The sequence below is a fragment of the Streptomyces sp. NPDC048331 genome (assembly GCF_043201215.1).
Taxonomy (GTDB): domain Bacteria; phylum Actinomycetota; class Actinomycetes; order Streptomycetales; family Streptomycetaceae; genus Streptomyces.
On record NZ_JBICYT010000027.1, the window covers coordinates 1 to 56,345 of the forward strand.

Sequence of the window (56,345 nt, forward strand, 5' to 3'; positions counted from 1 at the left end):
CCCCCCCCCCCCCCCCCCCCCCCCCCCCCCCCCCCCCCCCCCCCCCCCCCCCCCCCCCCCCCCCCCCCCCCCCCCCCCCCCCCCCCCCCCCCCGCGACGGCGCCGCGCCGGAAGCCGAGCCGTGCGGCGCCCGCGCCGTTGCCGGGGCTCCGCCCCGGACCCCGCTCCTCAAACGCCGGAGGGGCTGAGATGGCAGCCGGAGGCTCCGCAGGACCGGCCCCGGGGCTGAGATGGCGGCCGGAAGCGCCGCAGGACCGGGCCCCGGCCGCTGAGATGGCGGCCGGAGGCTCCGCAGGACCGGCCCCGGGGCTGAGATGTGGGCCGGGCCCGTTACTCCTCGCGGATCGGGATGCGGCCGTTCACCGGTGCGGCGGGCGGGGACGCCGGCGGCGGGGTCTGGCCCATCGAGGCCAGGAGCTGGCGGGCCACGCCCAGGCCCGTGCCACCCATCGTCAGCGCCTTCGCGAACATCTCCGACATGCCCTCGGCCCCGTTCAGCAGGACCATGTGCTCCACGTTCCCGAAGGCCCCCGCGCCCGCCTCCACGATCGCCGGCCAGTTCTCGGCCAGCTGCTGCGCGACGACCGCCTCCTGGTTCTCCGCCAGCGCGGCGGCCCGCGCCTTGATCGCTTCCGCCTCGGCCAGACCGCGGGCCTTCGCCGACTCCGCCTCCGCGAGGCCCCGCGCCTGCGTGGCCGCGGCCTCCGCCTCACCCGTCGCCCGCGTCGCCTTCGCCGACGCGATACCCCGCGCCTCCACCGCCTGCGCGTCCGCCGTCGCCGCCGTCGTCACCCGCGTGGCCTCCGCGGCCGCCGCCAGCTCGGTCTCCCGCGCCTTCGCCTGCGCCGCCGAGATCCGCGCGTCGCGCTCGGCCTCGGCCCGGGTGCGGGTCTCGTACGCCGCCGCGTCCGCGGGCTTGCGTACGTCCGCCTGCAGTTGCTGCTCGCGCCGGTGCGCCTCCAGCTCCGCGACCCGGGTCTCCTGGACGACGACCTCCTGGCGGGCGGCCGCCTCCGACAGCGGGCCCGCCTGACGGGCCGTCGCCGCCGCCTTGTCCCGTTCGGCCTGGTAGCCGGCCTGCAGGATCTCGCTGTCGCGCGTCGCCTCGGCCATCCGGGCGAAGGCGGCCTGCTCGGCCTCCGTGGCCAGCCGGTTCGCCTCGGCCTGCGCGATCCGCGCGTCCCGCTGCACGGCCGCCGCGTGCGGCATCGCCAGGTTCTTGATGTAGCCGGTCGGGTCCTCGATCTCGTGGATCTGCAGCGAGTCGACGATCAGGCCGAGCTTCTCCATCTCGGTACCGCACGCCATCCGGGTCTGGCCCGTCAGCTTCTCCCGGTCGCGGATCATGTCCTCGACCGTCAATCCGCCCACGATGGACCGCAGATGGCCCGCGAAGACGATGTGCACCCGCTCGGGCATCATCTTCTGCTGGTCCAGGAAGCGGCGGGCCGCGTTGGCGATCGACACGAGGTCGTCGCCGACCTTGAAGATGACGACGCCCTTCACCCGCAGCGGGATGCCCTGGTGGGTGACGCAGTCCACGGACAGCTGGGTCTCGTTGAGGTCCAGGGACAGTTTCCGTACCGCCTGCACGCCCGGGAGTACGAGCGTGCCCCGCCCGGTGACGATCCGGAACCCCATGCCCTGACCGAGGCCCTCGGTCTTGTGGGTGGAGCCGGAGATGACGAGTGCCTCGTTCGGTTCGGCCACCCGCCACATGAGCTTGAACAGGCCGATCAGAGCCACGATTGCGGCGAGAACGATTCCCGCCACGACGCCGATAGCCATCGGCAACGCCCCCTTAGCGCGATGCCGTTCGGCACCGACGAGGCCGAGTCTGCGCCTGCCGCGGCCCGGCCGGAAGACACCGGCCGCGTCTTGTCGCCATCCTGATACGTACAGGTGGGACGGGGCGTCAGTTGTCGTAGGCGGCCATCACGTACACCGTGCGCGGCGGCAGGTACTCGACCACCGTCACCACCGTTCCGACGGCGAGCCGGCCGGTGCCGTGGACCGGATGGGCGAGGAAGTGCTCCGCCCCGCCCCGGATCCGGACGATGACCTCGCCCACCAGGCCGGGGCCGACCGTGCCGGTCACCCGGCCGGTCATGCCCACCATGTCCGTGTCCGTGTCCGCGCCCCTGTCCCCCATGGGTCGAGGGTACGCCGGGCGCGCGCCCTACGAGCCTCCTACGAGTGGCCGAGGTCCGCGGCCGGCAGGTCGGTCTCCGAGTCCGGGACCGATCCGCTGTCGGGGGTCGGTCGCAGGGTGAACTCGTCCGAGGCCATCGAGTCGAGCACCGGCGGGGCCGGGCGCGGCGGCGCCGGCATGACGGCGGCCTCCGAGTGGCCGCCGCAGCCGTAGGACAGCGACACCAGCCGGCCGTCGGCCGGGCTGAACTCGTTGGCGCAGACGCCGAAGGCCTGGCCGAGGGAGCCGCCGATGGCCACCAGGAAGCCGCAGGAGACGCAGGACGCGGGCGCGGCCTGTGCCATGGGGGTCTTGGCGCCGAAGGACTCGTCCCAGCGGTCGGCGGCCGTGTGCAGCCCGTACCGCGAGAGCACGCGCGCCCGGCGCATGCCCAGTTCCTCGGCGACCGAGGTGATGGAGCCGCGTACGGGGACCACGGCGCGGTCGGTGACGTCGGCGTCCTCGGCCTCGACCAGTTCGGCCATCTCGGTGGAGACCACCGAGTTCGGCGGCGGGGTGTCCTCGCCCGACCAGCCCGGCTCCAGGCGCAGATCCTCGGCGTCGGTGGGCAGCAGGTCGCCCGGGCCCATGTCGCCGGGGCGCAGCCGCTCGCTCCACGGCACCCACTCGGGGGCCAGCAGCGCGTCGTCGCCGGGCAGCAGCACCGTTTCGTCGAGGGTGACGTTCTTGGCGCGGGAGGCGCGGGTCACGGTGACGGCCCAGCGCCAGCCGCGGTAGCCCGGTTCCTTGGATTCGAAGAAGTGGGTGACGACGCGGTCGCCCTCCGCCACGGCGGAGACGTGTGCGCCGACCACTCCGGGGAAGGCGGCCTCCTCGGCCGCCGCGCGGGCGAGTTCTACCGCCTCGACGCACAGGCGGTCGGGGGTACGCGGGGTACGGCTTCGCGTCGTCGCAGCACTCACTGGTCTCGTTCTCTCCTACGCCGTCTCACGTGTGCGCCGTCCGTACTGTCGTCCACAACGACCCGGCGGTGCTGTCCGTACGTGGCACGGGCGGAGCGGACCAGAGGGCCGCGTCGACGTCCGCACCCGATCGGACTCCGGGCGCACCTCACTGCGACCCATTCTGCGGGATCACGAAGAGGCGCGCGGCCAGGAGCAACCGCCGGTGGCGCGCTACGCACGCTACCTCCTCTTAAGCCTCGGGCACACATGCAAGGTCCGATTCGCGGACAAGCCACCGGGTGCGCGACGCGCCGGGAGGCGCCCCGGGAGGGCCGGGTGGGGCACTATGTCGAGTGTGGCACCCGTACGGTCGTCCGACGACGGCTCGGGACCGGCCAGGCGGGCCGGCCGGGCTGTCGGGCGTGCGCTGCACCTTCCGGCGCGCGGGATCCGGCGGGCCACGCACGCGCACGGGGCCGGTGAATCGGGCCTCGGCAAGCTGATCGAGCTGCACGCCATCAACGGCGCCGGCGACATGCTGATCACGGTGGCGTTGGCCTCGACGGTGTTCTTCTCCGTTCCCACGGACGAGGCACGGGGCCGGGTGGCCCTGTACCTCGGCATCACGATGGCTCCCTTCACCGTGCTGGCCCCGGTGATCGGCCCGCTGCTGGACCGGCTGCCGCACGGCCGTCGGGCTTCGATGGCTGCCGCGATGCTGGCCCGCGCGCTGCTGGCGCTGCTGATGTCGGGGGCGGTGGCGACGGGGGGCATCCAGCTGTATCCGGCGGCGCTCGGTGTGCTGGTGGCGTCGAAGTCGTACGGGGTCGTGCGCAGTGCGGTGGTGCCCCGGTTGTTGCCGCCGAAATTCTCACTCGTCAAGGCGAACTCGCGGGTCACGCTGGCCGGTCTGCTGGCCACGGGGGTGGCGGCGCCGGTGGGTGCCGCGCTGAATCTGATCGGGCCGCAGTGGCCGCTGTACGGGGCCTGCCTGGTCTTCGTGTGGGGCACGGTCGCGGCGTTCACGCTGCCGCACAAGGTGGACGAGGCCAAGGGCGAGCGCCGGGCGCGGCTGTCCACGCACGAGGCTCACTCGAAGCGGCCGGGCCTGCGGACGGTGAGCCGTTCGGTGTTGTGCGGGCTGCTGGCGAACGCCTCGATGCGTGCGCTGTCCGGGTTCCTGATCTTCTTCCTGGCGTTCCTGTTGCGCGAGCATCCGCTGGCGGGGCAGAGCGCGGCGGTGTCGCTGGGCATCGTGGGCGTGTCGGCGGGTGTGGGCAACGCGTGCGGCACGGCGGCGGGCGCGTGGCTGCGGGCGCGGGCGCCGGAGGCGATCATCGCGGCGGTGTTGTGCCTGACGCTGGCGGTGGCGGTGCTCGCGGCGGTGTTCTTCAGCGGGCTGTTCATGGCCGTGCTGGGGGCGACGGCGGGCTTCTGCCAGGCGCTGGCGAAGCTGTCGCTGGACGCGATGATCCAGCGGGACGTGCCGGAGTCGGTACGGACCTCGGCGTTCGCCCGTTCGGAGACGCTGCTCCAGGTGGCGTGGGTGTTGGGTGGCGCGATCGGCATCGTGCTGCCGCTGAACGGCGTACTGGGCATGTCGGTGGCCGCGGCGATCGTGGCCCTGGGCACGACGATGGCCCTGCGGGGCGTCCTGTCCGCCCCCCGCCGACACGCGGGTACCTCCCGGCCCCGGGTGGCGTGACCTTCCTGTGCCGGGGGCCGGGCCGAGGCTGCTCCCGTCGTACGTGCGCTCCGCGCCCGTTCCCTCGAACGCCGGGCGGGCTGAAAGACAGCCCCACCGGCGTTCGGGGCGCGGGGTCCGGGGGCGCAGCCCCGGGAAGCCCGGGCGGAGCCCGGGGTCGCTCGCGCGGCGGCGCGGCACCGGGCAAACGGGCGCCGCGCCGCAGGCCACCGGGACCCCATGCAGCGGCGCGGCCCAGGGGCCCGATAGCCTTCGGCTCATGACCGCACCGCTTTTCTCGGGTAGGGCCCGCCGCAGCGTCGCGGCCCTCGGAGCCGTGTCCGCCGGCCTCCTCCTCCTCTCCGCCTGCGGCGAGAAGCCGACGCCGCTGGCGACCGTGACGGTCGGCACCTCGTCGGTGTCCGCCGAAGCCTCCTGCCACAACGACGGCAAGGAGCTCTCCATGGACCAGGTCCAGGAGTGCCTCACCAACCTCAAGAACCCCAAGACCGTCGAGTACGCCCGGGGCGACACCCTGCGTCTCGGGGTCGAGCCGGAGGTCGTCGAGGACGGCAAGCGCTGGTCGGCTGTGCTGGACGGCCAGCCGATCACCGAACCCTCCTCGAACACCTACCGCAGCTTCCCGGGTGCCGACGTCTTCGCGACCGGCGGCCAGGGTGAGGCCCCCTCCTCGAAGAAGCTGGCGTTCCTGCAGATCGCCGAGGACGGCAAGCCGCTCGCCGTGTGGTCCTTCAACCTCAAGCTCAAGTAACCGGGCGGCAGCGGTGCGCGCGCTCGTCGTGACCGCGGTGGCGGCGGAGGCAGACTCCGTCACCACCGGGCTGACCCCTCATCCGGACATGTTCGGTCCTGAGCCACGCACCTTGCCCGGCGGTTACCTCATCAACCGCCGGGACCTTCCGGGCATCGCCTTCGACGTGCTCGTCGGGGGCGTGGGTCCGGCGGCGGCCGCCGCCGGGACCGCCACCGCCCTGGCTCTCGCCGACTACTCGCTCGTCGTCTCCGCCGGCATCGGCGGCGGGTTCGCGCCCGCCGCCCCGCTCGGTTCCCTCGTGGTCGCCGACGCGATCGTCGCCGCCGACCTGGGGGCCGAGACCCCCGACGGCTTCCTCGACGTGACGGAGCTCGGCTTCGGGCACAGCGTGCACCTGCCGCCCGCCGAGCTCGCCGCCCGCGCCGCCGAGGCGACCGGGGCCCTGCTCGCGCCCGTGCTGACCGTCTCCACCGTCACCGGCACCACCGAACGGACCGCCGTGCTCACCGCCCGGCACCCGATGGCCGGGGCCGAGGCCATGGAGGGCTTCGGGGTCGCGGAGGCGGCCGCCGCGCACGGGCTGCCCGTACTGGAGATCCGCGCCGTGTCCAACGCCGTGGGCCCTCGTGACCGTGCCGCCTGGCGGATCGGGGACGCGCTCACCGCGCTCGCCGACGGCTTCCGCGTGCTGGGGCCCGTACTCGCGACCTGGGGAGAACGCCATGAGCACGACCACCGGTGAACCGCTGAGGATCGCCTATTCACCCTGCCCGAACGACACGTTCGTCTTCGACGCGTGGGCGCACGGTCGGGTCCCGGGCGCGCCCGCCCTCGACGTCACCTTCGCGGACATCGACCTCACCAACGGCATGGCCGAGCGCGGCGAGCTGGACGTGCTGAAGGTGTCGTACGCCGTGCTGCCGTGGGTGCTGGAGGAGTACGCGCTGCTGCCCTGCGGCGGGGCGCTGGGCCGCGGTTGCGGCCCGCTGGTCCTGACCCGCGAGCCGGGGCTCGACCTGGCGGGGAGGACGGTCGCGGTGCCGAGCGAACGCTCCACCGCGTACCTGCTGTTCCGGCTGTGGGCGGCGGACGTCCTGCCGGAGGGGGTCGGCAAGGTCGTCGTCCTGCCGTTCCACGAGATCATGCCGGCGGTCCGCGACGGCCGGGTGGACGCCGGACTCGTGATCCACGAGGCCCGGTTCACCTATCAGGACTACGGGCTGCACTGCCTGGCCGACATGGGTGAGCACTGGGAGTCCACGACCGGCCTGCCGATCCCGCTCGGCGCGATCATCGCCAGGCGGTCGCTGGGCGCGGAGCGGCTGCGCGAGCTGGCCGAGTCGGCCCGCACGTCGGTCCGGATGGCCTGGGACGACCCGGAGGCCTCCCGCCCGTACGTCCGCGCGCACGCCCAGGAGCTGGACCCGGCCGTCGCCGACCAGCACATCGGTCTCTACGTCAACGAGTTCACCGCCGACCTCGGCGACTCCGGCTACGCGGCGGTGCGCGGGCTGCTCACCCGGGCGGCGGCCGAGGGACTGGTACCGGCCATCGCGCCCGGTTCGCTGGAATTCCCGCGGGGCTGATCGCCCCGCGCGTACGGTTGCGCCCCGCCGCTCTTCCGAGTGGCGGGGCGCAGCCGTGGGTGTGGCGGGTGAGGCTCAGACGTCGAGCTGGTCGGCCACCGCGCGCAGCAGTCCGGCGATCTTCGTGCCGTGCACCTTGTCGGGGTAGCGGCCGCGCTCCAGCATCGGAGTGATGTTCTCCAGCAGGGTCGTGAGGTCCTGCACGATCGAGGCGAGCTCGTCGGGCTTGCGCCGCTGTGCCGCCGCGACGGAGGGTGCCGGGTCGAGTACCGTCACGGAAAGAGCCTGGTCACCGCGCTGACCCGCGACGACACCGAACTCGACGCGCTGGCCGGGCTTGAGGGCGTCCACCCCGGCGGGGAGCACCGACGAGTGCACGAAGACGTCGCCGCCGTCGTCACGGGAGAGAAAGCCGAAGCCCTTCTCACTGTTGAACCACTTGACCTTGCCGGTAGGCACGTCCGTCCTCTGTCCTTGTGCTCGTCGGGGTCCGAAGGGCCGTGAACGGCTCCGGACAACAGCGCAGCGGGCCATGTGTGACCCGCCACCTCAAGGCTAATGGTCAGGGGCCGGGTGACAAGACGTTCCCCGGTCCTTCGCCGTCGGCTGCCTTCGGCCAGGCAACTACCCTGGTGAGGTGACTGTTACTCCTCATTCCGACGAAGCGCGGCCCGGTGACGGACTCGTCAGGGCCGGCGGCATCGTGTTCATCGCCGGGGCCGTGGCCACGCTGGCGACCATGGCTCCGCTCTTCCTCGACGTCGACCCGTTCCCGCCGTACGCGTGGGCGGTGTGCATGCTCATGGGCGTGGGTTTCGCCATCTCCGCGGCGGGCGTGCTCCGCTCGGCGGCGGCGCAGCGCAGGGCGGCCCGAGCCTCACAGGCGTAGCCGCCCTGGCACGGCGGGATCCGGAGGAGACGGCCTAGACGGGCTGCGCGGCGAGGTACCCGGCGAGCCACTGCGGCAGCGCGGTGAGGTCGGGCAGGACCACGTCCGCGCCCGCCTCGCGCAGGTCCTCCGCGGGGCACGGGCCGGTCGGCACCACCACGGACAGCGCGCCGGCCGTGCGGGCACCGCGTACGTCGCCGACGTGGTCGCCGACGTAGACCTGTGCCCCGTACTCGCGCAGCGCACCGGCCTTGGCCTCCGCCCAGAGCCAGCCGACGACCGCGTCGGCCTCGATGCCGAGGTGCGCCAGGTGCAGGCGGGCGTTGGGCTCGTGCTTGGCCGTGACCACGATCGCGCGGCCGCCCAGGGCCTGGACGGCCTCGATGGCCTCACGGGCGCCGGGCATCGCCGGGGTCGGTCCGATGGCGTAGGTGGGGTAGATCTCCCGGTAGCGGTCGGTCATGGCCGGGATCTCGGCGGCCGGGAACCAGTGCGCGAGCTCCTCCTCCAGCGGCGGGCCCAGTCGGGTGACCGCCTCGTCGGCATCGATGAAGGTTCCCGTCTCGGCGGAGAGGGCCTGGTAGGTGGCCTTGATTCCCGGGCGCGAGTCGATGAGGGTCATGTCGAGGTCGAAGCCGACGGTGAGGTTCATGCCTTCCATTGTGCCGAGGCGCCCGCGCGGGAGGCCGACCGCGGGCCTCCCCCGGGAGAACGTCCGGTGCTCGGCGGGGGCTCGGCGGGGGCTCGGCCCCTTCGAAATTCTTCACCTCGGTGTTCAACCTTTTCCCGGCGGCGGCGCTCAGGACAGGGGTGAGAGACACCATGTGAAGGGGAGGGCGGATGCCGCCAGGCACCGGGCACGACTTCGAGGCCTTCGCGCGGGCCGGTCAGCGCAAGCTGTACCGGACCGCGTATCTGCTGTGCGGGGACGCCGACGCCGCACGCGATCTGACGCAGACGACGCTGGCGAAGCTGTTCCAGCACTGGCGGCGGGTGTCCGCCGCCGAGTATCCCGACGCGTACGCGAGGACCGTGCTGACCCGCACCTTCCTCGCCGAGCGACGCCGGCGCCTGCGCGATCTGCTGGCCCACACGCGTGCCGATCCGCCGACCCGGCCCGAGCACGCCGACCTGCGGGTCACCCTGCTCGCCGCGCTGGCCGAACTCCCGCCGCGGGCCCGCGCCATGGTCGTCCTGCGCTACTGGGAGGACCTGAGTGTCGAGACCGTCGCCGAGCTGCTGCGCTGCAGCGAGGGCACGGTCAAGAGCCAGTGCTCACGCGCCCTGACGAAGCTGCGCGCGCGGCTCGGCGAGGCCCACATCTACGCCACCGAGAGCTGAGGAGACGCCATGGGTACCAACGAGGACCACACCGAGGACCGGGCCGCGGCCGAGCTCCTGCGGGACGCGATGGACCGTGCGACCACGGAGCTGCCCGCCATGGCGGACCTGGTGGGCCCGGCCCGCGCCCAGGGCCTGCGCCGCAGGGCGCGCGTGCGGGTGGCGATCGGCGGCGCGGTGCTGGCCGTGACCGGGCTCGGCCTGGCCGGCGCGTTCGTCCTGCCGGGCGGCGACGACAAGGGTGCGACCGGAAGCACCGGGGTGATCGACGTGGCCGCGCCGCCGACGAGCTCCGGACCGCCGCCGCCGATCCACCTCGAGCCCAGCCCGGGCGAATCGTCGATGGCCGACCTGCCGCCCGCCGTGCGGGCCCGGCAGGAGAACTTCCAGAACCAGGCCGTCGGTGTGCTCCAGCAGCTGCTGCCCCCGTCGGTCGGCACCGTGCAGCGGGTCGACCTCAACGTGCGGCACTACCAGGGCACCAAGGACGGGAAGGAGTTCCACATCATCTTCTCGGTGCGGCCGTCCGAACCGGGCATGGCCCCCCAGACCTGCCGCGAGATCAAGGGCACGGTCTGCTCGAAGGCCACGCTTCCCGGCGGCATCCGTGCCGATGCGGCCGTCTCGCCGATCAACAACGGCAACGTCACCGAATCCCGGGTCTGGTTCCGGTACGGCGCCAGCGACGTCTCGCTGACGGTCTACCCGCACGACGAATCGAACACCTCGGCGCCCGTCACCGCCCAACAGCTCCTCGACGTCGCCAAGTCCTCCACCTTCCTCGACCTCGTCAAGGCGGCCGACCGCGACCCGGTGGAGGAGATGCAGCGCACGGTCGTCGGCGGCTGACCGGACCCGGACCCCCGACCCGGGGGCGCCGCCCTCGGGCTACCGCCGCCGCGCCCGCCACACCAGGTACAGCGCGGACGCCAGCGCCGCGCCGCGCAGCACCCACGGCCACATGCCGTGCAGCGCCCCGCTCAGCTGGTCGTCGGCCAGGCTCTCGCCCCACTTGCCGTTCATCCGGCCCCACACCCACAGCACCGCCCCGGCGAGCACCGCGCCGGGCGGGCCGAGGACCGTCCATTTCCGCTCGGCGGGCCCCAGCACGCGCGAGGCGTACGGAAGGAGCCAGCCCACCACGAGCAGCAGCCAGTAGCCGGTGAGCACGCCGCCCACGAGCACGGCCGCGGCCAGCAGCAGGAAGGCGTTCGGCCGCGGCCGACCCGCCGCGGCCACCGCGGCCTCGGGTCCGGGGGCGGCTGCCGCCGCCTCCTTCTTCGCGCGCCGCCGCTCGCGCAGGAACCGTACGAGGCTCCGCGCGCCCTTCTCGTCCGCCGCGGGCGGAGCCGAACCGCCCTTGCCGGACTCCGCCGACTCCTCCTCCAGGCCCTCCTTGAACAGGTCCGGGATCTCGATGCCGCCCGCGAAGCCCTCGACCTGCGGGCCGCCGTGCGCCCCCGGGCTCATCCGCCACCAGTCGGGCTCGGCCCCGCCGGAGGGCCCGAGCTCGTCCAGGCCGGCCAGGTGCGGCGGCACGTTCTCCGGTTCCGCCGCGCGCACCGGAGGCGTGTTGCGGCCGCGCAGGCGGCCCGGGCCCCGCTGGACGGGGACCGACAGGCCGGGCTCGGCGGGGGCCGCGGGTGCCGGGGCCGGGAACGTGCCCGGCCGGGAGCCGGCGGGGCCGAGGGTGCCCAGGGTGCCCAGGGTGTCCAGGACCTCCTCGGGGGTGCCGATCCGCTCCAGGATGCGGCGTACGGCGGCCGGGGTGTCCGGGTCGTACTTGGCGCGCCGACGGTCGATCTCGTCCCGCAGCCCCGACACCAACCGCATCCGGTCGCCGGAGGACAGCTGCCGCTGTTGCGCCAAGTCCCCGACGCGGCTCAGATATTCGTAGACCAGATGGTCGCTTTCGATCCCCACGCCCAGGCTCCTCCCTTGCCGCCTGTCCCGAAGGTAGCGCGTGCGTCCGTGGAGCTGCTGCGGGCACAGCGGATACCGTTGACCGGATGGGGACCGGCCGACTGACCGGCCGACGCGACCAGGAGGCGACTGTGCCCGAGGCAAGCACTGCGGCGGGATCCGCCGGCGGGAGCCCGACGGGAAGCTCCCCGCGCTCACTCGCCGAGGCGCTGCGCGCCCGTGACGACGCGGCGCTCGCGGCCCTGTTGCGCGCCCGCCCGGACCTGCTCGGCCCGGTGCCCGGCGATGTGACGCAGCTGGCCACCCGGGCCGGTACCCGGGCGTCGGTGGTGCGCGCCCTGGACCGGCTGGACCGGTTCGCGCTGCAGACCGCCGAGGCGCTCGCGGTGGGCCCCGACCCGTGCCCGTACCCGGTGTTGGAGGGGCTGCTGACGGGCGGCGAGGACGAACGGGCCCGCGCCGCGCTCCCCGACGCCCTGGCCACCCTGCGCGACCAGGCCCTGGTGTGGGGCGACGAGGACCGGCTGCGGCTGGTCCGTACGGCGCGCGAGCTGCTCGCTCCGTCCGCCTCGCGCCCTTCCCCCACCGGGCTGGGTCCGACCGTCGCCGAGGCCACCGCCGGGATGTCGCCGACCCGGGTGCAGGAGATCGTGGCGGCCGTCGGGCTGCCCGCCACCCATGACCCGGTGTCCGCGGTGACGGCGCTGACCGGGCTGTTCACCGACCCGCGGCGGATGTCGGCGCTGCTGGACGAGGCCCCGGCGGAGGCCCATCAGGTGCTGGGCCGGCTGGTGTGGGGGCCGCCGTACGGGGAGGTCACCCCGAATCCGACGCCGCCGGTGCGCTGGCTGCGCGACCGGGGGCTGCTGCTGCCCGCGACGGCCCGGACGGTGGTGCTGCCCCGCGAGGTGGCGCTGCACCTGCGCGGCGGGCTGGCGCACCGGGACACCGAACCGGTGGCGCCGGCCGTGCCCGCACTGCGCGAGCACCGTCCACAGCTTGTGGACGCGAACGCCGCCGGGCAGGCGCTGGCCGCGCTGGCCACCGTGGAGGAGCTGGTGAAGTCCTGGGAGCACGCCGGTCCGCCGGTGCTGCGGGCGGGCGGGCTCTCCGTACGGGACCTGAAGCGGACCGCGACCCTGCTGGACACGACCGAGCAGCAGGCGGCCTTCTGGGCCGAACTGGCCTACGCGGCCGGGCTGCTGGCCGGCGATGGAGAGGCGGACGAGCGGTACGCGCCCACCCCGGCCTTCGACGACTGGGTCGAACTGCCGCCCGCCGAGCGCTGGTCGCACCTCGCGGCGGCCTGGCTGCCGGCCACCCGCACGGCCCCGCTGGTCGGCGAGCAGGACCCCAAGGGGCGCACGCTCTCCGCGCTCGGCCCCGACCTCGACCGCTCCGCCGCCCCCGAGGTGCGCCGGCGGGTGCTGGAACTGCTCGGTGAGCTGCCCGAGGGCGGGTCGCCCGACCCGGAGACGCTGTTGGCGCGGCTCGCGTGGGAGCGGCCCGTACGCGGGGCGAGCGATCTGCGGGCCCGGCTCGCGCGCTGGACGCTGACCGAGGCCGAGGTCCTCGGCGTGACCGGCCGGGGCGCCCTGTCCGGGCCCGGCCGGGCGCTGCTGGAGGACCGCGACCCGGCGCCGTCGCTGGCCCCGCTGCTGCCGGAGCCGGTGGACCACGTACTGCTCCAGGCCGACCTGACGGCGGTGGCCCCGGGCCCGCTGCGCCGACCGCTGGGCGACACCCTGGCGGTGCTCGCGGACGTGGAGTCCAAGGGCGGGGCGACGGTGTACCGGTTCACGCCCGGCTCGGTGCGTCGGGCCCTGGACGCCGGCCACGCCGCCGCCGACCTGCACGCCTTCCTCAAGGAGCACAGCCGCACGCCGGTGCCGCAGCCGCTGGCCTATCTGATCGACGACGTGGCCCGCCGGCACGGGCACCTGCGGGTCGGCGCTGCCTCCTCGTACGTGCGGTGCGACGACGACGCGATGCTGGGCGAGATCCTGGCCGACAAGCGCTCGGCCGGGCTGGGGCTGCGCCGCCTCGCGCCGACGGTGCTGGCGGCGCAGGCGGATCCGACGGTCCTGCTGGAGGGGCTGCGGGCGATGGGTTACGCGCCGGCGGCGGAGTCCCGTACCGGCGACGTACTGGTGGCGCGGGCCGACGCGCACCGCACTCCGGCCCGCTCGGCGCCCGTACCGGTGCCGGAGGGCCCGCCGGTGCCGGACGCCACGCTGCTCGCGGCGGCCGTACGGGCGATCCGCGCGGGCGACGTGGCGGCGACGGCGGTGCGCAAGGAACCGGCGGCGACCTCGACCGCCGGGGCGGGAGTGCCGGGCGAACTGCCGCGCACGAGCGCGGCGGAGACCCTGGCGACGGTGCAGGCGGCCGCGCTGACCGGCTCGGCGGTGTGGATCGGCTATGTGAACGCGGAGGGCGCGGCGAGCCAGCGGGTCATCGCGCCGGTCCGGGTGGAGGGCGGCTTCGTCACCGGGTACGACCACACGGCGGACGAGGTACGGACGTACGCGCTGCACCGGATCACCGGTGTCGCGGAGTTGGCGGACGACCAGGTGTAGGGGCGGAGGGTCACGGTGCGGGGCGTCGTGTGTGCGTCGGACCACGGCTCCGTCTCGTCGGCCGCGCCGAAAACCGATGGCCGGCCGGATGGCGGGCCCTCATCCTGGGGCCATGTCCCACGATGTACCGCACCGCCGGATCCGCGCGGCCCACACCGACACCACGATCACGGTCTACCAGGCCTACTCCCCCGCGCTCGGCTTGCCGGCCGCCCGCGACGGCCGCTTCCCGGCCGCGTGGAAGCGCGAGCGGATGACGTGGATCAAGCCGTCGTTCCTGTGGATGATGTACCGCTGCGGCTGGGGGACCAAGGTCGACCAGGAGACGGTGCTGGCGGTCGAGATCACCCGCGAGGGCTTCGACCGGGCGCTGCGCGAGGCCTGCCTGTCCCACTACGTACCGGGCGTGCACGCGGACCGGAAGGCCTGGCAGGAGTCCCTGCGCTCGGCGCCTGCACGGGTCCAGTGGGACCCGGAGCGGGACCTGCGGCTGAATCCGTTGCCGTACCGCTCGCTCCAGCTGGGCCTGTCCGGTCCGGCCTCGCGGGCGTACGCCGACGAGTGGACGGTCGGCATCCGGGACGTGACCGGGACGGCCCGGGAGATCAGGCGGCTGCTCGGGGCCGGGGACGAGGCGGGCGCACGGGCCCTGCTGCCCACGGAGACCCCGTACCCGACGGAGCCGCTGCCGCATCTGGGGGCGTAGGCGGGCGGTCCCCGTCGGTTCAGTCCCGGATGATCAGCACGACGAATCCGGCGACGACGCCCAGCAGGAGGCCGAGCAGGGCGTAGCGGGGTCGGTTCTCGCGCAGTACCGGAAGGTAGTGGTCGACGGCGAAGCGGCCCGGCCCGGTGAGGGTGAGGGCGACGATCGCGGCGAACAGCACCACTTCGAGTTCCACGCCCTTGGGCGGGAAGTAGGCGCTCAGGCCCCGGACGTCCAGGACGTTGATGAAGGTGCCGGTCAGGGCCGCGCCGGCGAGCGGGGTGAGCAGACCGAGGGCGAGGCCGAGGCCGCCCAGGGTCTCGGCGAGCCCGGCGATGACGGCCATGGCGTCCCCGGCGGGGTAGCCGGCCATCGTGAAGCCCTTGCCGGTGGCGGTGAGGCCGGGGCCGCCGAACCAGCCGAAGAGCTTCATCGCGCCGTGCCCGGCCATGCTCAGGCCGACGACGAGCCGGAGCAGGAGCAGGCCGGTGTCGTGGGTGACGGTGGTGGCGGGAGCCGAGGAGGTGCTGAAGAGCGTGCGGTCCCAGCTTGTCTGCGTCATGAGGGTCCGTTCCGACGTCGCCTGTGGGCCTGTGGCGCGTGCCACCCTAGGACGCCCGTCGGTGACGCTCCGGGAGCGACGTCTGCGCCCGTCCCATCGGCCCACGGCGTCTACCCGTTCGGCCCTGGGAACGCCTCCGCAGCCCCGGTAAGGAGTCGCCGTCGACGGTTGGCTACTGTCCCCCACCATGTCTGAGCTGCCTGATTTCCACAGCGCCATCGTCTACCTGATCAACGCCGACTCCGCCCGGGCGACGCTTCCCTTCCAACGGGTGAACCGTGCGGAGCAGTACGCGACGGCCTTCTGGTTCAACGAACTCGTGAGGGAGACCGCCGAGGGCGCGGTCGTCCGGCAGTACTTGGTGACCGCCGGTGAGCCGACGAGGGTCGAGACGGCCGAGATCACCCTCCGGCAGGAGCTGTGCTCACCCGCGATGAGCGCGGAGAAGGTGGCGATGACGGGTTTCGCGGAGGGGTGGATCCACCTCGGCGACCTGGGCGTGGCGGTCATGCCCGACACCGCGCTGTACGCGTACGCCGCGCGCAAGGGGTGGAGTTGGACGACGGACGAGATCACCGACGGTGTCGCGGCCACGGCGGAGGACATCGCCGCCCTCGACGGGACACCGGTCCCCGCCTACCTGCTCGGCCACCCGGTCGACGCCGAGAACGGCGCGCGGGAACAGTCCCTCGTCGTCGGTGAGGTCGTCCGCACCGAGGAGGACGGCGTCCGCTGGCTCGGAACCCTTCCACAGGGGTGCGTCGGCGCACCGGTGTTCATCGGCGCCGGTCTCGGCGAGAACAGCTTCAAGCTGGTCTGCGTCGGGGTGGCACTGCCGGGCGAGGGCCCGCACCCGATCGCGACCTTCGACCGCATCCGCACCGCCCTGCTCGCCCTCGCCCCGGAACGGCGTGGCGATGCCCCCGCCACCGCGGCGGAGCCTCGGTCCGCCGCGCCGAAGCGTCGCTGGTGGCAGCGGCGCGGCTGAGGCCACGCCGCCGAGGCGGCGCGGCCACCACCCGCCTCCTGATGTGCTCGATGCTGCCGGTCCAGGCGGCGAGGTCCCGCTCGTTGTGCTCGGCGCCGAGCGGCTCCAGCCGGAAGCCGTCGGCCACGAGCGTCCGCGGCACCTCGAAGTCGGCGGGGACGAAGGGCTGCTGAGCATGGCTCATGTCAGGACGGTACGTGCCTGTGCCGACAGGGTCAGCAGCTTGTCCACCGGCCACTGGTCGTCCGCGTGCACTCCGTACCCGGCGGCCAGGACGCGTCCGTCCGGCGCGATCAGGAAGTCCGCCGGCAGCCCCAGGCGCCCGCCGTCCTGGACGAGCGTCGGCGGCTTCGCCCGGCCGCGCAGGATGTCGAGGGTGCCGACGGCGATCGCCCGCCAGGCGCGCGCGGCCAGCAGGGCGCGGTAGGACGACTCGACGCCGAACTCCGCGTACAGCCGCTTGCGCGGGTCCGCGACGACGGCGAAGGGCAGGTCGGCCACGTGCTCGCGCAGTTCGTCGGCGCCGGAGTGGAAGACGACGACCTCGCGGATCCCGGCGGCTTCTATCTCGGCGTGCCGCCGCACGATCGAGCGCAGGTGCAGATGGCAGATGGGGCAGCCGGCGAACCGGCGGAACTGCAGGTGCACGAGGTGTTCGGGATCGGGGACGGGCACGAGGGCACCGTCCGCGACGGCGGTGAGGACGCGGGTACGGACGACGGAACCGGTGTCGAGCTGCACTGAGGTCTCCTTCGTAAGCGTATGTCGTACACCTACAGCGTAAGCGTATGTCGTACGCTGTCAATCACCATGCCGCGCCCCCGCTCACTCACCCCGGACCAACTGGCCGCCGCGGCCCTCGCCGTGATCGACCGCGAGGGTCTGCCCGGACTGACCATGCGTGCCGTCGCCGTCGAACTCGGCATCAGCACCATGGCCCTGTACCGCTACGTCGAGGACCGAGGGGAACTGGAAGCCCTCGTCGTCGAACTCGTCCTCGGCGCCGTCGACAGCACCCCGCCGCCCCTGACCGCCGGACCCTGGCGCGCCCGCGTCACGGTCCTCGTCGACCGGATGCGGGACACCGTCGGCGCGCACCCCGCCGTGCTGCCGCTCACCACGAGCCACCGGCACCGCTCCCTGGGCGTACTGCGCTGGGGGGAGACCGTCCTCGGCGTGCTCCGCGAGGCGGGCCTCGGGCCCGAGGAGCGGATCGTCGCCCTGCGGGCCCTGCTCGCCTACGCCATCGGCGCGATCCAGCAGGAACACCTCGGCGCCCTCTCCGGCGCGGGCACCGCCGCGATCGCCGAACTTCCGGCGGAGGAGTTCCCGTACATGACCGAGGCCGCGCTCGGCGCCCGCTCCCTCACCCCGGACCGCGAGTTCCACGGCGGCCTCGCCCTGCTGCTGGACGGCATGGGCCGCTGACCCGCCGACCGGCCGGCCCGCCGAAGCGGCGTGTTCCCACCCTCCGCGCCGTACGGCACACTGGAGGTTTGACCTGAATGAAACGGGGCGCCGCGCGTGAATGGTCCACTCATCGTCCAGAGCGACAAGACCCTCCTCCTCGAAGTCGACCACGAGCTCGCCGGAGCCGCCCGGCGTGCCATCGCCCCCTTCGCCGAGCTGGAGCGGGCCCCCGAGCACATCCACACCTACCGGATCACCCCGCTCGGCCTGTGGAACGCCCGGGCCGCCGGCCATGACGCCGAGCAGGTCGTCGACGCGCTCGTCGAGTTCTCCCGCTACCCGGTCCCGCACGCGCTCCTCGTCGACGTCGCCGAGACCATGGCGCGCTACGGCCGCCTGACCCTCTCCAAGCACCCCGTGCACGGGCTGGTGCTGACCAGCACCGACCGGCCGGTGTTGGAGGAGATCCTGCGCTCCAAGAAGGTCGCCCCGCTCGTCGGTGCGCGGCTCGACGCCGACACCGTGGCCGTGCACCCCTCCGAGCGCGGGCAGATCAAGCAGACCCTGCTCAAGCTGGGCTGGCCCGCCGAGGACCTCGCCGGTTACGTGGACGGCGAGGCGCACCCGATCGACCTGGCCGAGGACGGCTGGGCGCTGCGCCCGTACCAGCAGCAGGCCGTCGAGGGGTTCTGGCACGGCGGCTCCGGCGTCGTCGTCCTGCCCTGCGGCGCCGGTAAGACGCTGGTCGGCGCCGGGGCCATGGCCATGGCCAAGGCGACGACGCTGATCCTGGTGACGAACACCGTCTCGGCCCGCCAGTGGAAGCACGAGCTGGTCAAGCGGACCTCGCTGACCGAGGACGAGATCGGCGAGTACTCCGGCACCCGCAAGGAGATCCGGCCCGTCACGATCGCGACCTACCAGGTCCTGACGACGAAGCGGAAGGGCGTCTACCCGCACCTGGAGCTCTTCGACTCCCGGGACTGGGGCCTGATCGTCTACGACGAGGTGCACCTGCTGCCCGCACCGGTCTTCAAGTTCACCGCCGATCTGCAGGCGCGGCGCCGGCTCGGCCTGACCGCGACCCTGGTGCGCGAGGACGGCCGGGAGTCGGACGTCTTCTCCCTCATCGGGCCGAAGCGGTTCGACGCCCCGTGGAAGGAGATCGAGGCGCAGGGCTACATCGCGCCCGCCGACTGCGTGGAGGTCCGGGTCAATCTGACGGAGTCGGAGCGGCTCGCGTACGCGACCGCCGAGACGGAGGAGAAGTACCGCTTCTGCGCGACGACGGCGACGAAGCGTAAGGTCACCGAGGCGCTGGTGGCCAAGCACCGCGGTGAGCAGACCCTCGTCATCGGCCAGTACATCGACCAGCTCGACGAGCTGGGCGAGCACCTGGACGCGCCCGTCATCAAGGGCGAGACCTCCAACGCGCAGCGCGAGAAGCTCTTCAACGCCTTCCGCGAGGGCGAGATCAACGTGCTGGTCGTCTCGAAGGTCGCGAACTTCTCCATCGACCTGCCCGAGGCCACCGTCGCCATCCAGGTGTCGGGCACCTTCGGCTCCCGCCAGGAGGAGGCCCAGCGCCTGGGCCGCGTGCTGCGGCCGAAGGCGGACGGCCACGAGGCGCGGTTCTACTCGGTCGTCGCGCGCGACACGATCGACCAGGACTTCGCGGCGCACCGCCAGCGGTTCCTCGCCGAGCAGGGGTACGCCTATCGGATCATGGACGCCGACGAGCTGCTGGCGAGCGACTGACCCCGGCACACGCGGGCGGTCAGGACAGCCAGTAAGGGAGCGCTCCAGACCCACAGCGGCGGCCAGTCCAGCACCAGGGCCCGGGCCGCGTCGGCCAGGTGCCGGGTCCAGAACTCGGCGGAGGCCTCCGGCAGGACCAGCAGCCCCAGCAGGGCGGTCCCGGCGGAGGCCGCCAGCGCCGTGAGCCCCGCCCGGACGCGGCGGGTCAACAAGAGGTACGCGGCGATCGCCGCCGGGGCGAGGGTGATCCCTGCGGCGACGCCGAGCGCGAAGCCCTTGCCGAGCGCGGACCGGGGCCGGCCCAGGTCCCACAGGACCAGGCAGGCCAGTGCCAGGTTGATCAGCCCGGCGGGCGGCGCCTGGAACAGCGGCTGCAGCCACAGCCCGGCGATGGTGGCGGCCAGTACGGGCCCCGGCCGCGACCGCAGTCCCGCGAGGCGGCAGGACAGGGTGATCAGCAGGGTGAGCAGACCGGCGTTGCCGAGGACGAGGACGGCCTTCAGCGCGCCGCTCGGCAGCCACGCGGCGGGCGTGAACAGGATGGCCGCGAACGGCGGATACGTCTCGGGCGGCCCCCACTCTGCGGCGGAGAAACCCTGGACGAGGGCGTCGGCCACCGGGATGCGCAGGGCGATGCAGAGCACGCCGAGCAGCAGCAGCGAACCGGTCAGCAGCACCCCGACGAAAGACGACGGCGAGCGGCTGGGAACGGGGCTCCGGGTCACCCGCGTGACCCTAGTGGATCAGTGGATGTGCTGTGCGAGGCCCGAGGCGACCCGAGGTCAGTGACGTATGACGCCCGCGTCCTCGCCGTATTCACCGAGCACGACGACGCTCACCGCGGTCGCCGCGAAGATCTTGACGGCGCGCAGCATGCCACCGAGGCCGTTGCGCGGAAGGGAGTCGGATTCGGCGCCGCTAGGACGGCTGCCCTGGATCGAGGTGAAGGGTGCGGGGCTCATGCGTCCATGGTGCGTTTTCGCGTCGTCCCGCACATCGCTCCCGGGAGGGAACCTCACGGCCCCCCGCGTCCTCCTCCCGTCGCATGCGCACCCCTAGGGGTGGCTACCGAGGTCTGACACTCCCGAGTACGACACCCGTCCGGATGCACCGATACCGACCGGGGCGGACCCTGGGAAGGGTCCGCGGTGCCGGCGACCACGCCCTGGGAGTGATCCGCATGACCCACCGTTCCCGGACCCAGCGCCTCGCGCTGCTCTCCGCCTCGACGGCCCTCGTCACAGCCGGGCTGCTGCCGTCCACCACCGCGTTCGCCGCCCCGCCGCACCTCGCCGAGGCCGTGGCCGCCCCCACGCCCACACCCGCGCCCACGGCGTCCGCCGCGGAGTCGGTGACGACCACCGATCCCGCCAGCGGCATCACGGCCGAACTCCCCGGAGAGGCCAAGGTGCGCACGGCTTCGCTCCCCCTCGGCGACAAGCCCGTCGACGCCCGTGTGTACATGGCGGAGGTCCCGGACGGGGCCACCGGTTTCGCGGTCTACGACATGCCGGGCGACAGGTTCACGCAGGAGGACCAGCTGAAGGGCTTCGTCGAGGCGTTCAGCCTGGTCGGACTCGGGACCATGACCAGTCACGACGTCCACAAGACGACGGTGGACGGCCGCCCGGTGCTCGACGCGCGCCTCACCGGCAAGGGCGGCGACGAGCCCGCGGTCGGCTTCATCCGTCTCGTCTCCGACGACGACCATGTCGTCATGGCCATGACCTTCGGCGCCGAAGCGAACGAGAAGGACCTGGCCCAGACGCACCAGCAACTCGTCGACTCCCTCGAGATCCCCTCATCCCCCTGATCCCCCTGGTCTCCTTGGTTTCCTTGATCCCCGCCCCCCGTTATTCGTTCGCGCCGCACTGCCCCGGTGGCTAGAATCTCCGCTCTTGCCGCCTCCCGCCGCCTCATCGGGGAGAGCCGCCCTCCGGCCGGAAACCGGCGGGCCATCTGTTCCGCATCCAGCAGCTGGAGGCAGTTCCGTGCCCGCGCACGCCCCCGAGACCACACACGGCGACCCCGCCGCGAACCCGACCGCGCCGACCGACCCGCTGGGCCGTGAACGGGCCCACCTCACCGCCTCGCGATCCGCCCTGCGCGCCATGCGGGAGGACGTCGAAGCCCTCGACATCCGCGACGTCACCGCGAACTGGGTCAACGCGATCGTCCTCCAGGCCCAGATCGACGACCGCATCAAAGCCCTCGCCGACCTCGCCCACACCCCGCTCTTCTTCGGCCGCCTCGACTACCTGCACGCACCCGGCGCGGAGCTCGCCGAGGGCGCGGAGGGCGAGCAGTTCTACATCGGCCGCCGCCACGTCCACGACGCCGACGGCGACCCCATGGTCATCGACTGGCGCGCGCCCGTCTCCCAGCCGTTCTACCGGGCCTCCAAGACCGACCCGCAGGACGTCTCCCTGCGCCGCCGCTTCGGATACACCGGCGGCGAGCTGACGGCGTACGAGGACGAGCACCTCTCCGACCCGGCCGAGGCGGCCGCGGTCAGCAAGCTCCTCCAGCAGGAGATCGAGCGCCCGCGCGTCGGCCCGATGCGGGACATCGTCGCCACGATCCAGCCCGAGCAGGACGAGATCGTCCGCTCCGGCCTGTCCGGCTCCGTCTGCGTGCAGGGCGGCCCCGGCACCGGCAAGACCGCCGTCGGCCTGCACCGGGTCGCGTACCTGCTCTACGCGCACCGTGACCGCCTCGCCCGCACGGGCACGCTCGTCATCGGGCCGAACCGTTCCTTCCTCCACTACATCGAGCAGGTCCTGCCGGCCCTGGGCGAGCTGGAGGTCAAGCAGGCCACCGTCGACGACCTGGTCGCCCGCCCCAGCCTGGAGGTACGCGGCACGGACGCCGCCGAGACCGCCGTGGTCAAGGGCGACGCCCGCATGGCGGAGGTACTGAGCCGCGCCGTCCGTTCGCACGTCACCCGCCCCACCGAGCCGCTGATGGTGGTCCGCGGCTCGCGCCGCTGGCGGGTGCCCGCGTACGAGCTGGAGGAGATGGTCGAGGAACTGCAGAAGCGCGACATCCGCTACGGCGCGGCCCGGGAGGCCCTGCCGCAGCGCATCGCGCACGCGGTACTCGTACGGATGGAGCAGGCGGGCGAGGCCCCGGACGACCGGGTGCAGGACGCGGTGGCCCGCAACGCGGCGGTGAAGGCGGTGGTCAAGGAGGTCTGGCCGGCCGTCGAACCGGCGAAGCTGGTGCTGCGCCTGCTGTCCGACCCCGAGTTCCTCGCGCTGCACGCGGCGGACGTGCTCACCGAGGACGAGCAGAAGCTCCTGCTGTGGCCGAAGCCGTTCCGGAGCGTGAAGTCGGCGAAGTGGTCGGCGGCGGACCTGGTCCTGATCGACGAGGCGACCGACCTGGTGGAACGGACGCATTCGCTCGGCCACGTGGTCCTCGACGAGGCGCAGGACCTGTCGCCGATGCAGTACCGGGCGGTGGGACGGCGCTGCACCACGGGCTCGGCGACGGTCCTCGGCGACCTCGCGCAGGGCACCACGCCGTGGGCCACGCGCAGCTGGGACGAGGCCCTGACGCACCTGGGCAAGCCGCAGGCGGTGCTGGAGGAACTGACGGCGGGCTTCCGCGTACCGCGCGAGGTGATCGCCTACGCCTCCCGGCTGCTGCCGTCGATCTCCCCGGGCCTGGCTCCGGTCTCCTCGGTCCGTGAGACGCCGGGCTCGCTGCGGATCGAGGAGACGGCGGACCTGACGGCGGCGGTGCTCGCCGCGTGCCGCGACTCCCTGGTGCACGAGGGGTCGATCGGGCTGATCGCGGCGGACGCGCGGATCCCGGCGCTGGCCGAGGCCCTGGCGGCGGCGGGCCTGCCGTACCTGTCGCCGGGCGAGGAGACCACCGCCGAGTCGCGGCTGACGCTCGTGCCGGCGTCGCTGGCGAAGGGTCTGGAGTACGACTACGTGGTCCTGGACGAGCCCGCGGCGATCGTCGACGGCGAGCCGGACGAACGGACCGGCCTGCGCCGCCTGTACGTGTGCCTCACCCGCGCGGTCTCGGGCCTGTCCGTGCTGCACGCGGCCGCCCTGCCCGAGCCGCTGCTGCCCTGACCCACGGCTCCGCTCCCGGGGCTCCGCCCCAGACCCCGCGCCTCAAACGCCGGCGAGGCTGGTTTTCCGCCCTGCCGTCTTCTGAGCCCCGACTTCCAGCCTCGCCGGCGTTCGAGGCGCGGGGGTCCGGGGGCGGAGCCCCCGGCAGCGGCCGCGCGGCCGACGTGACGGCCGCACCCCGTCAGTCCAGTACGGCCCGCCACTCGGCGACGGCCGCCGCCGAGACCGGGCCGTCCCACCCGGAGGGACGGGCGGCGCCGCCGATGTGGAAGGCGTCGATCCCGCCCGCGCGCAGCACCGGCAGGTGCGCGAGCGTCAGCCCGCCGCCCACCAGGATCCGCGCCCCGTACCCCGGCTCACCACCCCGCGCCGCCTCCGCGAGCAGCACCGGCAGCCCGGCGTCCACGCCCGCCGCCGAGCCCGCCGTGAGGTACGTGTCGAGCCCCGGCAGATCGGCCAGCGCCTTGCGCAGCTGGTCCCGGTCCGCCGCGCGGTCGATCGCCCGGTGGAAGGTCCACCGGCAGCCGTCCAGCTCCGCGACGACCGCCTCGACCGCGGCCAGGTCGGGGGCGCCGTCGGCGTCCAGGAAGCCGAGGACGAATTCCCGCGCGCCCTCCGCCCGCAGCTCCCGCGCCACCCGGACCAGCTCGGACACCTCGCCGGCGGCGAACCCGTCCGTCCTGCGGAGCATCACGCGCAGCGGGATGTCGACCGCCGCTCTGATCGCCGCGAAGGTCTCGCGCGGCGGGGTGAGCCCGTCGGCGGCCATGTCGGTGACCAGTTCGAGTCGGTCCGCCCCACCGGCCTGGGCCGCGACCGCGTCCTCCACGTCGAGGGCGATCACCTCCAGGAGCGCACGGTTGCTCATTCGATCCCATCCTTCTTCGGCAAGCTCGGGAACCCCTACGAAAGGAGAGGTCTAGTCCAATATGCAGAGTACGGGCCTCCACCCGCCCTTCACCAGCACAATCGCGCCACCCCACAATGTGCCCATGGACACAGGCACCCAGAGCAGCGACACCCACCCGGACACCGCCGACCTGCGGGCCCGCTGGCAGGCCACCGTCACCGCCGCCGGCGCCCCCGCCGGCCGTGACCCCGCGCCCTACGCCGACCGCCTCCTGGCCGCCTGGGCGGAGCCGCAGCGCAGGTATCACACCACCGCGCACCTGGCCGACGTCCTCGCGCGGATCGACGTACTGGCCCCGCACGCCGCCGATCCGGCCGCCGTGCGGCTCGCCGCCTGGTTCCACGATGCCGTCTACCGCCCCGACCGGTCCGAGAACGAGGAGCGCAGCGCCGCCCTCGCCGAGCGCGCCCTCCCCGAGCTCGGCATCGACCCCGCCCGCACCGCCGAGGTGGCCCGCCTCGTCCGGCTCACGATCACCCACGACCCCGCCCCCGAGGACACCGACGGCGAGGCCCTCTGCGACGCGGACCTGGCCGTCCTGGCCGGGGCTCCCGACGCCTACGCCGCCTACGTCGCCGCCGTCCGCGCCGAGTACGGCTTCGTCCCGGACGACGCCTTCCGCACCGGCCGTGCCGACGTACTGCGGCAGCTGCTCGACCTGCCGCGGCTCTTCCGCACGCCCTACGGGGCCGCGCACTGGGAGGCCCCGGCCCGCGCCAACCTCGCCGCCGAGCTCGCCACACTCGCCCCTCAGGGAATGTGATCGCGTTCGCACTGGTTGATGACAGTCATGCCCGCAGCAGCCGCACGCCCCCGCATGCCCGTCGCCGTCTACGTCCTCGGACTGTCCGTGTTCGCGCTCGGCACCAGCGAATTCATGCTCTCCGGGCTGCTGCCCCCCATCGCCGAGGACATGGGCGTCACCATCCCACAGGCGGGCCTGCTCATATCCGCGTTCGCGATCGGCATGGTCGTGGGCGCGCCGCTGCTGGCCGTGGCCACCCTGCGGCTCCCCCGCCGCACCACCCTCGTCTCCCTCATCAGCCTCTTCGGCCTCGGGCAGGTCGCGGGCGCGTTGGCCCCGTCGTACGAGCTCCTCTTCGCCTCCCGCGTGGTCTCCGCGTTCGCCTGCGCCGGATTCTGGGCCGTGGGCGCGGCCGTCGCCATCGCCATGGTCGACAAGGACCAGCGGGCCCGCGCCATGGCCGTCATGATCGGCGGCCTGTCCATCGCGAACGTCCTCGGCGTCCCCGCCGGCGCGTTCCTCGGCGAGCACCTGGGCTGGCGCTCCGCCTTCTGGTCGGTCGCCGCCGCCTCCGCGATCGCCCTCGTCGGCATCCTGGCGCTGATCCCGAAGATCCCGCTGCCCGCCGAGAGGCCGTCGCTCGGGCGCGAGCTGCGCATCTACCGCGACCGCCAGGTATGGCTCTCCATCGGCATCACCGCGCTGGCCGCGGGCGGCGTCTTCTGCGCCTTCAGCTACCTGTCACCGCTGCTCACGGACGTGGCCGGGCTGGACTCGCGGTGGGTCCCGTGGATCCTCGGCCTCTTCGGCATCGGCGCGCTGATCGGCACCACCGTCGGCGGCCGGGTCGCCGACGCGCACCTGTTCGGCGTGATGATCTGGGGCATCACCGCCTCCACCGTCTTCCTCGCCGCGCTCGCCCTGCTGGCCGGCGCCGCCGCCGCGGCGATCGCCCTCGCCTTCCTGCTCGGTTTCTCGGCCTTCTTCACCGCCCCGGCGCTCAACGCCCGCATGTTCAACGTGGCCGGCGCCGCCCCGACCCTGGCCGGCGCCACCACCACGGCCGCCTTCAACCTCGGCAACACCGGTGGCCCCTGGCTCGGCGGCACCGTCATCGACGCCGGCCTGGGCTTCGCCGCCACCGCCTGGGCGGGCGCCGCCATGACCGTCACCGCGATCGCCCTCACCGTGCTCGCACTGCGCCTGGACCGCCGTACGCCGCCCCGCCCGACCCGCGTGATCACGGGCAACACCACCCCCGCCGCCCCGGTACCCGCCCAGGCCTGACCGTCGGGCTCTGGGAGCAAGCGTCTAAGCAGCGCCTCCCGCTCGCACGAGGCCGCTCTCAGGAGACAGCAGCCATCGAAAATGATCCACAAGGGGTGCCACCGTGGCCAGATCTCTCAGCACAACACCCAGTTCGATGTTGTCGGACAGTGCACGGTCGGTGAGGTTGGCACTGCCGAGGAGGGCGGTGTGTCGATCCGCAGCCAGGAGCTTGGCATGCATGACGCCGGACGCACTGGCTCGATGCCACACACGTACTTCCTTCGGCAACATCGCAAAGGCAACCGAAGCATGTGTCGACTCCTCGAGCAGCAGATCGACCTGAACTCCTCGTACCACTGCCCGGCCGATCTCATCCACCACGTCCAGAGCCCCGTGTGCTGCGAAGCTGGCGACCAGCAGAGAGGTCTTCGCTGAGCGGACGACCTCGACGGCAACCCCGCTTGTAAGTCGGCCCGGCAGCGACGCGCTTGCGGGGCCGCTGACGACTACCTGAGGTGAGGCCGGCCGCGGGAGCGCGCGGGAAGTGGCCAAAGCCAGAGCGAGGCCCGACCCGGCAGTGCCTGATGCCTCGGTACGCCAGGCACGGACGATCTCGGTGAGCTGACCGGCCAGGCCGGCGGCGGGCTGGGCTCGTATGAACCGGCTCAGAGCGGGGTCATCCGGATCGGCAATGGTGTTGAGGACAGACTCAAGAGCGAGGAGCCTGTCCACAGGCAGACGATCGCCCAGAGCAGCCAGAAGGACCGGAAGGCGGGGCGTCGGGGCATGACCGCCAGCTACGGGTGGGCCCGCCGAATGGTGGAACGACGAAGTCCCCTGTTCACCGGTCTCACGCCCCGCAGCAGACTTGCTCACGGCCTGAAGGCACACGTATTGGCGGCAAGCGTTTCCACCAGCAGCGCCCGGTCAAGGTAGTGGTTGCCCCGTTCGCAGGACGTCTCCGCAGCGAACAGGCACGCGTGGCAACCGGCTCCGTGAAGCCGGGAGTGAACCTGCGGATCGTGCTCGGCGCACATCGGGTCAGAGCTGCACAGCCTGGCCTCCTCCAGCGCCTGCGCAATGGCCGGGCCGAGCCGTTCGCTCCGGCCGAGGGAGACGAGCCCGCCAAGCGTGCCCTCGCTGTCAGGGGCAGCTGTGTAAAGCAGGATTCCCGACATGGGGTCAGGGCCGGAACGGGCGTAGATACGTTCCGCTATGCCGGAGGCTCCGTAACCACATTCCAGGGCGAACTGCCTGATGAGAACATGAGCCAAGGTATGAAGGAGGACATACCGGACCCCAGGCCAGCGGGGCTCTTCAATACGACGGGCCATGCACCAGGCCCAGTGGGCAGCCTTCAGCACTTCCTCGCGGGCGAGAACCGCCTCCTGTCGTTCCCACTCTGCAAGCCGTTCCTCATTGAGAGCGAGGAACACCCCCTCACCGCGCAGCTCGGCACAAGGAACCCAGGTCGGCTTTCCGTTGCGACTGAGAGGAGCCACGGAGTGCGCTCGTACGTCCTCGCCCGGAAGCCATTCCGGGGCCTCGATGCGCGTGAAGCCGGTCAGCGCCGAGACTTCCCGCAGGCGGTGGACGAGGACAACGCTGTCGAGCCAGTCGGAGGTCCCTTCGGGGACACGATGCTCACGCACGGTGGTGAAGTCCGGGAGAGTGTGGTCACGGCGATGGGTGAATGCCCGCCATTCCGGGGTGGTGAGGTCAGGTTCCTCATCCTGCTCAGTCTCGTCACGAAACGCCGTCCGGGCCTCCTTGGTCACAGCCGCCCACACCGCATCCGCCCCGTACTGCTCCAGTTCGGGCCAGCAAGCCTGGGTGGGCAGCAACATCTTCGCCGCGTCCGGAGGAACGGCTGCAAGCGGGGACAGCAGACTCCAGTGCTCGCGGACCGCCTGCATGAGTGGTTCTTCGGCGCGGGGGATGCTGAACAGCCTGAGCTGGGAGGCGAACCAGCTGTTGGTGGCCCCCAGAACCATCGTCCGCGTCTGTTCCTGGCAGGCGGAAGCGAAGGTGCCGAGATGCGGATGGTGCCCGCGGCAGGCCGGCAGGTTGCGCTCCCCCGCCTGCCCGAGAGCGTCGGCCATGGATCGGGGCGGAACATCGCAGGTGTTGCAACGGACGAACACGTTGGCGGCCTCGCCGGTGGTCCCGGACTCGGTCAGGCTGAGGGTGTGGCCTTCCCCCGAACCGCCGCGGTGCACGAAATACACCCAGGGGAAGTCGTCCATGTGCCCGTCGCGACAGGACACGAGGAAACGGGCGGGGAGAGCGGTGGGCTGCCCCGAGCCTGGGCCACCGCAGTTGACGTGTACATACTTCGTCTTCTCCGGGCGGTACATGTTGGGCCGGAGCTGGAAAAGGCCACCGGAAGCCGGTGCCAGCTGGTTGCAGCGCTCGCGGGAACAGCGCAGCCAACGAGGGAACAGCCCTACCGGAACACCGGTGCGAGTCCAGTCACCATGCGGGTCGGAGGGGTTCTCCGGCAGGTGGGGCGGTGTCCGGAGGGTGGCGACCTGGGCGCCGAGGCGACGACGGACCGCAGCCAGCAGACGGTCCTCGGTCAGTACGCGAGCGCGGACGGGATCCCAGTCGTCCAGGCCCATGACCATGGTGGACAGGTTGGGCAGGTCGGTGACGGCACCGATGCCGTAGGTGTGCAGCAGCTGACTGGGACGGAGTTCGCCCACGCGCAGGGCATCAGGTGCGGGGGCGGTCATGTCGTCTCCCAGGGGTCCGCGCCGGCATCCGGTGCGCTGTCGTCGGGCTGTTCTCGCGGGGTGTAGGGCGGCTCGCCCGACAGATCGCCGCCGGCTTCGCCGGTCAGGATCAGCCGGATCGGGGGCTCGACCTCACGCAGCGACGTCGGGCAGGTCATGAGCCGCCAAGGGCCACTGTCCGGCTCCAGCAGGAGGGGGGCGACGTCGCCCTGGCGCCTGGCCGCCCGATAGCCGAGGACCGACCCTGGGGCCTTTCGCTTCTGCTCCCAGTAGTCGAGCCGGGTGTCGAGCCGGGCCCGCACCTCGTTGACGACGTGGCGGTTGTCGGTGACGTCCTTCGCACGGAGGGCGAGGGATTGCACGGCGTGACTGACGACCTCGCCCCGCCGGTCGACCCATTGAGCGCCGCGGTTGGGGTTGTACTCGGGCCTGAGGTTGCGGATGAGGGAAGTCAGGACACCCGTGAGACCACGGTCCAGGGCGCGGTCCGCGAAGGGTGTCACGGACAGGGCTTCCACGTGCTGGTAGATCGTGGCGTGGAAGGACTCGAACGTCTCGTAGTGCGAGAGGTCCCGGGGCCTTGCCCAGTTGAGCAGAGTGAAGACGAGACCAGGAGCCCGGCGACCGACGCGGCTGGTCGCCTGGATGTACTCGGCGGTTGACTTGGGCTGGTTGTTGACGACCATGACACCGAGCCTGGACACGTCGACGCCGACGGCGATCATGTTCGTGGCGAGCAGGACGTCGATGGGGCGGGGTGATCCCTTGGGCCTGCGGCCGAAAGTGATGTCGAGCTTCTCCAAGATCTCGGGAATCGCGTCGGAGGCCATACGGCTGGTCAGTTCGGCCGGTTCACCGATCCGCCGTATGGCCAGTCCGCGCCGGTCGGCACGCAGCAGCCTGGTCGAGACGTCGTCCTCCACCAGTCGGCGCATCCCGCCGAGGTCGCGCAGGCTGTTGAAGTAGCCGACGAGCGTCATGTAAGGGTCGGTGAGCTCGTTTGCGCCGTAGGTCTCGTAGAGGTACTGGGCGGCGGCGAGCTGGGCGACAAACACCCGGATGGCCACGGACTTCGTCCTCACGCCCTGCGCACAGATACCCACGTAGCGGCGTCCCGGCGTGTGGTCGGTGCGCCGCCGCCGCGCGAAGAAGGTGTCGTCGGCACTCAACCCCGAGGGCGGGAAGACCGCCGTTCTGCGGGCGAAGAGGTCGTGAATCTGACGGTCTGCGCGACGGACAGTGGCGGTCGAGGCGATGACCTTGGGGCGCACCGGCCGGCCCGGCTCCGGCTCCCACGTCGAGAGCCGGTCCACCGCGGTCTCGTACAGACCCGTGAGAGAGCCCAGCGGCCCTGAGATGAGGTGCAGTTCGTCCTGGACGATCAGATCCGGCGGGCGTACCCGGACGGCGTCCACGGTGGAGGCGGAAGGGTGACTGCCGGCCGGTGGATGGCTGGATGACTCCCAGTCCGTGTCCACTGCGGATGGGGTGACGTACCCGTGCCGGGTGCACCTCCGGGTCACCTGACCGAAGAGCGCCTGCGTATCGCCCTTCCAGGGCATCTGCGCAAACTTGTCGACGGTGGCGATGACAAGACTGGGCGGGAAGCGGTAGATCTCCTCGTCCACGACGAGAACGGGGAGGCCCTGTTCTTCTGCAGGCAGCCCGAAGGCGCTCGCGCCGAAGGGGCACTCATAGGCGTCGGGGCAGGTGATGAACGTCCGGCGGAGGGTCTTCTCGACACTGATGTCCCGGCCCGCCTCCATCTTCGAGCCGCACCAGGGACAGCTGGTGAGCTGGTGGGGAGAACCCATACGGCCGAAGCCACCGCGTCCCCTGTCCCTCTTCTGCTCCCTCGCCCAGTCGGTGGCCTGATCGGTGGTGTTCGGGGTCACCCGCCCACCTACCCAGAGCCCGATGCGGAACGGGTTGTCACCCCACCGCTGCGGGTCGTCCCTTCGGATCACCTCGGTCGCGCAGATCAGCGCTGCGGCCCGCTGGAACTGCTGGATGGTGAGCAGCCGCAGCGTGTACCGCATGATCACGGCCACTCCGTGCTCGGCGTCGAGCCCCCCGAGGTCGGGCCTGCGGCGCCTTATAGCGAGGGTGAAGGCGGTCAAGCCGAGATACGCCTCGGTCTTGCCACCGCCGGTGGGGAACCAGAGCAGGTCGGCGAGCGCCGTGTTGTTGTCGGCGCGCTCCGCATGCCCGGGGTCCGCGAGCGACGGCAGGTTGAGCAGCAGGAAGGCCAGCTGGAACGGCCGCCAGCTGCGGTTCTTCGGCTGGTCGGCCGCACCGACCGCCTCCTCCAGGGTCACGGAGGTGTCACGACGGCGGTTCTGGGCGGCGATGGTGTGAACCCGCTGCTTCCACATGGCGCGGTTGGCGAAGTGGAATGCGGCCAGGGCCTCGGGGTCGTCCCGCAGCAGATCGATGCCGGCCTGGATGCGGTCCGCCGCCTTCGTGGCGAGGAGCATGTTCTCCGCCGCTTCCGACCTGTACGCATCGAGCCCGGCGGTGGGATCGTCCACCGACTGCCTCTGCCGTTCGATCCAGGAGCGGTACCCGTCCACCAAGGGGAGCAGGGCGGCCCGCAGCGGCTCGGCCTCCATCAGGCTCAGATCACGCATGTCCAGTGTGAGCAAGCCCAGTTCGGCCAGGTCCGCGTCTTCGGCCGTGTGCGGATCCGGTACGTCGGTATGCGGGATCTCGTACGTCGGAGTGGCGGTGGTGGAAATGCGTACCGCCCGCCGGGGGTCGTTCGGGGACACCTCCGCGTGCACCCCCGTGCCATGGCCGACGGCGAACTCGGGGTGAAAGCGGTAGGTCATGGCAAGCGCGCGCCGCTCGCCGTGGTCTCCCCCGGCCGGCTCGACCGCGCGGCGCGGCAGGAAGGGTGCGGTGTCGGGTCCGGCCGTGATCGCCATCGACGCCTGGAACATCCAGTGGGTGGAGCCGGGCTTGTCCTCCTGCCCGTTGACGAGGAACAGCGACACCAGCCAGGAGCCTTCGTGGAGCCGCGCCCGCCCTCGTACCAGGATGTCCGGGAAGTTCCGGACGTGCAGGGGGCGGGCTTTCAGCTCGCCCTCCACCAGCTTCACGTTCACGGCGGCCGAGAACGGAACTCGGTGGAACACGCGCTTGGGGTTGCCCTCGATCTCCGAGTCACCCCGCTCGTAGCGTGCCCAGTCGCAGTCGACGGTCAGTTCCTGGATCTGCCTGTCCACCCGGACGGTGAGCCCCAGGCTCGACGGGTGGAGGCTGGGCACGCTGGGCGCGGACGGTTCGGGGTCGCCGGCCTCCGGTTCCTGTTCCGGCGACACGCTGGTTTCGTCCAGGGTCTCCGGCGCCACCTCCTTGCCCACGGTCCGCAGGGCCGTGCCGTTCCCGGTCCGTACACCGCCGGGCGCGAGCCGCCCGATGATGTAGTGGTCGAGCGGGTTTCCCGCCAGCTCCTCGGGCTCGTCACCGGTGGGACCGAGCAGGTCGCGCACAACGAGTCCGGAGAGCCGGTCGCGCAGCTCCTGCGGGGTGGGCGTGGACAGGACCGGGCCGGACGGGTCCGGCCCGGTCCCCGGAGAGGCGAGGGAGTCCTGGGTCACGGGCCCAGGTTATGTGGGGCCACCGACAACCGGTACGTCTTCGGATACGAACTTCCGGGCCGCCCTTTTCGTTTCAAGCCACCCGAGGACCTACTTTCGGCCGGATCCTGATCAACACCTTTGTCCTTGCGTGTGACGCTCGTTACTGTGCGTGCCCGGGCGCTGTCACGCGGGGCCGCTGGCGGCGTGGGGTGCGGAGGTTGAGCGGGAGCATGACGGAGAGCAAGACCGGCGGCATCCCGCAGCAGCACCCCCAGAACATGTACGGCGTTCCTCTGGGGGCATCCGAGCTGGCGCCGGCCTGGGTTGCCGCATCCACCGGCTTCGGGGCGAACGGACACCGCGGCGATTTCGGCGAGACATTCATTCGGATGCTGGCTGCGGCGGCGAACCTGGACGCCGCCCGCCGGGAGCGCGACAGGGTCGGCGTGGACTGGCAGCTGGGCCATCCCGGCAGGCCGGGGATCCGCCGTTTCCCGGTGATCGAGGCGCAGGTGAAGTGCACCTCGTCGCCGACCGTCCACGACGAGCACATCAGCTTCCGGCTGGAGAACAAGAACTACAACTGGCTGGCGGGCCGGGACTACGACCTTCCCCGGTTCCTCTTCGTCGTCCTGACCGCTCCCGATCCTCTGGACTGGTCGGACGCGACCGAGGATCGGTTGCTGCTGAGGCGCGCCGCCTACTGGATGTGCCTGCACGAGCGCGAGTTGGTGGAAGGTGAGAAGAAGGACAAGCAGACGCTGCACGTCCCGCGTGCCAATCTGCTGACCGTCGAGTCCCTGCACGACCTGTTCTCCAAGGACTACCGGGACATGCTGGTGATGGAATGACAGTGATCACGGATGCGGAGTTCGACGAGGCCTCGGCCCTCGCCCCCGAGGTCGTTCGACGCTATCTGAGCGGCAAGGGCTGGCGGGCAGAACGGGGCTTGTCCAGCGGTGAGCTGTGGGAATGGGCTGCCGGAGGTTCATCGAGCCTGCCGTACGAGGTGCTGGTGCCGATGAAGCGCCGCCGCGACTACGCCGGCCGGGTGGCCGACATCCTCGAGGTGCTCTCCGTCGTCGAGGAGCGTCGCGCGGGCGACATCCTGAGGGAGATGCAACTCCCCTCATCCGACTGGCAGTTCCTACGTCTCATGCCACCGGGCCCGTCGGGCACGGCGCCGTTGCTCGATCTCGTGTCGGCCCTGTCAGGGCTGAAGGAGCTGCACACGGCAGCCGCGTCCTCGGCCCTCACCCCGCAGTCCGTACAGCCGGGGCAGAAGCCCCAGAGGGTGAAAGAGCATGTGGCAGCGGTGCGGCTGGACCAGACGCGTGTCGGCAGTTACGTGATCGCGGCCCACACCCCGATGCCGGCGTCCGTGGTCGGCCAACCCGACGGGACTGCCGGCAAGGAAGGCGCCACCGGGCAGGAGGCGCTCTTCGACGACGTATTCCCGGGCGGAGGGCCGAGCCCGAGGTTCGCCGAACCCTTCCCCCGCATGGTGTCCAGGATGCTGTTCGCGGGCGTCACCTGCGCGCACGCGGCGGCTGAGGAGGCAGTCCACAGAGACTCCCTCGACGGTTTCGGAAGGTATGTCACCGCAGGCCTGTCGGCGAACCTGTGCGAGGCCCTCGTAAAGATCGCAGGCGAGGAACAGAGGACGTACTCGCTGTCCTTCGACTGGGCTCCCGAGATGCCGATGGCGCAGACCTCACCTCCGGTGATGCTCAGCAGCCGTCACATGTCTGCCCTGGAGGCCGGCGCAAAGGAGCTGAGGGAGCGGGCGGCGCGGGAAGAGGGTGCGATTCTGCACGGAGTGGTCACTCGTCTGAGCGGCCAGGGGGATCGCCAGGCGACGATCTACGGCTCTCTGGTCCATGAGGACCCACCCCGAGTCCGCAGCGTGCGGGTGGAACTGCGTCCCGAGGACGTCGACAGGGCCACTGCCGCATGGCTCGACGGCTTCGAAGTGGCGGTTCGCGGCGATGTCGAGCCCTACGGAACCGGGGTACGCATGAGAGGTGTGCGGGCGTTCTCGATCGGGCCGGACTGACACGGTCCTACCCCTCGAAGGGGAGAGCCGCTTGCTCCGAGGCTTGGCCGAGGTAGGTGTATTCGCTCGACCGTACGATGCCGACGGAGTCCAGCCGCTGCCGGAAGCGGACCCGGAAGTGCACGTTGTCGCCGAGCCCAGGACGCATGCGGACCAGTTCTTCGGGCTCCTCGAAGTGGACTTCGTAGGCCTGTGCGTTCCTGGCAGTCCCGGCCTTGACTTTCACCCAGCCGCTCTCACGGAGTTCGGTAATGCGGCCGGAGATCACGATCTCCTGATCCCGGTCCCGCGTCTCGCGCAGCCGTTCCGCGTACTGCCGGCCGCGTTCGGTCAGCTGCGCGCGACGTGTTCCGCCGTCGGCGTCGTACCAGGTCAGGCCGAGGTCCAATCGGAACTTCCCCAAGGCCCGGGAGAGGGGCTCCACCGCGTCGAAGAGTCGCGACCACTCACGGACGTCACTCTGCGTCTCCAGGGCTCTCAGCAGTTCGGTGAGCGCGCTCATCCCGGTACTCGCCGAGGATGTGGCGGGCGCGTCCAGAGTGCCGGGCTGCGTGGAACCAGCACTGGCGACGGGCCTGGCGTGCACGACGGTACTACCCGCCGAGATGCCTGTGAGCTCCAGTTGGACGGGCGTCCCTGCAGCAGCGGAGAGAGCGGACTCCATCGGGTGCAGGAGTGCGTCGCCCCATTGGAACCGGAGCGCGCCCCCTTCGGTGTCCGGGCCGGTCAGCCGCAGCCGGAGCTCTTCGTCAAGGCGGGCATGAGGTGTGTACTCCCGCGCCGCCGCGAGGCGACTGGCCCGGTGCTCGCCCTCGACCTCCTCGTCGTCCCTGTCCTCAGCACCCATCTCCGCCAGGAGCCGAGCCGCCGCGGCCGCCGCTGCCGGGTCGTCGCTCAAGAGCGCGCGCCTGTGCTCGCGCCAGCTGTCGCCGGTCACAGCCGCACCTCCAGGTATCCGCGTGCCGGGGCGGCACTGTGCGCAGACGGTGAGCGGTCCGCCGGGTCAGGCAGCCGGCAACGCTGCCACCAGTCGTCCCACACACCCCTTTCCGTGAAGTATGTCCGCTCATCGGGCGTGAAGCGCTCTGGCTCGAAGACGTGGGCGACGCGGCGGTACCCAATGCGGACGGGTGACACACCGAACTTCGCCCGCATGCTGTCCCGGCTCTTGAAGGCGGTGGTCAGCCATTTCGAGCCGGGTCGACCGCGCACTGCACGTTCGGCGTCGGTGTCGATCAGGAGGGTGATGTCGATGTTCCGGGGGGCGCGTTTCATGCTGACGAAGCTGCCGCCTAGCCACATGCGGTGGATCAGCGGGATGCCGTTCAGAGCCTCCGCGTACGTGTCCTCAAGCGTGAGGAAGAGGTCGATGTAGCTGATCAGCCCGTCCCAGAGCTCCGCACGCGTTGCGGAGTCCCGGAACTCCGGCGCGCTGACCAGCACCGACTCCGCCTCACCCAAGGAGACCGAGTGCCGGCCCAGGGGGAGAAATCCGTTGGCGGCGAAAGTAGGCACATGAGGTCCTGTCGTGGTGCGAGAGAACGTCTTCGGCGTGGTCGGGAGCGCCCGTAGGCGTCATCCTGCCGGTGAGGTCTCGGCGGCGTCGGTGTTTTCGAGAAGTCGATCCGCCGCCGAGGCGCAGCCCTGGCAACTGCCCGGTTCCGGTCCCCGGAACGCGTGGTCGCATGTCTCGCAGTTGTGGAGTGGGTGTCTGACGACGTCCGAGGGCGCTTCGCGGGCGCGGAACGGCGGCATGGGCGGGAGCTGGGCGGCGAGGCGATGGGCCAGGAGTGCGGCCGGGCGGTACAGGGGCTCCGACGGCAGGTCGGCGGTCAGGGCGTGGTGTACGGCGCTCGGAGGTAGATCGCGCTCCAGCCAGGCTGCGACCCCGGGGGTGAGGTGCGCGACCTCCGTGGCGGAGAGCAGCAGGCGGGGATCGCCCCGGCGAAGACCGGCGAGGACCTCGATGGCGGACCGAAGGAGATCAGGAGCCGGGTACGCAGGCTGCGGTACGGCGGCAGCGCCCGGCGCGGCGGCTCGCCCTCCCGGCGGGCGGGCCGCCGGAGCTTCGGCTTCGACTCCGGCTGGTCCGTGGCGCCGGACCGGCCCGGCTGGTTACAGGAGACCGTGCGGGTGATGACGCGGCCGCTTCTGGTGCGCTCGCAGGTACGGCGCAGATAGCCGTGGGCCTCCAGTTCGCGCAGGGCAGCGGCGATCCGAGTCTTCCCCTCGGGGAAGCGGGCGGCGAGGGTCCTGATGTCAACGAGCGCGCCGGTGGGAAGGGACTGGATGTGGACGGCCAGGCCGATGGCCAGCAGCGACAGCTCGGCGTGCTGGGCGAGGTGGTTGCCGATCACGGTGAAGCGGCCGGTGTGGCGAAAGTTGTCGTGGATGACACCGCCCGAGCGCGTGCCCCCACGGGTACGCCGAGAGGGGTGGTTTTCCCCGTTGTTGTCGGACTGGGCGTGCGGACGCGCGCTAGTGTTCTGAGTATCCATCGGGAAGGTACTGCTTCCTCGATGGTCAGGCCCCCGCACCGGGATTGCAGTCCCGGCGGGGGCCGACGTATGTCAGCGGTGATGTGGTCTGTCGCGCTGAGCGTAGATCAGGCAACCCGTCTCGAAGCCAGTCAAGTTGGCGTTTTTCACCCAAGCGAGTGAGCGTGCGCCATGGGCGGGAAGGGTGGGGTTTGGTGGGGTCTTTTCTCTCTCGTGTCTTGAGTCTTGGGATCATCCCTGCCACCGGTGTCCCACCGAGCGGTCTCCGGCGGTAGGTCGATGTCCGCAGGCCAGGGGCACGGCAGGTCGAGTTCGGCCCATACGGTCTTCCGGGGGACGGGACCGATCCCGACGCCCCACCGGTCGGCGAGCGCCTCTACGAGGAGCAGGCCGCGCCCGGATTCTGCGTCGGGGGCCGACGCCCGGGAAACGGGAAGGTCGCCACCCCGGGTGTCCGTGACCTCGATGCGGAGGATGTTGATATCGGCGAGGAGCGCGAGGCGGAAGTCCCGGCCGGCGACGCGGCCATGGGAGGCGGCGTTCGCGGCGAGCTCGGCGACGACCTGCTCGGCCGCCTGGGTGACGCGGTACGGCAGGTCCCGCGTGCGCAGCCAGTCGACGGCAAGGAGACGGGCCAGCCGGGCGCCTCGCGGCGTGGGGGACAGCAGGACATCGAACTGACCTACTGGTGTCGGGAGTTGGAGGACCTTCTTCTGGTTCACGTCACCGAGCGTGGCGGTCCCCACCTACCGTGAACAGTGACGACGCCGATGCGTAGGGCGACTGTCCGGAGCTTGTCCACTGCTGTCGGGGCTGTCGGAACCCGTCCGGCGGGTAGGGGCGTCGCGGCACGGAGGTGCGGACAGAGGGGTGCGGGCATGTCGGTGGACGGCGCGGCTGGGGCAGAGCGACTCAAGAGCGAGGCGGACGAGCCGGGCTGGGAGGTGGATCCGGATGACGACTGGGGCGTGGCCGTTGTCGCCACCGTGGGGCGGCAGTTGAGGCTGCGGAGGGAAGCGGTGGGGATGCGGGCCGCCGACTTCGGGGTAGCGCAGCTACAGCAGCGGCAGCGAGGGCGACTCCTGCGTCGAGGTCGCGGCTGCCCCCGCCACTGTCCACGTCCGCGACTCCAAGTGCCTCGACGGCCCCCAGCTCGCGCTCACCCCGGGCGCATGGTCGGACTTCTTGACCTACGCGTCGGGCTGCTGACCCTGCACACTGCACGCGCCCCTCACCTGGCTGTCGCAGGCGCGGGGCGCGTGGTCGTACAACTCAGAAGAGGGCATCCGGCCGAGGGAAGAGCCCTCCGTCGTCGAACCCCTCGGAAGCGCTCTCCGGCTCGCGCGCGACGGCACGCGCCTTCGCCTTGGCCTTGCGAGCAGCAGCCCGCCGACGCTTGGCCTCCGGCGTGTGCAGCCCCTTGTCCAGCTCCTCCTTGTAACGGGCGTGATTCAGCTCCAAGAGACGGTCCAGGACCTCGGTCTGGACGTCGGGAGCAATGGTGAAGCGTTCGCCTTGCGAGGTCGGGTAAAACCCGTGCTTGAGGTTGAGAGCGGCCCACTCATACACCTCGGCAACGGCTTGGTCCACCTCAACGTGCGCTTTCCTGACCGCCTCGATGTCGGCGGCAGTTTCGAGTTCAGCATGCACAAGGTTGTAGAGAGAGGTGAGCCCTATGTTCCGAATGGACATAGCCTTCTGCTGGGCCTTTTCTAGGGCCTCGCCTGCTGTGCGAGTGTTGGCGGATTCACTTGGGCGCGGAAACGTCTCATGTACGTCAGAAGGGGCATATCTGAGGTCGCCGCGCATGTCGCCAGAGTTCTTGAGGGTCCACCAGTAGTGCATGGAGCTCGACAACATGGCCAGTTGAGATGCGCTGTCCGTCGGGAAAATGACCACCTGCTCGCTCATGACCTGGCTTGTCGGGACCCGGACTGGCATCACGGTTTTACTGACGCGCGCAATGACAACGACATGCTGAAGCGCCGCAAGTGCCTGCAACATTGCAGGGCGCTTCTCGGCGTACTGCCACCAGTAGTCGCGATATACGCTACGATTGTTCTTTGCCCGGCCTGGCTCGACCTTCCGCTCTACGATCCCGAAGACATCAGGGTACTCGGCTGCCTTTTCCCGCGACCAGTCGTGAAAGTTGATTACCCAGCGGCTTGCAGTCGCTCCCGGACGCTGGTTCAGATCCTTCCCAATGAGGTAGGGAAACAACACATCTGCGTTCTTCGCGTCTTTCGCGATCAGCTCTTTCGCCTGATTCACCGCAAGAACGAAACCCGTGCCCAGCACGTATGAGCCGATGTAAGACTGAGCCTCATTCGCCACCAGCCGATAGGGCGCCCCCGACACCCGTGATGCCGGATCGAGCCCTGGCGTGATCCCCCGCACGTCGTTACCGTCCAGAACAGCGACCTCACTCGTTCCGAGCTTCCCAACCAACCACAAAAGCGACACAACCACCGCCGCCGTCCCCGACCACGGCTGCGACTTCACCGCCCGGTATACCGTCCAGTCGTCCGCCGTCGCCTGGTCGAGCCCCACCTCACGCGTATCGCCCTGGGCGATCGTGTTCGTGGCGATGATCCCCGTGCGGCCCCCCGGAGCCAGCGACAGGTTCCGCAGCAGGAAGTACGCGCACAGGTCCGCACTGCCCCGCTTGCCGCCGCCGATCCGGTTAACCAGGTACTCGCGGTAGTCCTGCCCCAATGCCCCCGTCAGCTTCTGGCCGCCCACAAACGGCGGGTTCCCCACCACCGCATCGAACCCGGTGGCGCCCCCCACCCCCATGACCTCCGGGAACTCCAGCGGCCAGTGCAGCGGGCGTACCGCCGCCGCACGGGGGCCCTTCAGCCAGCCGTCGACGATCTTCCGCGCCTGGCCCTCGGCGGCAGCCGCCCCCGCCCCGCCCTCCAGAGCGGTCGCGACCAGCCCTGCCACCGACTCCAGCCGGTTCCGGTATGCCCGAGACTTCGCGTCCTCCTTGGCGTCGCGGAAGCGGGCCGCGCCCCTCGCGCCGCCCACGTTCTCCTCGCCGGAGATGTCGGACGCCTCTTCGTCGGAGATGCCCTCGGCGGCCAGGGCCGCGCCCACGACCGCGTCGGCCGCCAGCTGCAGCCGCTCACTGCGTGACACGGCCTGCGCCAGCAGATCGGCCTTCTCGCGCACCACCCGGATGTCGTCCACGGGCATGGCTTCGATCTTCCGGCGCAGCTCCGCCGCCTCCGAGAGCAGCGTTTCCGTGACGTCCAGGGCGCGCTCGACCTCCGCGCTCTGCTGCCGTCCGTCGACCTCAAGGTGGAACATCTTGACCTGCCGGACGTCGATGACCCCCACCAGCGAGTCGCCCGAGCGCAGTGCGTGGTCCAGGAACGAGAACGGCCGTCCCTTCGCCAGCGTCACCAGCCACAGCGAGAGCTTCGCCAGTTCCACCGCCATGGGGTCGCGGTCGACGCCGTACAGGCAGCGGTCCGCGACCAGCCGCCGGGCGATCTGGTGCAGTTGCTCGTGGTCGTCGCGGTCGACGTCCCGGGCGATCTCGGGCGGGAGCTCGGGCTCCCGGAGCCATGCCTCCACGACCCGGTCGGACAGGTACCGGCAGGCGGAGACCAGGAACGCACCTGAACCCATCGCCGGGTCCAGGATCCGCAGCTTCAGCAGCTCGTCCGCGGACTTGGCCCGCCAGACGCCCGGCTCCGCGCCCTCAACCGGACCGGGCGAGTAGCAGAGCGGCGCGAGGGTGTGCTCGACGACCTCCTCGGCCAACGCCTTCGGGGTGTAATGGGTGCCCGTGTCTCGGCGGTTGCCGGAGCGGACCACGATGACCGAGCCTGCCGGCCACACCTTGGGCTCGCCACGCAGGTCAAGCCCGTACAAGGCGGAGAAGGCCGCGGCCCGCTCCACCAGGTCGGGGTCGCTGCCGCAAGCCGTCTCCAGCTCGACCGTCACCGCGCCCGACTTGGCCTGCGCGGCCGTCACCGTCGCCGGCTTCGTGCCGGAGGCGGCGGCGACCTCGTCCGCGAGGATTCCGGCCGTCTGCCATTCCTCCAGGCGGGCCAGCGGCAGTACCGCCTCGTACTTCTTGTCCCGGCCGAAGGAGACGCCCACGTACGGCTCGTCCGCCCAGTGGCAGCCGTACTCCAGCAGACCCTCGTAGACGTGGCCGATCTGTTCAACGTCCAAGCCCTTGTACGAGAGGCGCTCCCGGCCCTTGAAGCCCTTGCGGGCGCGCAGAGTCAGGAGGGCGTCGAGGATCTCGTAGACGACCCGGTCGGTGACCCTGGCCCCGACCAGCCAGGGGAAGCGGGAGGGGTCGAAGAGGGAGCCGCCGTAGGCGGGGATCCACAGCCGGTCGTGCGTGCAGCCGCCGTGGATCGCGGCGAACACGGCGAGCAGGCGCGGCCAGGTCGCCTCCACGCGGTCACCGAGCTCGTCACCGTGCAGGCTCTGCGCGGTGGCCAGTTCCTCGTGGAGGGGGCCGACGGCGTACGAGGCGTCGTACAGCTCGTCACCGGCGGGGAGCAGGCGCTGCTCCTCGGCGTACAGGAGGAAGACCAGGCGCATCATGACGGTGAGCGCGCCCTCGTAGACGTCCTTCGCCGGGACGCCGCCGAGGAGAGTGCCGCCGGCCTCCCGGTCGAGGCGGGACACCTCGGCGACGAGCAGTGACACCGCCTCGCGGACCTGGCGGCCAAGGGTGTCGGTGACGTCGGACTGGGCCTTCGCGGTGCGCTCGAAGAGGCCCGCCGTCGAGTCGGACGGCTTACCCTCGGCGTCGACCGGCGGGCGCACCACCCGGCGGGCGGCGAGCAGGCTCGCGAAGGCGCGGGCCAGGATCGGCTCCTCGGACCACAGGTCCGCGTCGAAGACGGCGACGGTCGTCGCCTCCTTCGGGCGGGCGTGTACGAGAGCCCACTCACGGCCGTTCGTGACCAGGGCCAGCGGCACGTTCCGTGCCCGGCACAGCTCGGCAGCGCGGTCGATGAGGCCGGGCTGCTCGCCGCGTGAGCGGTTGAGACGGTCACCCCAGCCGTCCGTACGGAAGAACAGGACGCGCGGGGCGAGGCCCGACTGTCCGGGGCCGAGCAGGACGGCATCGGGCGTGTTCCCGCCGGCGTGCAGCGACTCGGGGATCGCGGCGCCCTCGCGCAGGCCCGGCGCACGCCAGTCCAGCAGTTCGGTCAGGACGAGGCGCTCCCAGGAGGACCGCAGCAGGTCCGGGTCTTCCTGTACCTCCGCCCATGCCTGCCGCAGCCGCCCACGGGTCTCGTCCGGAAGGGTGTCGAGGCCCGACTCGAAGGCGCCCAGCAGCACCGGCAGCGAGATGAACGGGCCATCCGGGCGCAGCAGCCGCAGCCAGTCCTCGTGCTGCTCGGCGGGGGTGCGGACCAAGCCCTTCGGCGGGTACTTCTTCCCTGCGATGGGGGCGGCGGTCGGCATCAGCGACTCTCCTGGCGAGCGGTGGCGGTGGCGGGCGAGAGGGAACGGGGGACGAGGAAGGTAACGGCGACCGGGAACCAGCGGGGTGAGGGGTCGGCCCAGCGGCGGCGCAGCGCCGCCGTCTCCGTCTCCATCACCTGCGGCAGCCGCTTCCAGCGCTCCTCCAGAGCCTCACGGTCCGCACGCAGCTGGCGCCGTTCGTCATCGATGTCGAACAGCGACTCCTGCTGCCAGTGTCCCTGATCGTCCAGGCGGTCCCGAATCGACTGCCTCAGATCCTCCAGAACCGCGCGCATGCCGTCGACCTCCTCTTCGCACCGCTTGGCGAGCAGCGCTTCGAGGGACCGGAAACGCCGGTTGGCCTGTGTGTTCAGGGCGCGGCCGAGCCGGTCCTCCAGCTGCGGCCACAGGTCGGCTAGCTCGGCCCGTACCTCGTCCGCGGGCAGTTCCTCGGTCGCGGCCGCCAGCCACGCCTCGACCTCGTCCTTCTTGGCCTGCGCGAGCTTGCCGCCGTCGATCAGTCCGCCGGCCGTGATCACCTCCTCGTGGAGGCGCGCACCACCGCGACCAGTGATGACGACCCGGCCGTGCGCGACCAGGGCGGGCTGCCGCAGCAGCCCGTCCGGCACCACGCGGGCCGTGACCCGGGACAGCTTGGCCGAGGCGTCCGCCGACCACAGCTCCGCCCGCAGCAGCCGCAGGCACATCTGCACCAGCCGGTGGCCCAGGTGCAGGTGCACCACGTCCGTACGGTCGCGGGCATCCGCCTCGTCGAAGACGACCGGGCGTTCCGTGCCGGTGAGCGGGTGCTTCAGGCCGTCGTTGCGGGCCCGCGCCCAGGCGCCGGGCAGCTCTGGCAGCCGGAAGCAGCGGGCCCCCCGCCCGGCCTGGGGGTCGGCAACCTCGGCGAGGTCCTTGCGATGGGCCAGCAGCAGGCCCGTACGGACGACCCGCTCGATGGTCGCCGCGGTGAGGTGCAGCTCCTGACGGCTGTCGGCCAAGGCGCCGACCAGGCGCTCCAGGTCCCGGGCCAGGTCCCGCTCGACCTTCAGTACGGCCTTCCCGGACCGCCTGGTGATCTCGGCGTCGGCAGTGGTCCAGCTGGAACGGCGGCCCAGCATCTTCTGCTCCACCTGCGCGGCGATGATCTCGCCGGCGCTTCCCAGGTCCTCGCGGATGCGTTCGGTCTTGCGCGCGGCGACGGCGAGGAAGTGCAGCTCGTCCTCCAGGGCGCCGTCCTCGTAGCCGGAGTCCGTGGCATGGTCGTCCGAAGGGGCGAAGCCCTGCCAGCCCCGGGGCACGAAGTGGAACACGTCCACCTGGTCGGCCTTCTGCCCGTGCCGGTCCACACGGCCGTTGCGCTGCTCCAACCGGTTCGGGTTCCAGGGGATCTCCCAGTGCAGAACCCGATGACAGTGCGCCTGGAGGTTGATGCCCTCGCTGGCCGCGTCGGTGCCGAGCAGGATGCGTACGGGCGAGAGGTCCGGGCTCTCCTGGAAGACCTGCTTGACCCGCTCCCGCTCGTCCCGTTCCTGGCCTCCGTACAGCTGGGTGATCCGCTCCGCCGGGTAGCCGGCGGCCAGCAGCTGCCCGTACAGCCAGCGCTGGGTGTCGCGGTACTCGGTGAAGACGATGACCCGCTCGTCCTCCCACGCGCCCTTCGGCCCGTCGGGGCAGACGATGGCGTCCAACCACTCCCGGAACCGCTCGAACTTGGCGTCCGCGCGCTTCCCGGCCTCGGCCGCCCAGATGTCCAGTTCCTTGAGCAGGCCGTGCTCCCGATCGGTGAGCGGACGCATCGCCTGACGGGCCGCGGTGAAGGCGCGCCGGGCCGCCTCGGCCTGCTCCACCTCGTCCGCCTCCTCAGCCTCCTCGATGCCGTCGATCAGTGGTCGCAGCACGCGGACACTCGGGGTGGGCTCCTTCACGGGTCCCGTCGCCGGGCCCGCCTGCCGGGCCTTCATCGTGTTCAGATGGGTGTGGACGGTTTCCGCGAACGCTTTCGGCGATGACAGGAAGCGCTTCTTCAGCAGCGTCGTCACGAAGTCCGCGGCCGTCCGGCCCGCCTTCCCCTCGCCCTGGTCTCCGCGGCGGGAGCGGGCGTACTCCGCCAGCTTCGCGTACGCCTCGCGCGTTCCGTCGTTGTGATCGATCTCCAGCGCGTGCGGCACACGCTTCGGAAAGCGCGGCTTACCGTTCCACAGAGGCGGGAGGTCCGTCTTCATCCTGCGGACCATCACCCGGCTGAGCTGCTCGCTCGATGGCTTGACGCCCCGGGCGAAACGGTTGTCGTCCAGCAGTTCCAGGAGTGCGGTAAAGGATTCCAGGAAGCCGTTGTGCGGCGTCGCAGAGAGGAACAGTCGGTGCTCACAGTGCGGGGCCAGCAGCTTCACGGCCTGGGTGCGGTGCGAGTCCACGGCGTACTTGCCCGTCCCCGAAGGGGCACAAGTGTGTACCTCGTCCACAACCAGCAGGTCGAAGGCACGCGGGTACTCCGGCACCTGGGGCAGCACCTCGCGCAGCATCCGCAGCGAACGCTCCCGCTTCAACCAGTCGATCGAGACGATCAGTCGGGGATGGTGCGTCCACGGGTTCGCGTACGGGCCGGCCGCCCGACGGAGCTCGCGCATCATCTTCGTGTCGACGATGCGGAAGTCCAGGCCGAACTTGTCTCGCATCTCGTCGCGCCACTGAAGTGTCAGGCCGGCGGGGCACACGATGAGCATGGAGCGGGCACGGTGTCGCAGCATCAGCTCCTGCATCACGAGGCCGGCCTCTACGGTCTTACCGAGGCCGACGTCGTCGGCGATCAGGAGGTTCGTCCGAGGCATGGAGAGGGCGCGGACCACCGGGTCCAACTGGTAGTCCTGGATCTCCACGCCGGAGCGGAAGGGGGCTTGCAGTGCGGTCTTGTCGGCGGAGGCGATGGCGCCCCAGCGCACCGCGTCCAGAAAGGCGTCGAGCCGACCAGGCTCGTCGAAGCCGTTGACGGGCGACGGCAGCTCGTACTGGTCGTGGATGTCCGTCGCCTGCTCCAGCTCCCAGACGACCCGGAGCTCCTCGTCCCGGCCGTCACTCTCGAGAGACGACAGCTTGACCAAGTGAGTGGTGGCGGCCTCTGCGGCACGTGCGGGGTCGTCGCTGGCGGCGGTCGAGCGGACCACATCGGTGACGACCCATGGGCGGTGGCGGACCGTGACCCGCTGCCCTGGGGCCGGCACTGGCACAGCCGACGGACTCGGATGTGCGGTCTGCGTGGTCATCTCGCTCATTCCCCCACCTGCCACGAACGCCCCTTCCCTACGGTCGTACGAGTCTAGATGTGGAATGTTCATAGATGGATGGATCTCTCCGAAGAGCCCTCGAAGCTCCCACCCGCGCCTGACGACAGTCCCGGTCGCCGCCCCCGTGCCGGGTTCCTACGATGAGAAGGTCCGCTCGGGGAGTCGGGGACCGCTCGGGGACGAGCGTCAGGGGTGATCCTGCATGGGCCGGTACCGCACGCCCACCGTCCTGGCAGCCGCGTCGCTGCTGCTGACCGCGCTGTGCGCGGGCCAGGCCCCCGCCGCCCCGCCCGGCCGGATCGACATCGACCCCGTCATCGCCGAGCAGCTCGACGACGCGATCACCGCCGCCATGCGCAAGGCCGACATCCCCGGTGTGGGCATCGGCCTGTGGATCGACGGCGAGGACCCCTACGTACGCGCCTTCGGCACCTCCGACAAGGCCACCGGCGTCCCCATCAAGACCGACATGCACACCCGTGTCGGCAGCGTCACCAAGACCTTCACCATCACCGGCGTCCTCCAACTGGTCGACGAGGGGAAGGTCCGGCTCGACGCGCCGATCTCGACCTACCTCGACGGCGTGCCCGGCGGCGACAAGATCACCGTCCGGCAGCTCGCCGAGATGCGCAGCGGTCTGTACGACTACACGCAGGACCCGCGCATGCTGGCGGCGTACCAGGCCGACCCGCAGCGCGAATGGACCCCCCAGGAGCTGCTGGACATCGCCTTCCGGCACCCGGCCAACTTCCCGCCGGACGCGCGTTGGGAGTACTCCAACACCAACACCGTGCTGCTCGGCCTGCTCGTCGAGAAGGTCGGCGGCCAGCCCCTGCACACCTACCTGGAGCAGCACGTCCTCGCACCGGCCGACCTGAACTCGACCTCGCTGCCGACCGGTTCGGAGATCGCGTCGCCGTTCGTGCACGGCTACACGAACTTCACCCCGGACGGCGCGACCGTCGACGCCTCCACCTGGAACCCGTCCTGGGCCTGGGCGGCCGGCGCGGTGATCTCCACCATCGACGACCTGCACTCCTGGGTCCCGACCCTGGTCACCGGGAAGCTGCCGGACGGCGACCGGCTGCTGGAGCCGGGCACCCAGGCCCAGCGGCTGCGCATGCTGCCCACCGGGCACCCCGGCGTGGGCTACGGGCTCGGCATCGCCGAGATCGACGGCTGGATCGGCCACAACGGCGAGCTGCCCGGCTACGAGACCATCGCGGTCCGGCTCCCGCAGGACCGCGCCACCCTGGTGATCGTGGTGAACACCGACGTCGACGGGAAGTTCGGCAACCTGAGCTCCCTCATCGCCACCACCGTCACCAAGATCGTGACCCCGGAACACGTCTGGGGCCTCCCGTCGGCGGCCCAACCCAACGGCGTCCCGGAACCGTCCGCCTCGTCGACCCCGGCCCCGGACCCGAACCCGAAGCCGAGTTCCTAGCCCGCCGCCCGGCCGGTCGCACTGCGGCTGGTGGCACTGCAGCCGGTGCAGGTGCTCGGGGACGGGCCGCGGTAGCCGCGGTCGCACGTCCGGCAGTTGCGGAGGGGGTATCTGACGGCCTCGGGTGGCTCCACGGCGCGGAACGGCGGCATGGGTGGGAGCTGGGCGCCGAGGCGGTGGGCCAGGAGGGCGGCCGGGCGGTGCAGGGGCTCCGACGGCAGGCCGGTGGTCAGGGCGTGGTGTACGGCGCTCGGGGGCAGCTCGCGCTCCAGCCAGGCCGCGACTCCGGGGGTGAGGTGCTCGACATCCGTGCCGGAGAGCAGGAGACGGGGATCCCCGTGGCGGAGGCCGGAGAGGACCTCGACGGCGATCCGGAGCAGGTCGGGGGTCGGGTACACGGGCTGCGGTACGGCGGGCAGGGCCCGGCGCGGCGGCTCGTCCTCCCGGCGGGCGGGGCGCCGGGGCCGCCGCTTCGGCTTCGACTCCTCCGTGGCGCCCGACCGCCCCGGGTGATTGCAGGAGACCGTGCGGGTGACGACGCGGCCGCCGCTGGTGCGCTCGCAGGTGCGGCGCAGATAGCCGTGGGTCTCCAGTTCGCGCAGACCCCCCGCGATCTTGGTCCTCCCCTCGGGGAAGCGGGCGGCGAGGGTCCTGATGTCGACGGGCGCACCGGCCGGAAGGGACTGGATGTGGACGGACAGGCCGATGGCCACCAGCGACAGCTCGGCGTGCTGGGAGAGGTGATTGCCGACCACGGTGAAGCGGACGGTGTGGCGGACGTTGTCGTGGATGACCCCGCCGGCTCGCGCGTGTGCGGGGGCGCGCCGAGACGGGTGGTTTTCCCCGTCGTTACGGGGCAGGGCGTGCGGGCGCACGCTAGTGTTCTGGGTACCCATCGGGAAGTCGTCTCTTCCTTGGTGGTCAGGCCCTCGCATCGGGATTGCCGTCCCGGCGAGGGCCGACGTATGTCAGCGGTGTTGTGTGTCTCGCGCTGAGCGTAGATCAGGCAACCCGTCCCGAAGCCAGCCAAGTTGGCGTTTTTCACTCAAGCGAGTGAGAGTCCCGTCACGGGAGGGAGGGGGTGGGGTTCGGTGCGGTTGTTTCTCTCCCGTGTCTTGAATACCGGGATCGCCCACGCCACCGGAGACCCGCCGGCCGGGCTCCGGTGGGCGCACGACATTCGCAGGTCGGACGTACCGGTGGGAGACGGCGGGGAGACGGCGGGACGGGGGGGCTACGCCGCCGGCCGACCCTTCGGCCGGCGCAGGCCCGCCGCCGTGAGCCGACGGACGAGTTCCTTGCTGCCGATCTCCACGGCCCCGGCGCCGACCGCGTCCGCGTACCGGTACGAGGGCACGTCGTAGTGGTCCCGCTCGAAGGCCCGCGGCGGACAGCCGATGGCCGCCGCGAAGGCGTGCAGCTCCTCGTACGAGACATCGCTGACCAGGTGCGACCACATGCGGCCATGACCCGGCCAGGTCGGCGGGTCGATGTAGACGGTCACCGGCGGCTCACCGGAGGCCGAAGACCGGGCCCAGGCCGCCGATCGCGGCCACCTTCACGCCCGCCTCCGAGCACACCCAGTGCGGATCGGGTCCCAGCTCCGGTTCCACGTCCAGCGCGTGCGGGTCGCCGTGGTTGCACACCGGGCACAGCGGCCATCGTCCGTACTTCTCCAGCAGCGCGTCCTTCACGTCCTGAGCGACGAGTCCGGCGAGGTAGTCGACGCCCTCCGGCCACTGCTCCACCCACCACCGGCGGTGCGTGACCGAGTCCTCGACGAGGGAGACGACATCGGCATCGGCGACCTCACCGGCGGCGAGATCGGCGAGAACGAGGGCACGGGCGACGTGCAGCGCCTGTTCCAGGGGGGTCGCGTGGTCCATGCGCCCATTGTGGACCCGCGAGGGCCCGGCGATGAAGGCCCTCTTTCCGGAGGCCCAATGGCGTATTGACCGGACCCCGCCATGAAAATAAATTTCAGGAGTGAGTCAGAACACAAAAGAAACTGCCGAAAGCCCGACGATCACCACTGCGGGCCCGGCCCCGGACCCGGCCACGCCTCCCCCGCCGCACGCCCTCCGGGCCCGGATCCGCAGCCTCGGCCCCTCCCTGCCCCGTTCCGTGCAGGCCGTCGCCGACGCCGTCGCCGCCGACCCGGCCGCCTGCGCCCGGCTCACCGTCTCCGCCCTCGGCCGACACACGGGCACCAGCGAGGCCACCGTCGTACGCACCGCCCGCCTCCTCGGCTACCCCGGCTACCGCGACCTGCGCCTCGCGCTCGCCGCCCTCGCCGCCCAGCAGGAGTCCGGCGCCGCCCCCGCCGTCACCGTCGACATAGCCGTCGACGACCCGCTCGCGGACGTCGTCGCCAAGCTGGCCCGCGAGGAGGCGCAGACCCTCACCGACACCGCCGCCGCCCTCGACCTCACCCAGCTCGCCGCCGCCGTCACCGCGCTCGCCACCGCCCGCCGCATCGACATCTACGGCATCGGCGCCTCCGCCCTCGTCGGCCAGGACCTCGCCCAGAAGCTCCAGCGCATCGGCCTCATCGCCCACGCCCACAGCGACCCCCACCTGGCCGTCACCAATGCCGTCCAGCTCCGCCCCGGCGACGTCGCCGTCGCGATCACCCACTCCGGCACCACCGGCGACGTGATCGAACCGCTGCGCACCGCCTTCGAACGCGGCGCCACCACCCTCGCCCTCACCGGCCGCGCCGGCAGCCCCGTCACCCGCCACGCCGACCTCGTCCTGGCCACCTCCGCCGCCCGCGAGACCCAGCTGCGCCCGGCCGCCATGTCCAGCCGGACCAGCCAGCTGCTCGTCGTCGACTGCCTCTTCGTCGGCGTCGCGCAGCAGACCTACGAAACCGCCGCACCCGCCCTCGCCGCCTCCTACGAGGCCCTCACCCACCGCCACACCGCCCGCTGACCCGTCCACCCCGCCGGCAGGGAGCCACCCATGACCGCCCACGCAGACCTCCGAGCCCAGCTGGACACCATCACCACCGAGGCCTTCCGCCCGGAACTCGCCGAGATCGACCGCCTCTCCACCCTCGACATCGCCCGCACCATGAACGCCGAGGACGCCACCGTCGCGGCCGCCGTCGCCGCGCAGCTCCCCCCCATCGCCGCCGCCGTCGACGCCATCGCCGAACGGATGGCCCGGGGCGGCCGGCTGGTCTACGCGGGCGCCGGCACGGCCGGCCGGATGGGCGTCCTGGACGCCAGTGAATGCCCGCCCACCTTCAACACCGACCCCGGCGACGTGATCGGCCTGATCGCGGGCGGCCCGTCCGCCATGGTCAAGGCCGTCGAAGGCGCCGAGGACTCGCCGGAGTCGGCCGTCGCGGACCTGACCGCGCTGGAGATCGGGCCGCGCGACACGGTCGTCGGGATCTCCGCCTCCGGCCGCACCCCGTACGCGATCGGCGCCGTCGAGTTCGCCCGTACCCGCGGCGCGCTCACCGTCGGGCTCTCCTGCAACGCCGGATCCGCCCTCGCCGCGGCCGCCGACCACGGCATCGAGGTCGTCGTCGGACCAGAACTCCTCACCGGCTCCACCCGCCTGAAGGCCGGCACCGCGCAGAAGCTCGTCCTCAACCTCATCTCGACCATCACGATGATCCGCCTCGGGAAGACCTACGGGAACCTGATGGTCGACATGCGCTCCACGAACGAGAAGCTGCGCGCCCGCGCCCGCCGCATCGTGGCACTGGCCACCGGCGCGCCCGACGAGGAGATCGAGGCCGCCCTCGCCGCCACCGGAGGCGAGGTCAAGAACGCCGTCCTCGTCGTCCTCGGCGGAGTCGACGGCCCCACGGCCGCCGAACTGCTCGCCGCCTCCCGGGGCCACCTGCGCGCCGCCCTCGAACTCGCCCTCACCCCTCGCCGCTGACCCCCGACCCCCTGCCCTCCGGCTCCTGACGCAAGGCGATCCCACATGACCACTGACAAGAACCGCGCCACCGCCGCCGCGATCCTTCCGCTGGTCGGCGGCCCGGACAACATCACCTCCATCGCGCACTGCATGACCCGCCTGCGCATCTCGCTGCGCGACCGCACGCTCGTCCAGGACGAGGCCCTGCGCGCCCTCCCCGCCGTCCTCGGCGTGGTCGAGGACGGGGCGAGCTACCAGATCGTGCTCGGCCCGGGCGCCGTCGCCCGCGTGACCCCGGAGTTCGAGGCCCTCGTGGAGGAGACCCGCGCGGCCGCCACCAAGGCCCCCGCCGCTTCCGCCACCCCCGCCGCCCCGACCACCCGCACGATCACCGCCGACGACCTCGCCGCCCAGGGCGCGGCGCTGAAGGAGGCTCAGAAGGCCAGGAACGCCACGCCCTTCAAGCTGTTCCTGCGCCGGATCGCGAACATCTTCGTCCCGCTGATCCCGGCGCTGATCGGCTGCGGCATCATCGCCGGCCTGAACGGCCTGCTGACCAACCTCGGCTGGGTACCCGCCGTCGTCCCCGCCCTCGCCGCCATCGCCTCCGGCTTCATGTCCCTGATCGCGGTCTTCGTCGGCTACAACACGGCCAAGGAGTTCGGCGGTACGCCGATCCTGGGCGGCGCGGTCGCCGCGATCATCGTCTTCCCGGGCGTCGCGAAGATCGACGCCTTCGGCCTGGAACTCAAGCCCGGCCAGGGCGGCGTCCTCGGCGCGCTCGCCGCCGCCGTCCTCGCCGTGTACGTGGAGAAGTGGTGCCGCAGGTGGGTACCGGAGACCCTGGACGTCCTGGTCACCCCCACCCTCACCGTGCTGATCTCCGGCCTCGTCACCCTCTTCGGCCTCATGTACCTCGCCGGTGAGGCCTCCGCCGCCATCGGCACCTTCGCGAACCGGCTCCTCGCCCACGGCGGCGCCTTCGCGGGCCTGATCCTGGGCGGCCTCTTCCTCCCCCTCGTGATGCTCGGCCTGCACCAGGCCCTCATCCCCATCCACACCACCCTCATCGAGCACGACGGCTACACCGTCCTGCTGCCCATCCTCGCCATGGCCGGCGCGGGCCAGGTCGGCGCGGCCATCGCCGTCTACTACCGCCTCCCCCACAACGGTTCGCTCCGCGCCACCATCAAGTCGGCGCTCCCGGCCGGGTTCCTGGGCGTCGGCGAACCGCTGATCTACGGCGTCTCCCTGCCACTGGGCCGCCCCTTCGTCACCGCCTGCGTCGGCGGCGCGGCCGGCGGCGCCTTCGTCGGCCTCTTCGGCCAACTGGGCATGTCCTTCGGCTCCACCGCCATCGGCCCCTCGGGCTGGGCCCTGTTCCCGCTGCTCGACGGCCGCGCCGGCGCGGGGACCATCCTCGCCGTCTACGCGGGCGGCCTGCTGGTCGGCTACCTGGTGGGCTTCGCCGCCACCTACTTCTTCGGCCTGAGCCGTGCCCAGCTCGCGGCGCTCGACCGGAGCGAGGACGAACCGCCGGCCACCCCGGTGGACCAGCCCGGCAAACCCCCCGTACTCACCCACTGACCGGGACGGTCACCCCCGCACCTCCGCTCCCGCCACTACGATCGCGGCCATGAGCGACAGCGCGATCATCGTCGCGGAGCTGACCGTCCCCGCTCGGGAAGCCCCCGACCGAGCCGCCGCCACCGCCGCCTGGCTCCTCGAAGAGGGCGTCATCCGGCCCAACGACCGGCCCGACCCGCTCTGGCGGCCGAGCCGCTACGACCCCGGCCCCGCCGCCGCGACGGCCCTCGCCGACCGCCGCGTCGACGGCGCCGTCGGCGACGGCGTCGACATCCTCGACCGGCGCCAGATCCACGACCCCGGCGGGAACTACACCCCGCCGGGCTGCCCGCGCTGCGCCGTCCCGCTCGACGCGGACGCGCACACCGCCCTCATCCTGCCCTGGCTCGACCGGGACGAGCCCCTCGTGACCTGCGCGCACTGCGGGGCCGCCGCGCTCCTGGGCGACTGGACCGGCCACTGGGCCGTGCTCGTCGCCGACCTCGCCGTACGGTTCACCAACTGGCCCCCGCTCGGCGACGCCTTCCTCCGCGAACTCCACACCCACCTCGGTCCCCGCTGCCGTCTGATCCACCACCTGCTCTGAGCCGGCCGCCCCGACGTCCACGGGCCCGACCCGGCCCGCCATGCTGTGCGGATGCAGCTCCCCGCCGACGCCGTCGCCGCCACGACCCGCATCGACGTCGTACGCATCACCGCCGGTCCCGAGCGGCACGGCGACCCGATGACCGGGCCCGTCGTGGGGCACTGGGAGGGCGCCGCCGTCACGGAGATGCTGGGCGCCGTACGGAAGCTCCCCACCGCCGACCTCACCCTGTGCGGGTTCGCCCCCGGCTGGGGCATCCGCGCGTACGCCGACCCGGCCGGGCCGCCCCTGTACGAGGCCGCGTTCTGCTACGGCTGCGACATGGCCTGGCTCTGGGGCCCCGATGTCCCGGAGCCGCTGCACCGCCAGACCTTCGCCTCGGACTCCCCGTACGCCCTGTTCCTCCGCATGCGCATGCGCGCGGCGGGCTCCTGACGAGACCGCCGAGCACTTCGCCACGGGCACGGGAACGCTGGACGGCCTGGGAGACCAGGAAGGAACCGGTCGAGACGACCGTGCCGACCGCGGTCCACAGCGCGGCCGTGACGGCGGCCTCGGCCGGCACCACGTGGCCGCGGGCGGGCCGGTGCGGCCGGTCGGTGGACACCCCTCGGGGAGGCCCGTAGCACCGGTCTTGACCCTCCGTCACCCTCGCCGCCGAGAACCCCTGGCCGAAGCCGCGTGCGGGGAACGGGACCGGTCGGGAATGATGACCGGATGATCAACTCCATACCCCCCGTGGTCCCCGCCGGTCGGCTGCGCGCCCTGCCGCATCCGGAGTTCGAACTACCGGGCGCCATGGTGCTGCGCCCCTGGGCGGCCCACGATGTCCCCTCGCTCGTCGAAGCCTGCCGCGACCCGGACATCCGGCACTGGAACCGGCCCGACCTCCTCTCCCCGGCCGAGGCCGAGGAGAGGATCGCCCGGTGGAGCGCCCGTCGGCAGGACGAGGAGGCCGCGATCTGGGCCGTCGCCCCCGCCGGAGGCCCGGCCGTCGGACTCATCGGCATCTCCGACCTCGATCTCGCGGGCGGCAGCGGCGAGATCCTGTACTGGCTGCTGCCCGCCGGACGCGGCCGCAGGGTCATGGTGCCCGCCACGGAACGCCTCGCGCGGTGGGCCTTCGAGGACCTCGGCCTGCACCGCGTCATCATCACCCACTCCGTGGCGAACCCGGCCTCCTGCGCCGTCGCGACGAAGGCAGGATTCCCCCTGGAGGGCACCATGCGCGGCGCCCTCCTGCACGCGGACGGCTGGCACGACGAACACCTCCACGCCCGCCTGCGCACCGACACCCCGGAGTGAGACGAGGTCACAGGGCCGGAGGCGGGGGCGAGGGCGGGGTAGGGCTCGGGGTCGGAGTCGGGGCCTCGGCCTTCTCGGTGGCGCCGGCCTTCTCCAGGAGCTCCCGGTAGGGCGTCTGCGCCATGGCACCGCGGACCTGCGACAGTCCGTAGCGCTCGATGGCCTTCCGATCCAGCTCCGGCCGCTCGCTGTCGAACCGTATCCGCTGGTCCGGCGGGGACACGTCCACGAGGACGAGAGGCGCCCGCCCACCCAGTCTCCACACCGTGACGCATTGTGGAGCTCGGATCACGTTTAGAATCTCACTGCTGTTCGAGATCTCGGCCCGGAACTTGTATTTCGGATCGGGCGGATCCCCTGCCTTCAAGGCCCCCTGGAGCGTCGGACCCGTCAGCCTGGCTTGCTCGTAGTCCCCGGTCATCTTCATTCTGTCTTTCCTGATCACGTACACCTCGCTCTGAGCACTGACTGCCTCGAACTTGCGAGGAGCGGGATCCTTCACCTCGATGACCGCGTCCTGGGCGACCTCTTCCCCCGGATTCAGCACGTGACCGTCCGGCTTGACGAATTCTCCGTCGTAGATCAATTCAGATCTGGATTTCTTGTCGACCGGCGTACTGCTCGCGGGCTGACCCTTGATCCAGTAGATGCTGCCCAGGATGTAGACGGGCACCTGACCGGCGTTCTTCACGTACAGATGGACCGTCACGTACATCTTCGCCGCCGCCTTGTCCATGTTCGACTCCTTGAACTCGGCCCCGGTCAGGATCAGGGGCTCCGTCACGTAGGGAACATAGATCTGCGCGTACGCCAGGTTGGCACCGGCCAGAAGCGTGGAAATGATCACGCCGATAGCGATGTTCTTGGGAATGCGGAGCCCCTTCCAGGCCCGCGCTTTGACCAGTTCGACCAGGACCACCGAAGCCCAGACGACGAGGGCTATCCCGATGACCGTATAGCCGGTGAATCGCTCGCCGATCTGCAGCAGGAGCACGGAAATGCCGCAGAGGAGGGCGATCACGACCCCGATCAGAACGGCCACCCCCGAGTAGCGCCATCGCCGCGTTTCCCAGAAGTCGACGGCGGCCAAGGCGGCAACCAACTCCACGACGCCCACCAGAATGATGGTGAGCCCCGCGATGCGTCCGCCGTAGGTCAGGGCACTACCGCTGTCCGATATGCCGATCCGGAAGAGCGGATACGAGGTCGCGACGAGGCCCACGACCACGAAGAAGCCGGTGGTTCGCCGCATCCACGCCCGGTCCGGCCAGACAGTGGCGTCTCCGCCGAGCCACTGGACGGGATGTCCTTCTTCCACGCCTTCACGACTCAGGAGCCTCTTGAGTTCCCTGTCGGACCAGACCCCGCCCACCGAGTCGCCGTCGATCAGAACGTCCCGCATACCGAGGTCATCCGGCGCGCCCACGGACACCTCACGTGTGTTCGCCATAACTCCAGACTGCCGCGTCCCCGCCGAGGGCGCTTCTCGTGCGCCCCCTTGTGCGCCCCCCTCTTTCGGAATGCAAGCGCCGCGCCCCGGGGGGAGGCTGGTGGTGACGCGTCGGTGTCCCCCGCCCCCGAAGGAGTTCCCATGCGCACCCGAATCCCCGCGTTCGCCGCCGCCCTC

The 56,345-nt window shown here is 71.7% G+C and carries 49 protein-coding genes and 3 pseudogenes (1 of these 52 running past the window's edge); 28 read left to right on the plus strand and 24 right to left on the minus strand.

Features of this window, described 5'->3' with window-relative positions; genetic code table 11:
• Positions 1-330 precede the first annotated feature (330 nt).
• The 3 genes from ACGFYY_RS30520 to ACGFYY_RS30530 all read right to left on the minus strand — a co-directional run bounded on the left by ACGFYY_RS30520 (position 331) and on the right by ACGFYY_RS30530 (position 3,114).
• Entirely contained in the window at positions 331-1,788 is a 1,458-nt protein-coding gene (locus ACGFYY_RS30520; RefSeq protein WP_393714317.1) for an SPFH domain-containing protein, read from the minus strand.
• 127 nt (positions 1,789-1,915) lie between these two features.
• Positions 1,916-2,152 carry a hypothetical protein gene (locus tag ACGFYY_RS30525; protein ID WP_365281409.1) on the minus strand — a complete coding sequence of 79 codons (237 nt, stop codon included), beginning with the start codon at positions 2,150-2,152 and terminating at the stop codon, positions 1,916-1,918.
• Positions 2,153-2,190: 38 nt separating this feature from the next.
• Positions 2,191-3,114, minus strand: a complete 924-nt coding sequence (locus tag ACGFYY_RS30530; protein ID WP_393714319.1) for a DUF3027 domain-containing protein — start codon at positions 3,112-3,114, stop codon at positions 2,191-2,193.
• Between the two features lie 328 nt (positions 3,115-3,442).
• Here ACGFYY_RS30530 and ACGFYY_RS30535 point away from each other — a divergent pair, with 328 nt between their 5' ends.
• From ACGFYY_RS30535 to ACGFYY_RS30550, 4 genes are all read left to right on the plus strand, one after another.
• Positions 3,443-4,801, plus strand: coding sequence for an MFS transporter (locus tag ACGFYY_RS30535; protein WP_393714321.1), 1,359 nt, complete (start codon positions 3,443-3,445; stop codon positions 4,799-4,801).
• A gap of 259 nt (positions 4,802-5,060) precedes the next feature.
• Complete coding sequence (locus ACGFYY_RS30540; protein WP_365277088.1) at positions 5,061-5,552, plus strand: DUF2771 domain-containing protein; 492 nt, start codon at positions 5,061-5,063, stop codon at positions 5,550-5,552.
• Positions 5,553-5,565: 13 nt separating this feature from the next.
• Entirely contained in the window at positions 5,566-6,297 is a 732-nt protein-coding gene (locus ACGFYY_RS30545; protein ID WP_393714323.1) for a futalosine hydrolase, read from the plus strand.
• Complete coding sequence (locus ACGFYY_RS30550) at positions 6,278-7,141, plus strand: 1,4-dihydroxy-6-naphthoate synthase (protein ID WP_393714325.1); 864 nt, start codon at positions 6,278-6,280, stop codon at positions 7,139-7,141. Before ACGFYY_RS30545 ends, ACGFYY_RS30550 begins: the two co-directional genes overlap by 20 nt.
• A gap of 75 nt (positions 7,142-7,216) precedes the next feature.
• On the opposite strand, the gene ACGFYY_RS30555 is transcribed toward ACGFYY_RS30550, so the two are convergent.
• Positions 7,217-7,600 carry a cold-shock protein gene (locus tag ACGFYY_RS30555; protein WP_030012939.1) on the minus strand — a complete coding sequence of 128 codons (384 nt, stop codon included), beginning with the start codon at positions 7,598-7,600 and terminating at the stop codon, positions 7,217-7,219.
• 178 nt (positions 7,601-7,778) lie between these two features.
• Here ACGFYY_RS30555 and ACGFYY_RS30560 point away from each other — a divergent pair, with 178 nt between their 5' ends.
• A complete protein-coding gene (locus ACGFYY_RS30560; protein WP_365277097.1) occupies positions 7,779-8,030 on the plus strand; it encodes a hypothetical protein in 252 nt (83 codons plus the stop codon).
• A gap of 34 nt (positions 8,031-8,064) precedes the next feature.
• Here the strand turns inward: ACGFYY_RS30560 and ACGFYY_RS30565 are convergent, their stop codons facing one another.
• Entirely contained in the window at positions 8,065-8,682 is a 618-nt protein-coding gene (locus ACGFYY_RS30565) for an HAD family hydrolase (RefSeq protein ID WP_365277100.1), read from the minus strand.
• A 188-nt stretch (positions 8,683-8,870) separates the two neighbouring features.
• Here ACGFYY_RS30565 and ACGFYY_RS30570 point away from each other — a divergent pair, with 188 nt between their 5' ends.
• Together ACGFYY_RS30570 and ACGFYY_RS30575 are read left to right on the plus strand one after the other, a co-directional pair.
• Positions 8,871-9,371: a SigE family RNA polymerase sigma factor gene (locus ACGFYY_RS30570; protein WP_393714328.1), complete on the plus strand. Its 501-nt coding sequence runs from the start codon at positions 8,871-8,873 to the stop codon at positions 9,369-9,371.
• A gap of 9 nt (positions 9,372-9,380) precedes the next feature.
• Complete coding sequence (locus ACGFYY_RS30575) at positions 9,381-10,220, plus strand: hypothetical protein (RefSeq protein ID WP_393714330.1); 840 nt, start codon at positions 9,381-9,383, stop codon at positions 10,218-10,220.
• A 39-nt stretch (positions 10,221-10,259) separates the two neighbouring features.
• Here ACGFYY_RS30575 and ACGFYY_RS30580 read toward each other — a convergent pair whose 3' ends face one another.
• Positions 10,260-11,294: a hypothetical protein gene (locus ACGFYY_RS30580; protein ID WP_393714332.1), complete on the minus strand. Its 1,035-nt coding sequence runs from the start codon at positions 11,292-11,294 to the stop codon at positions 10,260-10,262.
• 86 nt (positions 11,295-11,380) lie between these two features.
• Between ACGFYY_RS30580 and ACGFYY_RS30585 the strand changes: the two genes are divergently transcribed.
• Both ACGFYY_RS30585 and ACGFYY_RS30590 read left to right on the plus strand, forming a co-directional pair.
• Entirely contained in the window at positions 11,381-13,873 is a 2,493-nt protein-coding gene (locus ACGFYY_RS30585; RefSeq protein WP_365277112.1) for a helicase C-terminal domain-containing protein, read from the plus strand.
• A gap of 112 nt (positions 13,874-13,985) precedes the next feature.
• On the plus strand, positions 13,986-14,579 hold the full coding sequence (locus tag ACGFYY_RS30590; protein ID WP_393714334.1) for a DUF4291 domain-containing protein: 594 nt from the start codon (positions 13,986-13,988) through the stop codon (positions 14,577-14,579).
• Positions 14,580-14,598: 19 nt separating this feature from the next.
• On the opposite strand, the gene ACGFYY_RS30595 is transcribed toward ACGFYY_RS30590, so the two are convergent.
• Positions 14,599-15,141, minus strand: a complete 543-nt coding sequence (locus ACGFYY_RS30595) for a DoxX family membrane protein (RefSeq protein WP_365277118.1) — start codon at positions 15,139-15,141, stop codon at positions 14,599-14,601.
• A 187-nt stretch (positions 15,142-15,328) separates the two neighbouring features.
• Here ACGFYY_RS30595 and ACGFYY_RS30600 point away from each other — a divergent pair, with 187 nt between their 5' ends.
• A complete protein-coding gene (locus ACGFYY_RS30600; protein WP_393714336.1) occupies positions 15,329-16,129 on the plus strand; it encodes a hypothetical protein in 801 nt (266 codons plus the stop codon).
• Positions 16,130-16,309: 180 nt separating this feature from the next.
• Here ACGFYY_RS30600 and ACGFYY_RS30605 read toward each other — a convergent pair whose 3' ends face one another.
• Positions 16,310-16,870 (minus strand): peroxiredoxin-like family protein, encoded by a 561-nt coding sequence (locus tag ACGFYY_RS30605; protein ID WP_393714338.1) that lies wholly within the window; start codon positions 16,868-16,870, stop codon positions 16,310-16,312.
• A 69-nt stretch (positions 16,871-16,939) separates the two neighbouring features.
• Between ACGFYY_RS30605 and ACGFYY_RS30610 the strand changes: the two genes are divergently transcribed.
• Together ACGFYY_RS30610 and ACGFYY_RS30615 are read left to right on the plus strand one after the other, a co-directional pair.
• Entirely contained in the window at positions 16,940-17,557 is a 618-nt protein-coding gene (locus ACGFYY_RS30610) for a TetR/AcrR family transcriptional regulator (RefSeq protein ID WP_393714340.1), read from the plus strand.
• Positions 17,558-17,653: 96 nt separating this feature from the next.
• Entirely contained in the window at positions 17,654-19,297 is a 1,644-nt protein-coding gene (locus tag ACGFYY_RS30615; RefSeq protein WP_365277131.1) for a DNA repair helicase XPB, read from the plus strand.
• Here ACGFYY_RS30615 and ACGFYY_RS30620 read toward each other — a convergent pair.
• Positions 19,255-20,022: a glycosyltransferase 87 family protein gene (locus ACGFYY_RS30620; protein ID WP_393714343.1), complete on the minus strand. Its 768-nt coding sequence runs from the start codon at positions 20,020-20,022 to the stop codon at positions 19,255-19,257. The two genes, ACGFYY_RS30615 and ACGFYY_RS30620, sit on opposite strands and share 43 nt — an antisense overlap.
• 57 nt (positions 20,023-20,079) lie before the next feature.
• Positions 20,080-20,259: a hypothetical protein gene (locus tag ACGFYY_RS30625; protein ID WP_051782458.1), complete on the minus strand. Its 180-nt coding sequence runs from the start codon at positions 20,257-20,259 to the stop codon at positions 20,080-20,082.
• 218 nt (positions 20,260-20,477) lie between these two features.
• Between ACGFYY_RS30625 and ACGFYY_RS30630 the strand changes: the two genes are divergently transcribed.
• Together ACGFYY_RS30630 and ACGFYY_RS30635 are read left to right on the plus strand one after the other, a co-directional pair.
• Positions 20,478-21,110 carry a hypothetical protein gene (locus ACGFYY_RS30630; RefSeq protein WP_393714345.1) on the plus strand — a complete coding sequence of 211 codons (633 nt, stop codon included), beginning with the start codon at positions 20,478-20,480 and terminating at the stop codon, positions 21,108-21,110.
• A gap of 298 nt (positions 21,111-21,408) precedes the next feature.
• Positions 21,409-23,385 (plus strand): HelD family protein, encoded by a 1,977-nt coding sequence (locus ACGFYY_RS30635; protein WP_393714442.1) that lies wholly within the window; start codon positions 21,409-21,411, stop codon positions 23,383-23,385.
• Positions 23,386-23,566: 181 nt separating this feature from the next.
• Here the strand turns inward: ACGFYY_RS30635 and ACGFYY_RS30640 are convergent, their stop codons facing one another.
• Positions 23,567-24,253 (minus strand): copper homeostasis protein CutC, encoded by a 687-nt coding sequence (locus ACGFYY_RS30640; RefSeq protein WP_365277141.1) that lies wholly within the window; start codon positions 24,251-24,253, stop codon positions 23,567-23,569.
• Between the two features lie 124 nt (positions 24,254-24,377).
• Here ACGFYY_RS30640 and ACGFYY_RS30645 point away from each other — a divergent pair, with 124 nt between their 5' ends.
• A complete protein-coding gene (locus ACGFYY_RS30645) occupies positions 24,378-25,058 on the plus strand; it encodes a hypothetical protein (RefSeq protein ID WP_393714347.1) in 681 nt (226 codons plus the stop codon).
• A gap of 54 nt (positions 25,059-25,112) precedes the next feature.
• On the plus strand, positions 25,113-26,327 hold the full coding sequence (locus ACGFYY_RS30650) for a Cmx/CmrA family chloramphenicol efflux MFS transporter (protein WP_393714444.1): 1,215 nt from the start codon (positions 25,113-25,115) through the stop codon (positions 26,325-26,327).
• Between the two features lie 24 nt (positions 26,328-26,351).
• Here the strand turns inward: ACGFYY_RS30650 and drmC are convergent, their stop codons facing one another.
• From drmC to drmA, 3 genes are all read right to left on the minus strand, one after another.
• A complete protein-coding gene (gene drmC, locus ACGFYY_RS30655) occupies positions 26,352-27,041 on the minus strand; it encodes a DISARM system phospholipase D-like protein DrmC (protein ID WP_393714349.1) in 690 nt (229 codons plus the stop codon).
• A 140-nt stretch (positions 27,042-27,181) separates the two neighbouring features.
• A complete protein-coding gene (drmB, locus tag ACGFYY_RS30660; protein ID WP_393714351.1) occupies positions 27,182-29,044 on the minus strand; it encodes a DrmB family protein in 1,863 nt (620 codons plus the stop codon).
• Positions 29,041-32,646, minus strand: a complete 3,606-nt coding sequence (drmA, locus tag ACGFYY_RS30665) for a DISARM system helicase DrmA (protein WP_393714353.1) — start codon at positions 32,644-32,646, stop codon at positions 29,041-29,043. The genes drmB and drmA overlap by 4 nt, the downstream gene beginning before the upstream one ends.
• Positions 32,647-32,858: 212 nt before the next feature.
• On the opposite strand from drmA, the gene ACGFYY_RS30670 reads away from it, so the two are divergent.
• Positions 32,859-33,479, plus strand: coding sequence for a DUF4365 domain-containing protein (locus ACGFYY_RS30670; protein ID WP_393714355.1), 621 nt, complete (start codon positions 32,859-32,861; stop codon positions 33,477-33,479).
• Complete coding sequence (locus ACGFYY_RS30675; protein ID WP_393714357.1) at positions 33,476-34,684, plus strand: hypothetical protein; 1,209 nt, start codon at positions 33,476-33,478, stop codon at positions 34,682-34,684. The genes ACGFYY_RS30670 and ACGFYY_RS30675 overlap by 4 nt, the downstream gene beginning before the upstream one ends.
• 7 nt (positions 34,685-34,691) lie before the next feature.
• Here the strand turns inward: ACGFYY_RS30675 and ACGFYY_RS30680 are convergent, their stop codons facing one another.
• The 4 genes and pseudogenes from ACGFYY_RS30680 to ACGFYY_RS30695 all read right to left on the minus strand — a co-directional run bounded on the left by ACGFYY_RS30680 (position 34,692) and on the right by ACGFYY_RS30695 (position 37,904).
• Entirely contained in the window at positions 34,692-35,621 is a 930-nt protein-coding gene (locus ACGFYY_RS30680) for a hypothetical protein (protein ID WP_393714359.1), read from the minus strand.
• Positions 35,618-36,199, minus strand: a complete 582-nt coding sequence (locus ACGFYY_RS30685; protein WP_393714361.1) for a DUF6932 family protein — start codon at positions 36,197-36,199, stop codon at positions 35,618-35,620. Before ACGFYY_RS30685 ends, ACGFYY_RS30680 begins: the two co-directional genes overlap by 4 nt.
• 60 nt (positions 36,200-36,259) lie before the next feature.
• Positions 36,260-37,182 (minus strand): annotated as a pseudogene (locus ACGFYY_RS30690) (helix-turn-helix domain-containing protein).
• 146 nt (positions 37,183-37,328) lie between these two features.
• On the minus strand, positions 37,329-37,904 hold the full coding sequence (locus ACGFYY_RS30695) for an ATP-binding protein (RefSeq protein WP_393714363.1): 576 nt from the start codon (positions 37,902-37,904) through the stop codon (positions 37,329-37,331).
• A gap of 156 nt (positions 37,905-38,060) precedes the next feature.
• On the opposite strand from ACGFYY_RS30695, the pseudogene ACGFYY_RS30700 reads away from it, so the two are divergent.
• Both ACGFYY_RS30700 and ACGFYY_RS30705 read left to right on the plus strand, forming a co-directional pair.
• Positions 38,061-38,234 (plus strand): annotated as a pseudogene (locus ACGFYY_RS30700) (transcriptional regulator); the annotation flags it as partial.
• Between the two features lie 61 nt (positions 38,235-38,295).
• Positions 38,296-38,391: pseudogene (locus ACGFYY_RS30705) on the plus strand (DUF397 domain-containing protein); the annotation flags it as partial.
• 63 nt (positions 38,392-38,454) lie between these two features.
• Here ACGFYY_RS30705 and ACGFYY_RS30710 read toward each other — a convergent pair.
• Positions 38,455-42,501 carry an Eco57I restriction-modification methylase domain-containing protein gene (locus ACGFYY_RS30710; RefSeq protein WP_393714365.1) on the minus strand — a complete coding sequence of 1,349 codons (4,047 nt, stop codon included), beginning with the start codon at positions 42,499-42,501 and terminating at the stop codon, positions 38,455-38,457.
• A gap of 125 nt (positions 42,502-42,626) precedes the next feature.
• Positions 42,627-45,848 carry a DISARM system SNF2-like helicase DrmD gene (drmD, locus tag ACGFYY_RS30715; RefSeq protein ID WP_393714367.1) on the minus strand — a complete coding sequence of 1,074 codons (3,222 nt, stop codon included), beginning with the start codon at positions 45,846-45,848 and terminating at the stop codon, positions 42,627-42,629.
• Between the two features lie 265 nt (positions 45,849-46,113).
• On the opposite strand from drmD, the gene ACGFYY_RS30720 reads away from it, so the two are divergent.
• The gene (locus ACGFYY_RS30720) at positions 46,114-47,358 is read left to right on the plus strand and encodes a serine hydrolase domain-containing protein (protein ID WP_393714369.1); all 1,245 of its coding nucleotides are present in this window, start codon (positions 46,114-46,116) and stop codon (positions 47,356-47,358) included.
• Here the strand turns inward: ACGFYY_RS30720 and ACGFYY_RS30725 are convergent.
• The 3 genes from ACGFYY_RS30725 to ACGFYY_RS30735 form a co-directional block, all read right to left on the minus strand.
• Complete coding sequence (locus ACGFYY_RS30725) at positions 47,355-48,254, minus strand: helix-turn-helix domain-containing protein (RefSeq protein ID WP_393714371.1); 900 nt, start codon at positions 48,252-48,254, stop codon at positions 47,355-47,357. The two genes, ACGFYY_RS30720 and ACGFYY_RS30725, sit on opposite strands and share 4 nt — an antisense overlap.
• Positions 48,255-48,592: 338 nt before the next feature.
• The gene (locus tag ACGFYY_RS30730; protein WP_030766289.1) at positions 48,593-48,862 is read right to left on the minus strand and encodes a DUF4031 domain-containing protein; all 270 of its coding nucleotides are present in this window, start codon (positions 48,860-48,862) and stop codon (positions 48,593-48,595) included.
• A 7-nt stretch (positions 48,863-48,869) separates the two neighbouring features.
• Positions 48,870-49,244 (minus strand): hypothetical protein, encoded by a 375-nt coding sequence (locus ACGFYY_RS30735; protein ID WP_365278143.1) that lies wholly within the window; start codon positions 49,242-49,244, stop codon positions 48,870-48,872.
• Between the two features lie 139 nt (positions 49,245-49,383).
• Here ACGFYY_RS30735 and ACGFYY_RS30740 point away from each other — a divergent pair, with 139 nt between their 5' ends.
• The 6 genes from ACGFYY_RS30740 (at position 49,384) to ACGFYY_RS30765 (ending at position 54,718) form a co-directional block, all read left to right on the plus strand.
• Positions 49,384-50,292: a MurR/RpiR family transcriptional regulator gene (locus ACGFYY_RS30740; RefSeq protein ID WP_393714446.1), complete on the plus strand. Its 909-nt coding sequence runs from the start codon at positions 49,384-49,386 to the stop codon at positions 50,290-50,292.
• A 30-nt stretch (positions 50,293-50,322) separates the two neighbouring features.
• Positions 50,323-51,258 (plus strand): N-acetylmuramic acid 6-phosphate etherase, encoded by a 936-nt coding sequence (murQ, locus tag ACGFYY_RS30745; RefSeq protein ID WP_393714374.1) that lies wholly within the window; start codon positions 50,323-50,325, stop codon positions 51,256-51,258.
• Between the two features lie 45 nt (positions 51,259-51,303).
• Positions 51,304-52,827, plus strand: coding sequence for a PTS transporter subunit EIIC (locus tag ACGFYY_RS30750; protein WP_393714376.1), 1,524 nt, complete (start codon positions 51,304-51,306; stop codon positions 52,825-52,827).
• Positions 52,828-52,876: 49 nt separating this feature from the next.
• Positions 52,877-53,413: a hypothetical protein gene (locus ACGFYY_RS30755; RefSeq protein ID WP_393714378.1), complete on the plus strand. Its 537-nt coding sequence runs from the start codon at positions 52,877-52,879 to the stop codon at positions 53,411-53,413.
• A gap of 51 nt (positions 53,414-53,464) precedes the next feature.
• Positions 53,465-53,848: a hypothetical protein gene (locus ACGFYY_RS30760; RefSeq protein WP_393714380.1), complete on the plus strand. Its 384-nt coding sequence runs from the start codon at positions 53,465-53,467 to the stop codon at positions 53,846-53,848.
• A 282-nt stretch (positions 53,849-54,130) separates the two neighbouring features.
• Positions 54,131-54,718, plus strand: a complete 588-nt coding sequence (locus ACGFYY_RS30765) for a GNAT family N-acetyltransferase (RefSeq protein WP_393714382.1) — start codon at positions 54,131-54,133, stop codon at positions 54,716-54,718.
• A 7-nt stretch (positions 54,719-54,725) separates the two neighbouring features.
• On the opposite strand, the gene ACGFYY_RS30770 is transcribed toward ACGFYY_RS30765, so the two are convergent.
• A complete protein-coding gene (locus tag ACGFYY_RS30770) occupies positions 54,726-56,168 on the minus strand; it encodes a DUF308 domain-containing protein (RefSeq protein ID WP_393714384.1) in 1,443 nt (480 codons plus the stop codon).
• Positions 56,169-56,309: 141 nt separating this feature from the next.
• Between ACGFYY_RS30770 and ACGFYY_RS30775 the strand changes: the two genes are divergently transcribed.
• Positions 56,310-56,345, plus strand: the beginning of a protein-coding gene (locus ACGFYY_RS30775; RefSeq protein ID WP_393714386.1) for a hypothetical protein. Its footprint extends 168 nt past the window's final position; only the first 36 of its 204 coding nucleotides appear in the window; the start codon lies at positions 56,310-56,312; the stop codon falls past the right edge of the window.

Excerpts from the sequence above, each read along its gene's own strand:
- drmB (WP_393714351.1), bottom strand. The coding sequence starts at position 29,044 with ATGACCGCCCCCGCACCTGATGCCCTGCGCGTGGGCGAACTCCGTCCC.
- ACGFYY_RS30575 (WP_393714330.1), top strand. The coding sequence starts at position 9,381 with ATGGGTACCAACGAGGACCACACCGAGGACCGGGCCGCGGCCGAGCTC.
- ACGFYY_RS30650 (WP_393714444.1), top strand. The coding sequence starts at position 25,113 with ATGCCCGTCGCCGTCTACGTCCTCGGACTGTCCGTGTTCGCGCTCGGC.
- ACGFYY_RS30585 (WP_365277112.1), top strand. The coding sequence starts at position 11,381 with ATGGGGACCGGCCGACTGACCGGCCGACGCGACCAGGAGGCGACTGTG.
- ACGFYY_RS30735 (WP_365278143.1), bottom strand. The coding sequence starts at position 49,244 with ATGGACCACGCGACCCCCCTGGAACAGGCGCTGCACGTCGCCCGTGCC.
- ACGFYY_RS30535 (WP_393714321.1), top strand. The coding sequence starts at position 3,443 with ATGTCGAGTGTGGCACCCGTACGGTCGTCCGACGACGGCTCGGGACCG.
- ACGFYY_RS30760 (WP_393714380.1), top strand. The coding sequence starts at position 53,465 with ATGCAGCTCCCCGCCGACGCCGTCGCCGCCACGACCCGCATCGACGTC.
- ACGFYY_RS30565 (WP_365277100.1), bottom strand. The coding sequence starts at position 8,682 with ATGAACCTCACCGTCGGCTTCGACCTCGACATGACCCTCATCGACTCG.
- ACGFYY_RS30670 (WP_393714355.1), top strand. The coding sequence starts at position 32,859 with ATGACGGAGAGCAAGACCGGCGGCATCCCGCAGCAGCACCCCCAGAAC.
- ACGFYY_RS30770 (WP_393714384.1), bottom strand. The coding sequence starts at position 56,168 with ATGGCGAACACACGTGAGGTGTCCGTGGGCGCGCCGGATGACCTCGGT.
- ACGFYY_RS30750 (WP_393714376.1), top strand. The coding sequence starts at position 51,304 with ATGACCACTGACAAGAACCGCGCCACCGCCGCCGCGATCCTTCCGCTG.
- ACGFYY_RS30645 (WP_393714347.1), top strand. The coding sequence starts at position 24,378 with ATGGACACAGGCACCCAGAGCAGCGACACCCACCCGGACACCGCCGAC.
- ACGFYY_RS30550 (WP_393714325.1), top strand. The coding sequence starts at position 6,278 with ATGAGCACGACCACCGGTGAACCGCTGAGGATCGCCTATTCACCCTGC.
- ACGFYY_RS30640 (WP_365277141.1), bottom strand. The coding sequence starts at position 24,253 with ATGAGCAACCGTGCGCTCCTGGAGGTGATCGCCCTCGACGTGGAGGAC.
- ACGFYY_RS30725 (WP_393714371.1), bottom strand. The coding sequence starts at position 48,254 with ATGGGTACCCAGAACACTAGCGTGCGCCCGCACGCCCTGCCCCGTAAC.
- ACGFYY_RS30525 (WP_365281409.1), bottom strand. The coding sequence starts at position 2,152 with ATGGGGGACAGGGGCGCGGACACGGACACGGACATGGTGGGCATGACC.
- ACGFYY_RS30765 (WP_393714382.1), top strand. The coding sequence starts at position 54,131 with ATGATCAACTCCATACCCCCCGTGGTCCCCGCCGGTCGGCTGCGCGCC.
- ACGFYY_RS30520 (WP_393714317.1), bottom strand. The coding sequence starts at position 1,788 with ATGGCTATCGGCGTCGTGGCGGGAATCGTTCTCGCCGCAATCGTGGCT.
- ACGFYY_RS30625 (WP_051782458.1), bottom strand. The coding sequence starts at position 20,259 with ATGAGCCCCGCACCCTTCACCTCGATCCAGGGCAGCCGTCCTAGCGGC.
- ACGFYY_RS30595 (WP_365277118.1), bottom strand. The coding sequence starts at position 15,141 with ATGACGCAGACAAGCTGGGACCGCACGCTCTTCAGCACCTCCTCGGCT.
- ACGFYY_RS30635 (WP_393714442.1), top strand. The coding sequence starts at position 21,409 with ATGCGGGAGGACGTCGAAGCCCTCGACATCCGCGACGTCACCGCGAAC.
- ACGFYY_RS30720 (WP_393714369.1), top strand. The coding sequence starts at position 46,114 with ATGGGCCGGTACCGCACGCCCACCGTCCTGGCAGCCGCGTCGCTGCTG.
- ACGFYY_RS30630 (WP_393714345.1), top strand. The coding sequence starts at position 20,478 with ATGACCCACCGTTCCCGGACCCAGCGCCTCGCGCTGCTCTCCGCCTCG.
- ACGFYY_RS30600 (WP_393714336.1), top strand. The coding sequence starts at position 15,329 with ATGTCTGAGCTGCCTGATTTCCACAGCGCCATCGTCTACCTGATCAAC.
- ACGFYY_RS30590 (WP_393714334.1), top strand. The coding sequence starts at position 13,986 with ATGTCCCACGATGTACCGCACCGCCGGATCCGCGCGGCCCACACCGAC.
- murQ (WP_393714374.1), top strand. The coding sequence starts at position 50,323 with ATGACCGCCCACGCAGACCTCCGAGCCCAGCTGGACACCATCACCACC.
- ACGFYY_RS30540 (WP_365277088.1), top strand. The coding sequence starts at position 5,061 with ATGACCGCACCGCTTTTCTCGGGTAGGGCCCGCCGCAGCGTCGCGGCC.
- ACGFYY_RS30675 (WP_393714357.1), top strand. The coding sequence starts at position 33,476 with ATGACAGTGATCACGGATGCGGAGTTCGACGAGGCCTCGGCCCTCGCC.
- ACGFYY_RS30755 (WP_393714378.1), top strand. The coding sequence starts at position 52,877 with ATGAGCGACAGCGCGATCATCGTCGCGGAGCTGACCGTCCCCGCTCGG.
- ACGFYY_RS30570 (WP_393714328.1), top strand. The coding sequence starts at position 8,871 with ATGCCGCCAGGCACCGGGCACGACTTCGAGGCCTTCGCGCGGGCCGGT.
- ACGFYY_RS30610 (WP_393714340.1), top strand. The coding sequence starts at position 16,940 with ATGCCGCGCCCCCGCTCACTCACCCCGGACCAACTGGCCGCCGCGGCC.